This window comes from Streptomyces geranii, assembly GCF_002954775.1.
Taxonomy (GTDB): Bacteria; Actinomycetota; Actinomycetes; order Streptomycetales; family Streptomycetaceae; genus Streptomyces; species Streptomyces geranii.
In genome coordinates, this window is record NZ_PJME01000005.1 from 286,497 (window position 1) to 344,167 (window position 57,671).

Consider the following 57,671-nt stretch of genomic DNA (forward strand, 5'->3'; position numbering starts at 1 on the left):
AGGTGAGTTGCCCCGAGCGCCTCAGCGTGAGCGGGCCACCGGCCCTGAACGGCGAACGGCACGCCTACACCGACGTCGTCCCCTTCGCCCGCCGCGTCGTCGAGGAGTTCCCCGACCGGGTCCTGTGGGGCACCGACTGGCCCCACCCCAACCTGACCGCCCACATGCCGGACGACGGCCTCCTCGTCGATCACGTGGCGCACATCGCGGTCACCGACGAGCAGCGGCACAAGCTCCTGGTCGCCAATCCGATGGGCCTGTACTGGCCCGGCGAGGACTTCTGACATGACAACCTCCGACCCGACGACCTCCGGCACGGCTCACGCCAACGCGCTGAACCGGCTCGACCGGCTCCCGGTCTCCCGGTTCCACAAAGTCACCCTGCTCGCCGTCGCGTTCGCCTACTTCTTCGAGTTCGCGGACATCAACAGCTTCGCCACCACCGCCCCGAAACTGATCAAGCTGTGGGGCATCACGGTCGACCAGATCGCCTACGTCACCTCGCTCTCGTTCGTCGGCATGTTCATCGGGGCGATCGTCGCCGGGTCGATCTCCGACCGGTGGGGACGCAAGCGGGCCCTGCTCTGGACGACGATGTTCTTCGGCGTCTTCTCCTTCGCGGCGGCGTTCTCCTGGGACCTCGTGTCCCTCGGGGTGTTCCGCGTCCTGACCTCGGCGGGCCTCTCGGCGATGACCGTGGTGGGCGTCGTCTACATCAACGAGATGTACCCGTCGGCGATCCGCGGCAAGTTCCAGGCGTACGCCATCGTCATCGGCATCTGCGGCACGCCCGTCACCAACCTCATCGCCAGCGCGGTCGTCCCGCTCAACGACTGGTCGTGGCGGCTGGTCTACGTCTGGGGCTCACTCGGCATCCTGCTCGTCCTGTTCACCCGGCACCTCAAGGAGTCCCCGCGCTGGCTGGAGAGCAGGGGCGATCACGCCCAGGCGGACGCGGTGTTGCGGGAGATCGAGGCGAGCGTCGCCGCCGAGCACGGCGCCCTCCCCGAGCCCGCGCCCCCGGTCCCCGAGACCCCGTCGGCGAAGGCGCCGCTGCGCCTGCTCCTCCAGAAGAAGTACCTGTACCCGACCCTGCTCCTCACGGTGCTGTGGATGACGCAGACCATCGGCTTCTTCGGCTACTCCAGCTGGGCACCCACGCTGCTGGCCAAGGAGGGCTTCAGCGTCGAGAAGTCCGTCTTCTACGTCGCCCTGACCACGGTCGGCGCACCGCTCGGCTGCTATCTGGCGTCCCTGGTCACCGACCGGTTCGAACGCAAGTGGTGCCTGGTCGCGTTCGGCACGGTGATCGCGGGCTGCGGCCTGCTGTACGGGCTCACCTTCAACCCGGTCCTCATCATCGTGTTCGGCTTCCTGGTGAACCTCTTCGAGCGCGGCTACACGGCCCTCGCCTACGCCTACTCCCCCGAGCTGTTCGACACCCGCAGCCGCTCCCTGGGCACGAGCGTCTCCTACGGCCTGGGCCGCCTGTCGAACGCCGCCGGTCCGCTGATCGTCGCGGCGCTGTACAACGGCCACGGCTACCAGAGCGTCTTCTACTTCATCGCCGGCACCTGGCTGGTCGGCGCGATCGTCCTGGCCGTCTTCGGCACCCGGACCCGCTCGACCCGCCTCGCCGAGGCGGAACGCAAACGCGTGGGCGTCCCCGCCTGAGACGGGCCGCGAGGCTTCGGTCGCTGACCGGAGATCGTTGACCGAGAAGTGTCTCCCCGGCGTCCGAGCGGCGGGATACCGTCGACCACGCGCCGACGGGGAACCCTCGATCGGCGCTGGTCGGTGGCACTGGGCGGGCAGGTACGGGATGGCAGACGTTGGAGCGCACGCCTGAGGAGCTGGGGGCGTGGCTCCGCGGTCGGCGCAAGCGGCTGGGGCTGAGCCAGGCCGAGTTGGCGGAGCTGGCCGAGGTGAGCACGCGCAGTATCCGCGAGATCGAGCACGGCCGGGTGCGGTCGCCGCACAGCCGTCCGGTGCTCAGGCTCGTCGCCGCGCTGGGGGCGCAGCCGGAGCCCGAACCCGGGCCGCTCGCACTGGAGTTGCTGGGGCCGCTGGTGCTCCGGGTCGCCGGGCGGGCCGTGGAGTCCGGTCCCTCGAAGCAGAGCCGGCTGCTCGCGCTGCTCGGCCTGCACCCCGGCACGCCCGTGTCCCGGGACGAGATCGTGGACGTCCTGTGGGACGGCGCCCCACCCGCGAGCTGCCTCCAGCAGGTGCACACGTACGTGACCCGGCTGCGCTCCCTGCTCACCGCCTCGGCCGGTCCGCAGACTCCCCCGGCCGGGCCGCTGCGCCGGACCCGGGACGGCTATCTGCTGGCGCTTGCGGAGGAGCAGTCGGACGTGGCGAGGTTCGCCGCGCTGGCCGCCCGGGTCTCGCCCACGGGCTGTCTGCCGACGCCGTCCGGTGACCCCGGCGAGGCGTACGGCGTCGCCGGGGCGGCGCTGGGGCTGTGGCGCGGCCCCGTCCTCCACGGGTCGCCGTCCTCGGTGCGCGAGCACCCCTCGGCCACCGCCCTGAACCGGCTCCGGCTGTCGGTGCTCCAGGCCTACGCGGACGGCGCGCTCGCGCTGGGCCGGCCCCAGGACGCCGTACAGGAGCTGCAGAAAGTCGCCGACACCGAGCAACTGCACGAGGGTGTCCATGCCCGGCTCATGCTGGCCCTCGCCGCGTCGGGGCAGCAGGCGGCGGCCCTGCAGCTGTACGCCGGGCTCCGGGACCGGCTCGACGAGCAGCTCGGGGTGTTCCCCGGGCCGGAGCTGACAGACGCCCACCTGCGCGTCGTACGCGGGGAAACCGCCCGTCCGGCCCTCTCGCCGGCGCCTGTGGAGTCGTACCGGCCGCCCGCGCTGCTGCCGTACGACGCCCCTTTCTTCACCGGTCGTCCCGACGAACTGGCCCGTCTCGACGGCCTGTTCGCCGATACCGGGGCGGTGGGCGGCCGGGGCGGTGTGGTCTGTGCGCTGACCGGGCCGGCCGGGGCGGGCAAGACCGCGCTGGCGGTGCACTGGGCGCACCGGGTGCGGGACCGGTTCCCGGACGGGCAGCTCTTCGTGGACCTGCGCGGCCACTCGCCGCAGGTGCCGGTACGCCCCGAGGAGGCGCTGGTCAGGTTCCTGCTGGCGCTGGGCACCCCCGCCGAGCGGATACCCGGCACGCCCGAGGCCGCCGCCGACCGGTACCGCACCCTGACCGCAGGGCGGCGCATCCTGGTCGTCCTGGACAACGCCGCCGACGCCGAGCAGCTCCGCCCGCTGCTGCCCGGCGGGCCGGGCTGCGCGGTGCTGGTCACCAGCCGTGACCGACTCGCCGGGCTCGCCGCCCGCGACGGCGCCCACCGCATCGGCGTCGACACCCTCACCCCGGACGAGTCACGGCTCCTGCTGGTACGGACCCTCGGCGCGTCCCGCGTCGACGCGGACCCGGAGGCCGCCGCCGACCTCGCACGGGCCTGCGGCCATCTCCCGCTCGCCCTGCGGATCGCCGCCGCCAACCTCGGCCACGCGCCCCGGCACACCCTGCGCGAGCAGGCCGACGGACTGCGCGAGGGCGACCGGCTGACCGCCCTGTCCGTCACCGGCGACCCGAGCACCGCCGTCCGGTCCGCCTTCGGCCTGTCGTACCACGCCCTGGACACCGAGGCCCGCCGGATGTTCCGGCTGCTGGCGCTGATCCCGGGACCGGAGACCGGCCTGGACGCCGCCGCGGCCGTCGCGGGCCTCGGCCGCCAGGAGACCGCCCGGACCCTGGACCGGCTCACCGCCGCGCATCTGCTGCGCGAACACCGGCCAGGGCGCTACCGCTTCCACGACCTGCTCGCGCTCTACGCGGGAGAACGGCTGGCTCTGGAGGAGACCGACACCGGCCGCCGGGCCGCCGCCACCGCCCTGTACGCCTGGCTGCTGGCCACGGTGGACCGCTGCGCGCGGCTCCTCTACCCCGGCAACCAGCGCCTGCCCGGTGCCGGGGAGCGGGCCGGGGCCGGCACCCCGTCGGCGGAGATCACCGACGCGGCGTCGGCGATGCGCTGGCTGGACGGTGAACTGACCAACGTGGCCGCGGCCGTCCACCGGGCCGCCGCCGACGGCGACCCGGCCTGCTGGTGGCTGGCCGACGCCCTGCGCGGCTACGCGTGGACGCGCAAGCACGCCATCGACTGGACGGCCGCCTACGAGGCCGCGCTGGCCGCCGCCCGCGCGGCGGACGAGCCGCTCGCCCAGGCCGCCGCGCACAACATGATCGGCCAGGCCCACCTCCAGCAGGGGCGTACCGACTCCGCGACCGCCCACCTCGAACGGTTCCTCGCCCTCGCCGAGGTCGGCGGCTGGCACGAGGGCGCCGCCGCCGCGCACACCAACCTCAGCGCGGTCGCCCGGCTCAGCGGCCGGCTGCGGCGCAGCGCCGAGCACCTGGCGGCGGCCACGGAACTCGACCGGCGCAGCGGTCTTTCGGGGGAGCACCCGGTCGTCCTCGACAACCTCGGGCACGTCCTGCGCGACCTGGGCCGCCTCTCCGAGTCGCTGGAGTGCCTGCTGCGGGCGGAGCGGCTGCCCGCGGAGCTGGACTCCGAGCACAGCAGGATCCACCGCGAGGCCAACATCGGCTGCGTCCTGCACCTGCTCGGCGATCCGGCGCGGGCGGCCCGCCGCCTCGGGTCGGCCCTGAAGATGGCCCGCAGGAGCGCCGACCGGGGCGGCGAGGCCTACGTCCTGCGGCTCCAGGCGTCCGCCCGCCGCGACGCCGGGGACCTCGCCGGAGCCCTCGAACTGGCCCGCACCGCCGCCGAACTCAGCGACGAGGACGTCGACGAGTACTTCCGCGCCGCCGCCCGGATCACCCTCGGCGGCATCCTGCTGGCCCTCGGCAGCCAGGGCGCGGCGGCCGAGGCGTACCGGGAGGCGCTGAAGCTGGCCCGCGAGCGCGGCGCGCACGACCAGGAGGCGCGCGCTCTCCTGGGCCTCGCGTCCCTGGCCGTCCCGGCGGACCGCGACCGGGCCGCCTCGGCCCTGGCCATCGCCCGCGACTCGGAATACGTCCTGGTGGAGGGCGAGGCGCTGACCGTCCTGTCCCGCGCGGCCCTCGACCACGGCGAACCGGCCACCGCCGCCGCCCACGCCCACCAGGCCCTGGAACTCCACCGGGCCACCGGTCACCGCAGGGGCCGGGCAAGGGCCCTGGAACTGCTGGGCCGCGCCGCCGAGGCACAGGGCGACGGTGCGGACCCGGCGCCGTACTTCCGCGAGGCCCTGGAGATCTACGACGCCCTGGGCGCCGCCGAGGCCACCGCGCTACGGCAGCGGATGGACGCCCCGGAAGGCTGAGCCGGTCGCACAGGAGGAGCGTTCCCCGCTCACCCGCCAGGTCCGCCGGTGCCACCGGCTGCCGCCCAGTCCCCCAGCAGCTCGATGGTCCGCTCCACCCGCTCCTCGTGCACGTAATGCCCCGTGTCCGCCCAGTGGTCGACGCGCGAGCCGGGCACGTGCAGGGTGCCGCGTTCCCAGTGGGCCGCCTCCGCCGAGGTCCATACGGTGAGCGCGGGCTGGGTGCGCCGGCGCAGGTGGGTCTCGGTGTGCGGGCGTACGCCGATGGCGCCGGGGTCGGTGTACATGCCCGCGTACGACTGGGCGATGACGTGGCCGGGGGTGCCGAGCATCGTGCGGATGTGGGCGGTGCGCAGGCCGGGCGGGGCGTTCGGGGAGAAGGCGCCCGCGACGAAGTCGGCCGCCGCGCGGGCGCCGTGCCTGCGGTACTCGGCGAGCCGGGCCGGGATGCCGTCGACCTCGGCGCCGTACGCGCCGTGGGCCGGGTCGAGGGCGACGACGGACCGGACGGCCGCCGGGTGCCGTACGGCCAGCAGGTTGACGACCTGGGCGCCCATCGAGTGTCCGACGGCGACGACCGGGCCGACGCCGAGGGCCGTGACCAGGGCGGCGAGGTCGTCGGCCATCGCCACCGGGGTGTTGCCGGTGTCCGGTACCGGGGAGCGCCCGTGGCCCCGCAGGTCGGGGACGACCACCCGGAACCGGTCGGCGAGGGCCTCCGCGTGCGGGGACCATTCGCGGCCGTCGCCGCCCCAGCCGTGCACGAGGAGCAGCGCCGGGGAGCGGTCCGCGCCGAGGCTCGTGTGGAAGAGGCGTACGGGTGTCGTCGTCACAGCGGGCCCGTCCGGTAGGTGGCGTACGCGAAGTCGGCGTGCGCGCCGGCGCCGTCGAGGTCCTGCACCCACAGTCCGAACATGGCACCGGTGAAGCCGAGGACCCGCAGCTGCCCGTCGTGGAATTCGTCGGCGTGTTCGTCCGAGAGGATCGTGGCGTCGAGGTCCAGCGGCAGGACCTGCGGATTCCCGTCCCCGAGGGCGTAGGAGAACCGCAGGTCGGGGCCGTCGAGTTCGGCGCGGAGCACGACCGGGCGTCCTCCTTCGAGCGGTACGCGGACGGGGTGCGCGGTCAGGGCTCCGGCGTCGCAGCTGAGCGCGGTGAGCAGGAGGCCGCCGTCGTCCTCGGCCGTCAGACACAGGTAGTGCCAGTTGCGGGTGTTGTAGTACGCGGTCAGCCCCGCCAGGTGGTCGGGGCTGCGGGGCTCGAAGGCGACCATGGTCTCGAAGGAGCAGCGCCGTTCGGTGACCCGCCGGGCGACGAGGCTGGGCCTGCGCCGGCCGACGGGCGACTGGCCGCCATGGATCCGCAGCCGTCCGGGCGCGGGTTCCACCCAGTCGGGGGTGGGCGGGCGGCGCAGCGTCGACCACTGCGGGCCGAGCGTGTCGAAACGGTCGGTTGCGGGCTCCGGCGCCGCCGGGGCGCTCGGCAGACCGGGGGCGGGGACGGTCACCGCGGGGACCGCGCCCTCGATCCGCGGCCAGCCGTCCTCGGTCCAGGACACCGGCTGCAGAGCGGTCTCCCGGCCGAGCACGCACCGGCCGCGCTCGGTGTACGGGCGGGCGGTCAGGTGAGCGGCGTACCACTCCCCCGTCTGCGTCTCTACGAGCGAGCAGTGACCGGCTTTCTGGAGTTCCAGCGCCGGGTCGTGCCGGGAGGTGAGCAGCGGGCCGCCCGGCGCGGGCTCGTACGGTCCGTGCAGTTCGCGCGAGCGGGCGACGGCGGCGCCGTGTTCGTAGCCGGTGCCGCCCTCGGCGTGCAGGAGGTAGTACCAGCCGTCCCTCTTGTACAGGTGCGGGCCCTCGGCGACCCCGGCGGCGGTACCGACAGTGATGGTGCGCGGACTGCCCAGCAGGGTCCGGGACTCCCGGTCGTACTCCTGGATCTCGATCCCGGCGAAGCTCTCGCGGTCGGGGCGCCAGTCGTACCGCATGTTCAGCAGCCAGCTGCGGCCGTCGTCGTGGAAGAGCGACACGTCGAAGCCGCGGCCGTGCAGGAAGACCGGGTCGGTCCACGGGCCGTCGATCGAGGGCGCGGTGGTCACGTAGTTGGGGAGGTCCTTCCAGCCCTCCGCGTAGGTGTCGACGACGGTGAAGACCACGTGGAACAGCCCGTCGGCGTACGACAGTCCCGGCGCCCAGATGCCTCCGGAGTCGGGGACGCCGGTCAGGTCCAGGAGGCGGCGGGAGTCGAGGATCCCGCCCAGCGGGCGCCAGTCGACCAGGTCACGGGAGTGGTGGACACGTACGCCCGGACACCACTCGAAGGTCGAGGTCGCCAGGTAGAAGTCGTCGCCGACGCGGAGGATCGCCGGGTCGGGCTCGAAGCCGCGCAGGACGGGGTTGCTGATCACCGGTGTCGTCGTCTCTCACTTGAGGCTGCCCATGAGGATTCCACTGCGCCAGTACCGCTGCAGCGCGAACATGAACACCGCGAGCGGGACGATCGACAGCAGCGACCCGGTCAGGACCAGCGTGTTCATGTCGCGGGACTGCTGTGCCTGCTGCACCCAGGAGAACAGACCCAGGGTGACGGGGAAGGTGCGTTCGCCGTTCAGCATGAACAGGGGCAGGAAGAAGTTGTTCCAGATGTTGATGAAGTCGAGCATGAAGATGGTGATACCGCCGGTGCGCATCAGCCGCAGCGAGACCGCGAAGAAGATGCGCACCTCGCCCGCGCCGTCCAGCCGGGCCGCCTCCATCAGTTCGGTCGGTACCGAGCTGTCCGCGTAGACCTTGCCGAGGTACACGCCGAACGGGTTGATGAAGTAGGGGATCAGTACGGACCAGATGGTGTTGGTGAGGCCGGCCTCGGCGAAGACGAGGTAGAGCGGGAAGGCGAGCAGGGTGCTCGGCAGGAGGGAGGCCCCGACCACGGTCGCGAACATCGCGCCCCGGCCCCGGAACTCGAACTTCGAGAGCCCGTACCCGGCGGCGAGCGAGATCAGTGTGGCACCGGCCGCGCCGACCGTGGAGTAGAGGACGGAGTTCCAGATCCAGCGCAGGAAGACACCGTCGTGGTAGTCCCAGATGCCCTGGATGTTGTCGGCCAGGTGGTTGGAGGAGAACCACAGGCCGAAGGTGGAGTACAGGTCGGTCTGGTTCTTGGTGGACGCCACCAGCAGGAACCAGGTGGGGGCGAGAGAGTAGAGGAGGAAGACGACCAGCAGGCCGGTGGTGAGGACCATGGCCCGGCGGGTGGGCCGCACTCCCCCGCCGGAGGCGCCGGAGCCCTCGGTGGCACGGGCTCCCCGGGCGGCCCGGGAAGGGGCAGCCGCCTTGGTGATGGCGCTCATGACATCTTCCTGTTCGTGACGCGGTAGAAGACGAAGGCGAGGATGCCGGTGACGACGGCCAGCACCAGCGACTCGGCGGCGGCGTACTGGTAGTCACCGGTCTTGAAGGCCCGGTCGAAGATCTCCATCATCGGCGTGAAGTCACTGCTGATGGACTCCGGCGCGATGTTGCGCAGCAGCAGCGGCTCGGAGAACAGCTGGAGCCGGCCGATCAGCGAGAACATGCCGGTCAGGATGAGGATGCCGGTGATGTTGGGCACCTTGACGGACCAGGCGATCCGCCACTCCTTCGCGCCGTCCAGCCGGGCCGCCTCGTACAGTTCGCGCGGGAGTGCCTGCAGCGAGGCGGAGATCAGGATCATGTTGAAGCCGATGCCCTGCCAGGTGAGCAGATTGCCCAGCGAGAGATAGGTGTTGAGCCCGCCGAAGAACTCGACGTGCCATCCCGCGCGGTCCGTCAGGTCGAGGATCGGGCTGCCGGTGGGGCTGTAGAGGAACAGCCACATCAGGGTCGAGACGACGCCCGGGACGACGTACGGGATGAGCAGTCCCGCCCGGAAGAAGCGGACCGCGCGGGCCGCGACGCCGTCCAGGAGCAGTGCGAGCAGCAGCGAGATGCCGAGCATGACCGCGATCTGCACGGTCCCGAACAGCAGGGTGCGCAGCATGCTCGACCAGAAGGCGCCGTCCGACATGATCGACGCGAAGTTGGAGAAGCCCGTGTACACCACCTTCGTCGGGCCGAAGCCGATGCCGCTGCTCTTCTTCTCCCTCAGGCTCTGGCCGAAGGCGTACGCGATGGGCAGGACGTAGGTGACGAGGAAGCCGAGCAGGAAGGGGAGCGTGAACAGCACACCCTTGTAGGCCCCTCGCCTCCCCGTCCGGCGGGGGGAGGTCCGCCGGCCGGGGGAGTCGGTGGCGACCTGCGGCGGTCGCGTGAGGGTGGACACGGGGGTCTCCAGGTTCTGGTGGTCGGGCCGTTGCGGGCGGCGGGCGGGGCGGGTCAGCTCCCGGCGACCGCCTTGACGCCCTTGTTCTCCAGGTCCTTGAGGGTCCAGTCCTGGAGGTGGGTGAGCATCGCCTTGACGCTCGTCTCGCCCTTCATGACCTTGCCCCACTGCTTCTGCATCTCGGAGTACATCGCCGCGTAGTCCGGCCCGTACTGCCACTGGTCGCCGACCCGGGAGGCGGCCGTCGTGATCACCTCGGCGCTGTCGGACTTCCCGTTGAACATGTCCTTCGGGATGATCTTGTCGACGTAGGGCGAGACGTCCTTGACCGCCGGGAAGAGGCCCGACTTGGACGCGGGGTCGGTGAGCGTGGTCAGCGATCCCTTGTCGCTGGACAGCCAGGCGGCGAACTCGGCGGCGCGGTCGGGGTACTTGCAGCCCTTGAGGACGGCCGTGGTGTCGAAGTTGCTGGAGGTCCGCGGGTTCGCCGTGTCGAAGACGGGCGCGTCGGCCAGCTGCCACTCGCCCTTGGACTTGGGGAAGTTGGTGTCGTAGATCGGCAGCTGCCAGGTGGACGTGGTCATCGCGATGGTCGTGCCGAGGTCCCAGGTCTTGAAGACGCCCGGGTCGGCGTAGGAGGCGCCGGACGCGAGACCGTCGTCCACCAGCTGCTGGACGACGTCACCGGCTTGCAGCGCCTCGGGCGAGGTGAAGCCGATCTTCCAGTGGTCGCCGTCGAGCTTGTACCAGCTCGCGCCGCCCTGCCACGACAGGTCGACCAGGGTGCTCGGGTCCTCACCGGCCATGTTGAAGATCTTGACCTTCTTGTTCTCCGACTGGGCCTTCTTGCCCGCCGCGATCAGGTCGTCCCAGGTCTTCGGAGCCTCGATGCCGTACTTCGCGAACAGGTCCGCGCGATAGGCCATGAAGAGCGGCGAGGAGCCGGTGGGGATGCCGTACGTGCTGCCGCCCGGGCTCACCGCGTTCCACGCGGGCGTGGTGTAGCGGGACTTGTACGGGGCGGCGATCTTGGTGATGTCGGTGAGCAGACCGTCGGCGGCGAAGTTCGCCAGGTTCATGCCGTCCATCTTGGACAGACACGGGGCGGTGCCCGCGTTCACCGCGGCCCGCAGCTTCTGGTAGACGGTGTCGCCCGCCGCGTTGACGAACGTCACCTGGGTCTCGGGGTGCGCCTTGTTCCAGGTCGCGACCTGGGCCTCGATGCCCTCCGTCCAGCTCCAGAACTCCAGCTTCACATCACCCTTGCTCGCCTTGGCGGCCGACTCGGAGTCGTCACCGCCGCCGCAGGCGGACAGGAGCAGGGAGAGCGACAGGGCGGCTGCCGCGGCGGCGGCCGTTCTCGCACGGGGGGTCGTCATGGGTCCTCCACGAAGGACAGGAGCGCGCCTACGACGTGGGGGACGGGCGCGGTCGAGTAGTAACCGTTTGCTGTGGACCGTAGAACCAAAACAGGCCAAGCCACAAGACTTCCGAAGCGCCATATTTCGGCGAGCTTACTCGGAGATCACCGAATTGTTGCCTTGACCTGGCCATTCAACCAACTGCGACCCGGCCGTTCGATCTCTACAGGTCCGACATCTCGACCGTTGGGGAGATTTCAGGCCGCACACGGTCATTGACCGGCCGCAGCTCGCATGCCTAGCGTGGAATACGTTTACTGCACTCCATCCCCAGTGCACTCGCTCAGCGCCCTTCGCCAGTGCCCTTCCCCAGCGTCCGCCCGCAGGAGACCCATGCCCATCCAGCAACCGCCCCTGGCCGTGTTCGCCATGAACCCGGTGCATCTCGCCGAGCTGTTCCCGCCCCGGCAGCTGCGCCGACTCGGGGAACTCGTCCGGATCGACCCCGAGGTCGTCGTGCGGGACTTCGCCGATCCGGCGCTCGCACCCGTCCTGGCCGAGGCCGAGATCCTGATCACGGGCTGGGGCGCACCGCACATCGGGGCCGGAGTGCTCGCCGCCGCGCCCCGACTGCGGGCCGTCCTGCACGCGGGCGGCAGCGTACGCAGCATGATCGGCGAGGCCTGCTGGGAGCGCGGCCTGGCCGTCTCCAGCGCGGTGGCGGCGAACGCGCTCCCGGTGGCCGAGTACAGCCTCGCCATGATCCTGCTGGCCGGGAAGGACGCCTTCGGCCAGCGGGAACGCTTCCGTCGCGACCATGTGTACCCGGCGCCCCAGGACACCGCGTCGATCGGCAACCTGGGCCGCCGGGTCGGGATCATCGGCGCCTCCCGGGTCGGCCGCCGGCTCCTGGAACTGCTCCGGCCCTTCGACCTCTCGGTCGCCCTCCATGATCCGTACGTCGACGAGGCGGCGGCACGTGCGCTCGGGGCCGTGCCGCTGCCGCTGGAGGAGCTGCTGCGGACCAGCGACATCGTGAGCCTGCACGCCCCCGAGACCCCGGAGACGTACCGCATGCTCGACCGCGCGCGCCTCGCCCTGCTGCCGGACGGGAGCACGCTCGTCAACACCTCGCGCGGTGCCCTGATCGACCCCGACGCCCTCACCGCCGAACTGGTCGCCGGCCGGATCAACGCGATCCTCGACGTCACCGAGCCCGAGCCGCTGCCCGCCGACTCGCCCCTGTACCGCCTGCCCAACGTCCTGCTGACCCCGCACATCGCCGGTTCGCTCGGCAACGAGCTGGAACGGCTGGGGCGGACCGTCGTCGACGAGCTGAGGTTGTTGAACTCCGGTTCGCCTTTTGCGCATCCGGTGCGTCGGGCTGATTTGGTCAACTCGGCTTGAGCGGGGGCGGACGGTTGTTTCCGGGGTGACTTGTCGTCCGGGGGTGTGCGGGTCGTCCGTGGGTGTGGGGGACGTCCGTGGGTGTGGGGGACGTCCGTGGGTGTGGGGGACGTCCGTGGATGTCGGGGCCGTACGTGGATGTGGGGGCCGTACGTGGATGTGGGGGCCGTACGTGGATGTGGGGGCCGTACGTGGCGCACGCGCCGTCCGTGGGTGCGGGTGTCTTGGAGGGGTCGGGTTCCGTCCCGCGGTCTCTTGCCGGGGGCGGTTCGGGCGCTTTCCCTCTGTCTCCTTCTGGGGAGGGGTCGGGCTCTCTTCGCCGGTCTGCTGGTGGGGAGGGATTGGGCTCTCTCGCCGGTCTGCTGGTGGGGAGGGGTCGGGCACTCTCGCCGGTCTGCTGCTGCGGAGGGGGCGGGCTATCTCCCCAGGCTGCTGCTGCGGCGGCGGCGGGTTCAGGCACTCTCCCCGGGCTGCTCGTGGTCGTTCGGGCTCCCTCCACCTCTACCGGATTTCTCCCGGGCGGTTCGGGCTCCGTACCCCGGTCTCCTCCTGGGCAGTTCGGGTTCTTCCTCCTCCGGTCTCCTCCCAGACGTTCAGGCTCCCTCCCCCGATCCCCCGATCTCCTCCCGGACAGGTCGGGTCCTTTCTCCTCCGGTCCCCTCCCTGACGTTCAGGCTCCCTCCCCCGATCCCCGGATCTCCTCCTGGAGGTTCGGGTGCCCTCCCCTCCGGTCCCCTCCCAGTAGTCACGGCGGCTTCGCTCCCCCAGCCCGGCGCCGCCCATCACGCTCACCCCTCCCCGGGTGCAGACGCCGTTCACCGCCACGGGCCGTGCCCGGGGCACCCCGCAGAGCCGAAAGGAAGTACCACCATGTCCGAACCCGTCCAGCGGAGAACCCTGCTCAAACTGGCCGCCGGCACCGCCGCCACAGGCTGGCTGTGGCAGGCCGGGTCGCCCGCGTATGCCGCCGGGAGCACGGGAGCCGGGGCCGCGTGTGCCCTCGACACCCTGGTCCTCGGGAACACCTCCTCCGAGACCGCCCACGGGCTCGCCGCGACGCTCTCGGACGTCGTGACCGGCGGCCTCGGTCAGGCGGCCCGTGTGCTCAACCCGCCGCAGACGGCGGGCTTCTGGGGCGGCACGCTGAAGGCTGACCTGGTCTGCCGGCCCTCGGGGCCGACGTACGTGACGATCAAGCTGTGGGGTTCGGAGCACGGTGAGGAGCTGGGCCGGCTGCAGCTCTTCGCGGAGGGCAAGCAGGTGGGCCACTACCACCTGGGCGCGGTGGACCCGCTCGACATCCCCGCCGAGGACGCGCGCACGCCCGAGCGCTTCTACTTCCACACGCTCGCCCTGCCCGCCGAACTCACCGCGGGCAAGCGGAAGGTGAGCCTGGAGATCCGTTCCATGGGCCGGATCGCGGGCTACGCGCAGTCGGCCGCCGACTACTACAAGGACATGACCGGCCCGAGCCGCACGGTCTACCGCCTCTACACCCACGACGAGCCGTACTTCGAGCCCACCGCCGTCGACATCACCGGCGCACTCCCGGCACCCGTCTACCGCACCTCCCCCGGCAGCGAGATCGTCGGCACGATCAACACGCGGGTCGTCGCCCAGGCCGCCGCCGAGGCGTCCCGCACCTCCCCTCAACTCGACCTGTGGTACCTGGAGTTCCTGGCCCGCGCCTACGCGATGCCCAGCACCGCCGCGTACGGCAACAGCGCGGTGCCGGGGCAGATCACCAGCAGCCTTGACGCCATCTACTGGAAGTACCTGTCCGACGTCACCGTGATGACCAACTCCAGTCAGCAGTGGATGGGGCTCGGCCGGGCGGGGCTCGTACTGCTGGCGCTCGCCGACGAGTTGGCGCCCCTGCTCGACGAGCCGGTCATCGGCTCACCCGGCGCGATCTCCAACCCCGGCTTCGAGTACGGCACTTCGGGCTGGCGTTCCGCGAACTGGGCGGGCTCCGGCACCACATCCCGGGACACCGGCGTCCACCGCACCGGCACCGCCTCCGCGAAGGTGACCATCCCGACCTCCGGCACGGTCGGCTGGGTGACCTCGGCCAAGATCCCCGTGGACCAGGGCACTTACACCTACGGCGCCTGGATCAGGACCGACGGCGTCGGCACGAACAAGGCCTATCTGGACGTCCTGTTCTTCAACGCGAGCGGCGGACTCGTCGGCGGGGACAACAAGTTCTACGCCTCCGCCGGCACCCATGACTGGGAGCAGGTGACCGCCCGGCTCACCACACCCGCGACGGCCACGCAGATCGAGATCCATCTGCGGCTGGAGGGCGCGGGCACCGCCTGGTTCGACGACCTGACCCTCACTCCGCCCGCTGGTTCCTCCTACGTGCCGGTCATCCGCCGGGCCGCCTGGACGAAACTGCTCCTCGACAGCCGCGAGTACTGGCGGCAGCACTTCCCGCAGTACACCAACCAGGCCATCATCTGCGCCCTCGGCCTCTATCTCGCCGACCGTGGCCTGACCTGGCTCGGCTCCGACCGGGCCTGGGGCGAGACCAAGGCCCGCGGCTACCTCTACCAGTCCCTCGGCCTGACCCCCTGGCTCGGCCCGGAGAACGCGGACGGCACCCCGACCGAGCCCCTGGGCGGCTCCTACTACCAGGTCACCAGGAAGGGCATCTCCAAGGAGCTGGGCTACGCCGGCAACTACGGCGAACTCCAGGACTGGCTCTCCCTCGTCCACGACGCGGTGACCGGCATCGGCGGCGTCCAGGACGACGAACTCCACGCCCATCTGGTGAAGATGACCAAGGTCCGCGGCATCTTCCACCATCCCGCGCTGGACGCCGACGGCTTCCGCACCATGCGCATCGAGGCCGTGACCGGCTGGCGGGACGCGGAATACCCCGGCAAGGTCTCCTACGACGAGGGCGACAAGTGGGACGGCCACCCCATGCGCCTCGCCGCCCTGCTCAAGGACCCCGACCTCACCGCCTACGCCCGCCAGTCCCTCGACGAGGGCCAGGTCTTCGAGGTCCTCAAGGAGACGTACGACCTCGGCGCCTCCGCCCGCACCAACCTCAACCTCCTGTCCACCGCCGACGACTACGCGTACGTCAGTCAGGCCCCGGCGAGTGCCACACGGCTCCCCATGACGCCGGGGGCGCCCGACTTCGTCTTCTCCGACGAGGAGAACGGCCTGGTCGCCGTCAAGCACGGCGACGAGATCCTCTACGCCTCCCTGTACTGGCGGGCCCGCTGGGGGATCAACCGGCTCGCGCGCGTCCACCACCTCACGGCCGAGGGCGTCGAGCGGTCCGCGACGGTCTGGCAGGACGTGGACTACGTCCCCGACGGGCGGTCCTTCGCCGAACCCGACTGGGTCAACTTCGAGTTCGGCGTCGGCGACCTCGTCATCCCCGACGGCGGGTTCGCACCGCCCGGCGACACCCTGCACCAGGCCTTCGCCGGCCAGGTGCTGCCGCTGGCCAAGGCTCCGGACGACGTGCCGCAGATCCCGGCGGGCACGGAGAGCCCGTTCGCCGGGCGGGCCTCCTTCTACCGGTGTCAGTACGGCCCGTACCTGATCGGCATGAACACCACCACCGACCGCACCTACACGCTCGCCACCAAGGACTTCGGCCCCTCCGACGACCTCGTCACCGGCGCCCGGGTGGGCACCGGCAAGCGGGTACGGGTCGAGCCCGGGCACACCGTGGTACTGCGCCGCCGCCGCTGAGCCGAGATGGAGGGCGGGTGCCTCCCGCCCTCCACCCGGTGCGCGCGCCTCGGCCACCGTTCCGACCAGGACCAGGACCAGGACCAGGACCAGCATCGGGACCAGGGCCAGGATCGGGGTCGGGATCAGGATCAGGAGCAAGACCGGGGCCAGGATCATGACGCGGACCGTCCCCTCGGCTCCCCCGGGCTCACCCGGTCAGCCGCCCGACCGGCTCGCTCAGTCCGCGCCGACCGGGTGCCCACGCTCCGGCTTGCCCGCCGGACCGGCGAACTCGGCCTGGACCGGGGCATCTTCCTGGGCCGCCGCCGTGTCGTCCGGGTCCGGTACGAAGACGACCTCGCCGTTCAGCACCTGCTTCGCGCGCGTGGTGTCCAGCGCGCCCTCCCAGCGGGAGACCGCGAAGGCGGCGACGCAGTTGCCGAGGAGGTTGGTGGCCACCCGCATCGAGTCCATGATGCGGTCCACGCCCAGCAGCAGGGCGACGGCACCGGCGGGTATGACCCCGAGCGCGGAGGCGGTCGCGGACAGGGCGAGGAAGGCCGAGCCCGGTACGCCCGCCATGCCCTTGCTGGTGAGCATGAGCATCAGTACGACGGTCACCTGCTGGCCGAGGGTGAGGTCGACGCCCACGGCCTGGGCTATGAACAGGGTCGCGATGGAGAGGTAGATGGAGGCGCCGTCGAGGTTGAAGGAGTAGCCGGTGGGCACGACGAGGCCCACGGCGTCGTCACGGCAGCCCGCGTGCCGCAGCTTCTGCATCATCCGCGGCATCACGGTCTCGCTGGAGGCGGTGCCGAGCGCGAGCAGCATCTCCTCTCGGGTGTAGCGGACGAACTTCCACAGGCTGAGCCCGGTGAACGCCTTGAGCGCCACCGCGAGCAGCAGCAGGAACAGCAGCGCGACGGCATAGCAGACACCGATGAGCTTGCCGTAGGTCGACATCACGCCCAGTCCGTACTCACCGACCAGGTGGGCGGTCGCGCCGAAGACGGCGAGGGGCGCGAGCCGCATGACGAAGCCGACGATCGCGAAGACGATCTCCTGGACCTGGTTGATGGCCGGCAGGATCGCGGGCACCTTGGTGAGGCCCAGGTGGAGCAGGGCCGCGCCGACCAGGCAGGCCAGCACCAGGACTTGGAGCAGGGAGTTCTCGGCGAAGGCGCCCACCGCGCTCTCCGGGAGGGCGTGCAGGATGAACTCGCTGGTCGACGGCAGGGTTCCGCCGCCCGTCCTCGCGTCGACGGAGGAGGTGTCCAGCTTCGACGGATCCACGTTCATCCCCGCGCCGGGCTGGACGAGGTTGGCCGCGAGCAGCCCGAGGACGAGGGCGAAGGTGGTGGCCACCTCGAACCAGATCAGGGCCTTGAGGCCGATGCGGCCGAAGGCGCGCAGATTTCCGGCGTGGGCGATGCCGGTGACCACCACACAGAACACCAGCGGTGCGATGACCGCCTTGATCAGCCTCACGAAGCCGTCGCCGAGCGGCTGGACGGCGGTGCCCAGGTCGGGCCACAGCCGTCCGACGACGACTCCGAGGACCAGGGCGCAGGCGACCTGGGTGAACAGCGAGGTACGCAGGTGACGTGCGGCGCGTCGCGACAGGGACGGTACGGACAGCGGCACAGGCATTCTCCGATCCGAACTTCCATTCAGCGGAAGTTCATTTCCGCTTTGCGCCCGCCACTATGGCCCACGCCGCGACATCACAGAACCCCGGTAACACTTCCAGATGGAAATATTGGACGTTCATCCAATGTGGCCGGGGCGTCCGCCTGCCGAGGTCAGCAGACCGGTACCCCGGGCACCTGGTTCTCCGGGACGCTGAGGTAGATGTTGGTCATGTAGCCGCCGTACTGCGGCAGTTGGGCCCACCAGTCGTTGACGTAGGGCGGTTCGCTGACCTGCTGGCCGCGCTTCTGGCAGCCGACCAGGACCTCGACACCGGCGGGCAGTGTCGTCATCGCGCCGGAGGCGGTCGTCGCCTGGGTGCGGACGCGGACCCCGCTGCCCCAGGTGCCGACCCATGTGCCGGACGGGCGGGAGGCACCGGGCACGTTCAGCGAACGGGTCAGCCGGCCGATGTCCGTGTAGGCCTTGCCGTACGTCGTACCGCTCGGGTGCAGGGTGAAGACCGCCACGATGGAACGGTCGCCCTGGCCCACCACACCTGTCGAGTGCAGTGCCGGACGGGAGAGGTCCACGGCGTCGGCGCCCGCCGCCGCCCGCGCGGCCGTCCCTGCGGGCTCCTGCTCGGCCTTCGCGGCCTTCCCGGCCTGTGCGGCCGTCGCCGCCGATGCCGTGCAGCCGCCCGAACTGAAGCCCGACCAGCCCTGCTTGACGGCCCAGGGGCGGTTGAAGGAGCCGGCGATACCGAAGTGCTGGTCGTAGCCGTCGGTGGCGCAGCGGGTGGACTGCCGCAGGTCGCCCATGACGTAGTCGCGGGTCGCCGCCGGCGCGGAGTCCAGCAGGTGGCGGTAGATCTTCACGGTGTCCCGGGCCGACAGCGCCGTGTAGCCCCAGAAGCCGGGGTGGGTGGACGGCGGCCGGGCGGTGTCCGTCAGGCCGAGCCGGGTGACCATGCGGTCGACGATCGCCCCCGAGCCGTTGTTCGCCCAGAAGGTGCTCGCCGCCGTGTCGTCGCTGCCGCGCAGCATGGTGTCGATCCGGGCCCGGTCGGCGGCCGACAGGGCGTCCGGGCTGCGGTTCCAGAGCACGTCCAGGGCGATCAGCAGCTTCACCACGGACGCGGACCGGAACTGCCCGGCGCTGTTCACCTGCTCGGTGAACGTGCCGGTCTGGCGGTCGAAGACGGCGACACCCGCCGTCACCCCGGCGGGCACCTCGGCCTGGACCACCGCCGGGCTCGGCGAGGGGGACTCGGTGGAGGCGACGGATACGGCGGAAGCGGTGGTGCACACGAGCGCGGTGAGGGCGGCGGCCAGCACGCCCGCTCGCACCGCGCCACGACGGGCGGACCGGACGACGGCCCCGCCCCCTGCGCTGCTCAAGGTCATCATGGTCATCCTCGGGATCGGTAGGGGTGGTGGAGGTGGAGGTGGAAGTGCGTCGCTCGCACTACAGGTAGGACGGGGTGACGTCCCTCGCCGTATGAGGCCCCGGACGCCGGATGCCCCCGGAACCTGTTGTCGAGGTCCCGGGGGCATCCGGTCGGTGCGAGCCGTCGTTCAGCAGGTCGGCAGACCCGTGTCCGGCTCGTCGTCGCCGCCTCCGACGAGGAAGATCTCGCTCATGTACGCGGACGGGGCCATGCCCACCGCCGGGGTCTTGACCCACCAGGTGTGCCAGTAGCCGCCGTACGTCGCCCGGCCGCCCTGTGTCTGGCACAGCACTCTGAGGAAGCCGCCGTCGGGTGACGTCGCGACGACCTGGGCCTGCGAGTTGGGGGCGGCGCGCAGATTGACGTTCGACCCCCAGATCTGGCACAGGTAGGTGCCCGGGTAGTCCCGGTCGGGGACGCAGGGCGCCGAGTCGGCGGCCTGCGCGGACGAGGTGAGGCCGGGGGTGAGGAGCAGTCCGGTGGCCAGGGCGACCGCCGCGACCCCTCTCGTGCCGGTGCGGAACCGGCTCAGGGCGTCGGTCAGCATTCGCGGACCCCCGGCAGCCAGGCGGCGGGGTGGTCGATGTAGATGTTGGTGATGTAGCCGCCGAGCGCCGGGATGTAGGACCAGGCGTCGTTGGTGTACCCCTCGGCGGTGACCGAGTCGCCGCGCTTCTGGCATTCCACGTAGACCGGCGTCGGCCCGGTCAGGGTGCGCACGACCGCGGCGTTCAGCCGGGCGTCCTGACGCACGCGGACCGAGGTGCCCCAGGTGCTGAAGTTGGTGCCCGGCGTCTCGCCACCGCCGCCCGGGGTGCACGGCAGGCCCACTCCGCGCGCCGACAGGTAGTCGACGGGGTTCATGCCCCGGCTGGCGGACGCCGATGCGTACGTCCTGAGGTGCAGGTGGTTGCCGCTGGAGTCGCCCTCGGAGCCCATGCGGGCGATGTGCTGACCGGCGGTCACCCGCTGGTTCACGGAGACGAGACGCTCGTACATGTGGCCGTACTCGGTGATGGTGCCGTCGTCGTGCCTGATACGGATCCACTGGCCGTAGCCGCTGGCGGGGCCGGAGGCGATGACGGTGCCCGCCCCGGTGGCGTAGATCGCCGTACCGCGGCTGTTGGCGATGTCGACGCCGTCGTGACCCGAGTGCCACCACTGGGTCACCGTGCCGGCGGCCGGGCAGGAACCGGTGGCCGCGGCGGCGGCGACCGGGGCGGCGTCGGCCGTGCCGGCCGCGAGCGGGACCAGCCCGGCCGCGGCGACCGTGGCGACGAACAGGCCGATGAACTTGGAGCGCTTGAGTGCGCGCATGGCGGAGTCTCCTCTGTGAGGGGTGTGAGTGATGCGATGGAGCTGAGGGAAGCGGTGGATCGGGTGGATCAGCAGGTGGGGACCCCGGGCAGCCAGGCCGCCGGGTCGTTGATGTAGATGTTCGAGATCCAGGCCTTGTACTTCGGCAGGTAGGACCAGGCGTCGTTGCTGTAGCCCTCGGCGTTGACCAGCTCGCCGTGCACCTGGCAGAGCACGTCCACCGCCGTGGGGCCGGGCAGCCGGGTCACCGGGGGCTTCTGGGTGCCGGACTCCGGACGGAGGCTCACATTGGTGCCCCAGGTCATGAACCGCTTCGTGCCCGCGGGCGGCTGTTCCGTACCGGCGATGCGCAGGGCGCCCGCGTACTGCGAGTTCAGGCGCACGTCACTGACCATCACGAGCGTCCCGGACTCCCGGGCCTCGACCATCTTGCCGTTGCCGAGATAGATGGCGATGTGGTGCACGCTGCCGAGGTTGGCCGGGTCCGACCCCCACAGCAGCAGATCGCCCGGCTGCAGCGGAGCGATCCCCTGGGCGCGGCTGAACCGGGCGGTGGCGCCGCTCCACTGGGCCTGGTTCCACGAACCCTCGGGCAGGGCGATGCCCGCGCCCTGCCAGGCCGCGTACTGCACGAGGTGCGAGCAGTCGAAGCCCCGCACCTGGCTGTCGTGGGCGCCGGGGCCGCCGCCGGGGTAGTCCTGCCCGTACGTCGGCCCGTGGATGGAGCCGCCGCCCCACGAGTAGGGCACGCCGATCTGTGTGCACGCGGCGTTGACGATGGCCTGTGCCTGGGCGGAGGCGCTCGCCAGGGGACGGCAGTCGGCGGCGGCCACCGCCTCCGAGGCGAGTGGCGATGCGGCGGCCATCGCCGTGCCCGTACAGGTCAGTGTGGTGGCGAGCAGCAGTCCTCCCGCCATCGCGAGAGTGCGGTCGGTACGGCGCATGGGGTTCCCCCTTGTGTGGTCGGCGCGAAGTGCGCGGGTGCTGTACGGGTGGGCGGCATCCGGCAGTTGGTCGGGCTGCCTCGTGTCGTCGTACGTGTCGTCGGTGTGAGTGTGGTCGGCGGGTGTCATGGAGCAGGAGATCGGCACGCGGCGGGCGGTTCCTACAGGTCGAGTGCGGCGCGGATCTTGGCGAGGCCGCGCATCCGGTTGCGCTGCACCGTGCCGCGGTGCGCGCCGAGCCGCTCCCCCGCCATGTCGTGGGTCAGCCCCTCGATGTCGATCAGGATCACGGCCGCCGCCTCCTTGGGGGACAGTCCGCGCAGCAGCGCGGTCGTCACCGCCTCGGCCTCCCGGCCGGCGAAGCCGCCGTCCCAGCCGCGCTCGGGCAGCCGGTCGGTGCAGCGCTCCTGACGCGAGGGGTGCCGCCACAGGTCGCGCAGCAGGTTCAGCGCCGCCGCGCAGGTGTAGGCGTACGGCTGCTGCTGACGCGTCAGGGTCTTGGCACGCGCCCGGCGGGAGAGCCGCAGGTACGTCTCCTGGAGCACGTCGTCGGCGTCGTGCGGATTGCCGGTCAGGGCCAGCAGCCGGCGTCGCAGCCTCGGCATCACGGCGGTGAACGCCTCGTCGAACTCGGCCGCGGTCATGTGGTCGGTGAAGACGGTCGTGGTCGAAGTCGTCGTTGTCGTGGTCGTCGCGCTCGTCGTGATGATGGTGGTCTTGGACGGCGTGGTCATCGTCGTCGTGATGCAGGTGTTCTCCACGGTGTTCCCCCCGGGTCCGGCTGTCTCAGACTGTGTTCGGGCTCAGTGCGGCCGGGCCGTACTCGGCCGCCGGCGCCTCGGTCAGGAGCGCCCAGTAGCGGTCGCCGTACGACCAGTGCCACCACTCGGTCGGGTAGTTGACGAACCCCGCGGCGGTCAGGGCCCGGCCCAGCACCGCCCGGTTCGCCCGGGCGTCGGCGTCGATGTTGGCCGCGGCGGTGCGGCAGCCGCCCTCGCTCTCCTCGGGGGTGGCGTTGACCTCCGTACCGAGGAAGAGTTCGGCGCCGTCCTCCGTGCACAGCGTCAGGTCCACCGCGCCGCCGCTGACGTGCGGGGCGACCTCCGGGGGCGAGATGTACGCGCTGGCCAGCTCGCGTATCCGCTCCGGTCCGGCTTCCGGGTGTGCCGTGCGCAGCGTCGCCGCGTACTCGTCGAAGTAGCGGCGCTGCAGCGCGGGCGGCCGGAAGCCCTCCACCAGCAGCAGGCGGATGCCCGCGGGCAGCGCGTCCTGGGCCAGCAGGAGCCGGCGCAGGACGTCGGCCCTGAGGTGGGCGTACGAGCCGTCGTCGTCGGCCTTTCGCGTGTCGACCCGGAGGGCGGCGACCTCCCGGGCGTCGACCAGGGGTTCGCCGTTCTCCGTGACACGCGTGGCGGCGACCCGGGGGTCCGAAAGCAGGATGATGTCCGTCACGTTCACAGCGTGCGGGCGGGCCCTGCAGGATCGATGTAGATCCTCTGCATGACGCCTGCAGCGCCCGGAACGGGCCACCCGCGCCGGAGACCCGACGGGTTCCGGCCACCTCGCGCCCCACACCGGTCTGTCGTGAAAAACGCGAGGTCGGAGTCGGGTATGACTGTCGGCGGGTGCCGGTAGGTTGTCCCCGACTGCGGGGACGTGAAAAACGGGGGACACGGTGGACGTTCGCCTTCTGGGTCCGGTCGAGGTGTCGAGCGGAGGCCACCGGATCGCGCTGAACGGCGCCAAACCGACGGCCATACTCGCGGCGCTCGTCGTCCACCTCGGTGAGGTGCTGTCGGCCGAGCGGCTGGTGGATCTGACCTGGGAGGAGGAGCCGCCCGCCACGGCGCGGGCGCTCGTCGCCTCGCACGTCTCCGGACTGCGCCGGGCGCTGGCCGGTACGGAGGGCGGCGACGCCATCCGCACCCGCTCCCCCGGTTACGTCGCCGAGTTCCCGCCCTCCGCAGTGGACGCCCGGTGCTTCGAGGAGGCGTTCGCAGCCGGTCGCAAGGCGGCCGTGGAGGGGAGAGCCGAGGAGGCCGTCGACATCCTCCAGGCGGCGTCACGGCTGTGGCGCGGCCGGGACGCCCTGGAGGGGCTCGGGCAGTCCTTCGCCCGTGTCGAGGCCATGCGCCTGGCGGAACTCCGGCTGGAGGCGCAGGAGTTCCGTTTCTCCGCCGAGCTGGACCTGGACCGCCGTACGGACCTCGTCTCCGAACTCGTCGCGCACGTCGCCGCACACCCTCTGAGGGAGCGCCCGCGCGGTCAGCTGATGACCGCCCTGTTCCGCACCGGCCGGATGCCCGACGCGCTGCGCTGCTACGACGAGGGCCGCCGGCAGCTCCGTACGGAACTGGGTGTGGACCCCGGCCCCGAACTGCGCGCGCTGCACCAGGCGCTGCTCCGGGCGGACACGACGGTGCTGGGAGCGCCTGCTCCTCGGAGGGCCAAGCCCGCCGGGGAGGGGCCCGCCCCCGCGCAGGTGGTGGCTCCCGCGCGCGCGGACGAGGACGTACCGTCGCAGCGCCGTGCCGAGAGGTCCCGCGACGGCGGCCGTCCGTCGCCGACCCAGCTGCCGCCCGACGTGGCCGACTTCATGGGCCGCGCCGCGCAGACGGCCTGGGCGACCGCCCTTCTGGAGGAGGTGCGCAATCCGCTGCGCACCGCGCCGCCCATCGGGGTGATCTCCGGCCGTTCGGGCACCGGGAAGACCGCCCTGGCCGTGCACGTGGGCCACCGCACCGCCGCGCTCTTCCCCGACGGGCAGCTCTTCGTGGACCTGCGGGCCTCGGACTCCGAGCCGGTACGGACCGCGGACGCCCTGGCCCGGCTGCTGCGCGCCCTCGGGGTGGACCCGGAGACCCCGACGGGCGACGAGGAGGACCTCCTCGGCCTGTACCGCACGCACATCGCGCGCCGCCGGGTCCTGCTCATCCTCGACAACGCCGTCAACGAGGCCCTGTTGCGCCCGCTGCTCCCACCGGGCGGCGGCTCGGCCGTGCTGATCACCAGTCGCCGTCGGCTCGTCGCGCTGGAGGGCGCCGCCCATCTCGATCTGGGGGTGCCGTCCGAAGCGGAGGCACTGGAACTGCTGGCCCGCGTGGCAGGCCCGACCCGGCCCGCACTGGAGCCCGAGCGGGCCGCCGAGATCGTCGCGCTGTGCGGCCGGCTCCCGCTGGCCGTCCGTATCGCCGGTGCCCGGCTCGCCGCCCGCCCGCACTGGACACCGGCGCGGCTCGCCTCCCGCCTCCGGGACGAGCGCCGCCGCCTGGACGAACTGCAGGCGGGCGACCTGGAGGTGCGCGCGAGTCTCGGACTCGGTTACGCGGACCTGGACCCGCACGAGCAGCGCGCCCTGCGCCGACTTGCCCTGATGGATCTGCCCGACTTCGCCGCCTGGATCGCCGGACCGCTCCTCGACGTGAGCGAGGACGACGCCGAGGACGCGGTCGAACAGCTCGTGGACTGCCACTTCGTGGAGGTGGTGGGCACCGACGAGACGGGCAGTACGCGCTATCGCATCCACGACCTGGCGCGGGAGTACGCGCGCGAGCGCTGTCTGGCCGACGAGACCCGGGAGGAACAGGAGACGGCGGTCCGCAGGCTGGTCGACCGCTGGCTGGGCATGGCACGCAGCGCGGCGGCCTACGGGCCGGGCGGCGCGTCGAGATTCCTCCCGGTCACCACGACGGACCGGCCGGCCCAGGCCGCGGACGGGCCGGCACCGCGGACAGAGCCGCTGACCTATCTGACGGGCGAGCCCGCCGCGTGGTTCGCGGCCGAGCAGCGATGTCTGCTGGTCGCGGTCACCCACTGCGCGGAGTACCGCATGTTCGACGCCGCCCGCGAACTCGCCGCCACCCTCATGGCCGCCTCCGTGGCGCTCTACAACCAGTTCGACGCCTGGTCCCGCTCCCACGACGTGGCCCTGGAGGCGGTGCGCAGGGGCGGGGACGTCGAGGGCGAGGCCCGGCTGCTGAACGGCCTCGGCCAGCTCCGCCTGGAACAGGACCGCTTCGACGAGGCGTACGCCTTCTTCGCGGCGGCGCTGCGCCTGTTCGAGGAGCGGTCCGTACGGACCGGCTGCGCGGACGCGCTGGCCGGGATGGGCGCGGCCCGCCGCGAACAGGCCCGCTTCGACGAGGCGCTGACCCTGCTGACCTCGGCGCTCGACCGGTACGAGGAGCCCGCGGACATCGCGTCCATGGCCCATGTGCTGTACGGCCTGGGTTCGGTCTACCGGGAGCAGGGCCGCGACGACGACGCGTGGGAGGCACTCTCCCGCGCACACCGGCTGTACGTCACCGCCTGGGACCGGCACGGCGAGGCGCTCGCGCTGCGCTCACTGGGCCTGTGCCGCCGGGCGCAGGGCGACCTGCCGCGCGCGGAGAGCCTGCTGCGGCAGTCCCTCGTCATCTTCGAGGAGACGGACGACATCTACGGCGTGATGTACGCGAGCCAGTCCCTGGCCAAGGTCGAGCTGCGGCAGGGCCGGCTGCCCGAGGCCCGGCAGCGTCTCGACCGGTGTCTGGAGATCACGCGCGAGCGCCAGGACATGTTCGGCGAGGCCCTCGTCCTGCGCACCCTCGGCGAGTGGTACCTCGCCGGGTCCGACTGGGAGCCGGCGACCGAGACCCTGCGCGAGGCGCTCGGTCTGTGGGACAAGCTGCAACTGCCGTTGTGGCGGGCCCGCACCCTGCGGGACCTGTCCCGCGCCGCCCTGGCCAGTGGCGCGGCCGCGCAGGCGCGGGAGCTGGAGGAGGAGGCGTACGGGGTCTTCAGCCGGCTCGGCAGCCGCGAGGCGCTGGAAGTCCCGTGCCCGGAGCCGCAGGAGGCCCCGGGGCGTTGAACCGGACCCGAACGAAGATTTTCTCGGCCCGGTAGTCATACGAGGGGCGACCCTCTCCCGTCGCAAGGGTGGAAGGCGCGGCATCCGCCGCCCGCGACCACCGCCGGGAGAGGACCCCCACCATGAAGTACCTGTCACCACGCACGGGCCGACGCGGACAGCTGGCCGAACCCGGGCGCCGCTTCACCCACCGGGCGCTGCGCACCCTCGCCGGACTCCTCGCGATCGTCGCCACGATCCTGCTCTCCGGCGCCCAGCCCGCCGCCGCGCACCCGCCGAGCGGTTCCGTGCACGTGTGGGCGAGCGACGTTCGGGTGCGCACGTGCCAGAGCACGACGTGCGACCTCGCCACGACCGAGCGGCTGACCCGGGTCACGGTCCAGGCGTACTGCCAGGTGAACGCGGGCGAGCGCGGGCGCGTGACCGACGGCCCCTACACCAACACCTACTGGGTCCAGGTCATCACGCCCGGTCGGACCCTGGGCTGGATCTCGGCGGTGTTCGTCAGCGGTGGCTCCAACAACTCCCCGGTGCCCGGTGCCCCGATCGACACCCCCGGAGTTCCCGGGAGCCCCGTCGAATGCGAGTACATCTGACGGTGAGTCACGGCAGGCCCGGAGGACGCCCGGCCGCGCGCCGCGTCCTCCGGTCGCCCCGGGCTGCCGCCCCACCGGCCCGCCGCACCTCCATAGGTCCGGCGGAAAGTGTCAGGAGGACACAGTGAAAGCAAGCACCACGGTCAGGGCGCTGTCCACGGCTCTTCTCGTCGCGGCCGGGACGCTGGCCGGTCCCGCCGCCACGGCGGCGACCGCGCAGTCGGCGGCTGCCGAGGCGCGGGCGATGGACTTCACCCAGGTCCATGTGTGGGCGACCGGCGTCAACGTCCGCAACGCCGCCTCGGGGCCCGCCTTCGAGCAGTGCAAAACCTTCCCCTCCCGCCAGAACTGCCAGCAGGTGAAGGCAACGGTGTCGCAGACCACCGTGACCGCCTACTGCCAGAAGCAGGGAGAGCGGATCACCGACTCGGGCTACAGCAGCGGGTGGTGGACGTACCTCAAGGCCCCGAACGGGGAGTGGGGCTGGGTGAACAACGTGTACATCACGGGGGACGAGCACCTGGCCCACGTCAGTGACTGCGATTTCTGACCCGCGATGACGCGGCCCATGACGATGACAACGGCGAAGAAGGGCACACCGATGGCCATGCGGTCCACCAGGACGGCGATCACGGGGTTCGCGCTCGGCGCGGCTCTCTCCCTCCTCGGCACAGTCGGCAGCGCGCACGCCGCCGTGCAGGGCGCGACCACCACCGTGCAGGCCAACAGCAACCTGCGGGGAGGTGCCAGTAGCAACAGCGAGTACTTCGGCACCACCAGAGTCGAGGCCGAAGCGGCCATCAGCTGCTTCACCTACGGCCAGTACGTGAAGGTCGGCAACTACGGCACCGACGTCTGGTACCAGGGCAACGTCTTCGAGCCGACGCACGCCTACCTCCACGTGTGGATATGGGGCGGCAATGTCAACGTCGGCGCCGACCCCGCCCCCGGCATCGACCACTGCTGACCCTGGAATCGAAGCGAGGAGGACATCCATGAGCAAGCGAAGTGTGTCGACCACGGCAGCCGGGCTCGTGCTCGGCGCGACCCTCTCCCTGCTGGGCACCGCCGGGACCGCCGAGGCCGCGCCCAGCGCCACCGACGGTTACCCGACGACCGTGCAGGCGCACAGCAATCTGCGCGACGCCCCCAACACCAGCAGCCGGATCTGGGGCACCACGACCCAGGTGCTCGAGGCGGGTATCGAGTGCTACACCCTCGGCCAGCGGGTCACGGCGGGCGGATACACGACCAACGTCTGGTACTACGGCACCGCCATCGACTACGACATCGGCCACATCTACAGCAACGTGTGGATGTGGGGCGGCAATGTCAACGTCGGCGCCGACCCGGCCCCCGGCATCGACCGCTGCTGACCGGCCCACCCCACCGCCCAGCTCGCCCTGATCCCAGCCAGGGACCCGGCGGTGGCGCCGGGGAGGTGCGCGGCGGCGAAAAGCACCCGGTCAACCCGCCGCGACCAGCGCCCCTCCTCCCCCACACCCAGCTCTAGCCGAGCCGGAACAGCACCGCCGTGTTCGGCCGGGGCAGCGAGACGGTGAGCCGGCCTTCGGCGGCGTCCCAGGTCGCCGTGGCGTCGGCGGTGGTGGGGTACAGGACCGCAGGACGCAGTTGGGCTCCGCGCAGGTGCGGGATGACGATCGTACGAATGCTTTCGTCTACCCCGTGGCGGCCGTCGGCGCCTGGACGGGCCGCGTCACCCGGCGACTCCCGTCGCCACACGGTGAGCTGGCTCGCGTCCCGGCCGCGCAGTCCGGCGGCGATCCAGTCGTCCTCCCACGACGGGAGCCCAAGTGGCCAGAACGGCAGGCTGTCGGGGAGTTCCGAGCGGGTCTGCTTGTAGACGGAGATGCCCGCGCGGACCAGTTCGAACTGCTCCGGGTTCATTCGGTCTAGAAAGCCGGAGAGGTGGATGCGGCTCTGCAGTGCGCCGGTGAGGGTGAAGGCGATCGCGTCGGGGGTGAAGTCCGGCTGGGGGTAGGCCCATACGGCGGCCTGTTCGGGGGTCGCCGCCGTGGCCGACGCGGCGGCGATCGGCGGGTAGCGGAGGGGGTCCTGCTGGTCGCTGGTGGACTGGAGCTGGGTGACCGCGAGTTGGGCGTAGTCCATGCGCAGGCCGCCCGAGGCGCAGTTCTCCAGGATCAGGCCGGGGTGCCGGTCGAGCAGGGCGCCGAGCCAGTCGAGGTGGGCTCGGTGGTGGCCGAGGAGGCCGGCGCCGGCGCTCTCGTCGCCGTTCTCGGTGCCGGGACCGATGTTGACGTTGTAGTCGAACTTGATGTAGCCGACGCCCCAGTCGCCGACGATCCGGTCGAGGACCCGGTCGAGGTGGGCGCGGGCGGCGGGGTGGCGCAGGTCCAGGTGGTGGCGACCGTGCTCGGTGACCCGGACTCCGCCCCGGCGGAAGAAGGCCTCGGGGGGCAACGTAGCGGCCAAGGGGCTGCGTACGCCGACCACTTCGGGTTCCACCCACAGTCCGGGAGTCATGCCGTGTTCCCTGATCGCGTCCAGCACCCGCTGGATGCCGCCCGGGAAGCGCCTGTCGGAGGCTTCCCAGGCGCCGACGGCGTCCCACCAGCCCTGGGCGTCGTCGTCGTACCAGCCCGCGTCGATGACGAACACCTCGGCGCCCGCCGCGCCCGCCGCCGCGACGAGCGGCAGGAGTCTGTCGGTGGTGGGGTCGCCCATGAGGGTGTTCATGTAGTCGTTGTAGATCACCGGGAGGGCCGTCCGGTCCGGGTGGGGGCGGCGGATCCGGCGGCGGTAGGCGGTGAGTTCGCCGAACGCGGCGTCCAGGCCACCGGTCTCCACGCCCACCAGGACAGCCGGGACGGTGGTGAACTCCTCGCCGGGCGCCAGGGTTTCGCGCCACTGGTGATGGGCGTCGTCGGGGCCGAACAGGGCTACGTAGGCGCGGCCTTCGCGTTCGCCGGTCTCGTAGCGCCAGCCGCCGCTCGACTCGATCTGCCAGAGCCAGGCACGACCTGCCCGGTCGGTGAGCGCGGCGACCGGCAGATGGCGGCCCGTGGACCAACTGCCCTGGGAGTAGCGCTCGAAGCAGCCGCGTCCCGCGTGGCCGTGGGCGAACCGGTTCAGGTCGACGACGTGGTCACGGTAGGGCGCGTGCTGCCAACGGCACTCCGCGAGCCAGTCGTTGTCGGCCCAGTGGAGGGTCAGGCCGTCCAACTCGCCGTCGGCGTCCGCGATCCCGCCGAGGGTCAGGCTCGACACGCTCTCCAGTCGGATCGGGGCGACGCCCTCGTTGACCAGGCGCACCTGCGAGCGGAGGAAGCCCGCGCCGGGACGGGTCCGGAGCGTGACCTCGGCGACGAGGCCGGTCACCGGATCCGCCAGCCTGATGGTGGTGCGCTCACCACCTCCACCCGCGCCTCCGCCCCCGCCCCCGCTCCCGTCCCCGTTTCCGTCCTCGTCCGGACCCGTCTCATGGCCCCGGTACACGAGACGGTCGCCGATCGCGGTCTCGACGAAGCGCTCCCCCGACCAGTCGCGGCCATGACCGGTGGCGGTGACCTCGACCAGCGGAAGCAGACAGCCCCATTCCGGGCCCACCGCTTCCGGTCCTGGGCCCACCGCTCCCGGTGCCCCGCCTAGCGCCCCCAGCCTCACCGACCCCGCCGGATCCACGACGGCCCTCAGTCCGAGAACCTCATGGGACCAGAGAACGGACCCCTCGACCGCCTCGCCGGCTGTAGTCAACGCGCTTCCCCTTCCACGGTTTCCACGGTTTCCATCTCTTGACCAGGATTGTGACCGGTCACACAAGCTCCGCCAATCATCCAGTAGCGGGCGGCGGCACCGCGAGTACCTCGGTCCGATGCCGGGGCGGGGGACCCGCCCCGGCATCGCCGGGTGTCACTCCTCGTCGCGCAGCCGGGCCGCCAGGGCGACCAGTGCCTCGGTCTCCTCGGTGTGGCCGAGGGCGGTCAGGCGGGAGATCGCCGCGTCGAGGCGGGTGAGTGCGGGGGCGGGGCGTTCCAGGTAGAGGCCCTCCACCGCGCCCGCGAGCCGGACGCACTCGGCCCATTCCCCGGCGCGGTCGTCGTCCTTCTTCTCCGGCTCGCCGAGCAGGCCGAGCGCCTTCTCCAGGGCGACCAGGGAGTCGTCGTACGCGCCCGCGTAGGCGTGGACCCGCCCGTGTTCGTAGGCCAGGGCGGTGTCCAGGGAGCGGCCGTGTGTCCGGTGTCCGGCGGCGCGTGCCTCGTCGGCGACCCGGCCCGCGTCCGTGAGGTAGACGAGCGCGTCGGGCAGGCCCTCGGGGCCCTGCTTCTGGGTCTGGAGCCGGGCGAGTTCACGCAGGCAGTTGCTGAGCTGCTCGTGGCGCGGGGCCTTGGCGTGGGCGGCGAGTGCCTGGTCGGCGGCCTCGCGGGCGCGGGCGAACTCGCCGGACTCACCGAGGAGTACGGCGGTCTCCGAGGCGATCATCGCGTGGCTGCCGGGGTCGTCGTCCCAGCCCGCCGACTCGGCCGCGAGGGTGACGAACTCCGCCGTGGCGGCCTTGAGATCCTCGCCCGTGTGCAGCGCGCGGGCCCGGATCAGGCGCAGCTGGGCGACGACCCGGTCGTCCATCTCCCCGGCGGTGACGTCCGGTTCGGCCAGCAGGGAGTCGAGCAGGGCGATGCAGTCCTCGACCCGGTCCAGGTCGAGGCTGAGCTGCGCGACATTGCTGTACGTGCAGAACGCGTCCAGCCTGCTGCCCTGGCGGAGGTCCGCCTCCGCGGAGCGCGTCAGGTGCCGCAGCGCCTCGTCGGGGCGGCCCAGGTGCATGGACGCCTCGGCGAGATCACCGTGCAGGCGGGTGATGTCGACGGTGTCCGCCGGCCATTCGGCGGCCAGGCGCAGGGCCTCGGTGAGATCCGTGTACGCGGTCTGCGGGTCCCTCAGGCCCAGTTGGAGCCGCCCGCGCAGGCCGAGCGTGCGGGGCAGGTGCCAGGCGGGGCCCTGCGTCCGCAGCCGGTCGAGGACGCCGTCGAGTGCGGTGACCGCGGTGGGCAGGTCGCCGGAGATGGCGTAGGTGCTGGCCCGCAGGAGCAGGGCGCCCGCGATCTGCCCGGTGATGTCGTGCCGGGTGGCGAAGGCGTGCAGCAGGTCCACCTCGGCGAGGACCGGCGCGATGTGCTCCTCGCTGCGCAGGGTCTGCATGAGCAGGCCGAGCGTGGTGGCCCGCAGCCGCAGCAGCCGGGCCTCCTGGTACGGGGCGAGGCCGGACGTCTCCTCGTGCAGCCGGACCATGGCGGTGTGGGCGGCGGTCAGCGCGGCGGCCTTCGCCTCGGCGGCCTCGGTGTCCGCGAGGTTCTCGTCGGGGATCTCGGCGCCGGCGAGCAGGGCGCAGGCGCGGGCGAGCGTCGCGTGACCCGGTTCACCGGCGTCGTCGTAGAGGGCCGCGGCCTCCTCGTGCAGGGCGGCGGAGTCGGCGTACTCGTCCTTGTTCCCCAGCCTGCCCGCCTCCTCGGCCAGCAGGTCGGCGCGCAGCCGGACGAGCGGGCCGACGGCCGGGTCGTCGGGGTGGGTGTAGTCGCGGGCCGCGACGAGGGTGCGCAGCCGCGCCCAGCAGGCGTGCGCGTCCGGGTGCCCCTTCTCCTCCAACGCCCTTGCGCGCAGGATGAGTTCGGGCAGCGACTCGGGGACCTCGGCGGCCGGGCGCGCGGCGGGTGCGGGGACCGGGGCCGCCGTCCGGCCCGCCGCCGGGGCCACGTCGTCGAGGCTGCGGGGGCGCAGGGTCAGTTCCAGGGAGTCCAGGAGCGGGGTCCGCTCCAGGCGGGCGGTGCGGCGGTCGGTGTGGGCGGTGGTGCCGTTGCGGGTGTCGAAGCGGGCGGCGAGGTCGTCGGCGCGGCCCCGCACCTCGGCGCGCAGACCGGCCACCGTCCAGGTGCGGCCCGCGTAGCCGGCGGCGGGCAGCTCGCCGTGGCCGAGACCTTCGACGCGCCCCAGGAGGACCTCGACGCCGGTGAGGAAGCCGAGCTGGTCCAGCGGGGAGTCGACCTCGTCGAACAGGGAGCGGTTCTCGGCGAGGAGTTCCAGGCCGCGTGCCTCGTTGCCGGTCAGCGCGCAGAACTCCAGGTGTCTGCCGACCTCCTGGGCCATCGAGGGGTTGCGGCGGCAGGCCCGGTAACCGGCGAGGTGCAGTTCGCGGGCCCGGTCGGTGCGGCCGGTGCGCAGCAGGGGCAGCAGCGCGTACGAGACGGAGCGGGCGGGTTCCTCCTGGCAGGACTCCTTCCCGGCCAGGACGGGCTCCCAGGCGCGCAGCGCCCGCTCGTCGTCGCCCGCCGTGAGGGCGTACAGCGCGCGCTCGCAGGTCTCGCAGGCCTCGCAGTCGCTGAGCCGGGTACGGGTGCGGCCCGCCCACAGTTCGTAGGCGCCGGTGGTGTCCTCGCCTGTGTGGAAGGCGAGTTGGTAGGCCTGGCCGTAGTACGGCTGGAGGCCGAGGCCGGCCTTCTCGTACCGGTCGCGCATCTCGGTCTGCCACTGGCGCAGGCTCGTCAGCGGTATCTCGGGCAGGGCGCGCAGGGCGTTGGCAACCCACTTGAACCGCCAGAACAGCAGATGGCGCAGGCGTTCGTCGAAGACGTCGGGCTGCTCGTCGAAGAGGGTGAGCAGCCGGGCGAAGACGACGGGCGACTTCCGGGGTTCGGAGCCGTAGGTGTACGCCTCCTGCAGTTCGAGGAGTGCCCGGACGAGCGGGACGGGCTCCGCGAACTGCTCGGCTGCGTCGACGAGTTCCTCGGCGGTGACGGTGCGCGGGCGGCCGTACGGGCGCTGGTGGTTCTCCTGGAGCGCCTGGAGCAGTTCGTCGGTGTTCCGGGGGTGGGGTGCGGTCGGCATCGTCAGCTGTCCTTGCGGAGGGCGTGGGCGAGGAGGTTGAGGAAGGAGCGGTTGATGAGGCTCGACTCGGAGGGCCGCAGCGGGCGCCGGGAGAGCATCGCGGCCTGGCCGTAGAGGGCTTCGGCGCTGGTGCGGGCCAGTTCGGGCTCGTCGATGGTGACGGCGGTGCGGACCAGCGGGTTGAGCTGGTTGAGGATCAGCTGGGCGCGCGGTGCCTCCTGGCGCAGGGCGCCGAGGATGTCGCCCCACAGGCCGCCCTCCTGCTCGCGGGCGAGCTGGGAGCGGGTGCGTTCGTGGCGGGCCTCGCGGCTGTCCATCAGGAGGGCGGGGGCGGAGGCGGGCTGGAAGGTGCGCAGGGCGACGTCGCAGTCGAAGACGGCGAGGGCGTCGCGGGCCAGGGCGAGATAGGCCGCGGCGGCCAGTTCCGTCTCCCGGTCGACGGGGTCGAGGTGGGCGGTGAGGGTCGCCGGGTCGAGGTCGGCGACGGCGGTCCCGGGCCTGACCTCGGGGAGCCGGTGGACGAGTTCGCGGTCGTAGGTGTAGCCGCCGTTGACGACGCCGAGTCCGGCGGCGGAGGCGATCGCGGCGATCTGCCGGAACTCCTCCACGCTGGACGTGACGAGCACGGTGCGGTGGGTGCGGGCGAACTCGTCGAGGGTGGTGTGCCCGTCGGTGGTCTCGAACGGCAGCCAGGGCAGCAGCATCCGCAGGATCTCGTCGTCGTGCACGGCGAGGGACTTCACGGCGAGGTGGTGGGCCTGGAGGAAGCGGCCGAGCAGGTCGGGGTCGCTGGCGGCGGCGCGGGCGATCCAGTCGCGCAGCCGTTCGGCGAGCGCGTCGCGTACGGCGGCGAGGGTGTCGTCCTCGTACAGGGACTCGCGGGACGCCGTGGGGCGCAGGCTCTCGGCGTCGACGACGCAGCGCACGAAGAAGGCCCACTCAGGGAGGATCTCCTCGGCCTGCTCGGACAGCAGCATGCCCTTCACATGGACCCGGTGACCGTGTCGGCGCCCGGCGGGCACGGTCTCGGGCAGCACGCACGCGATGCCCTTCAGCCCGACGGCGGGCAGGTCCAGCTCGATGGTGTCCAGCGGCGCGAACCCGAACACGTCCTCGCCGTACGCGGCCAGCGCCCGGGACCGGGCACCGGGCGTGGGGTACGTGCGCGCCCAGGGCGCGGGCTCGGGGTTGACGGACGCGCCTGGCCCGCCGGTGCCGTCGTCGAAGCCGACCGGGTGCCGCAGCAGCGAGCCGAAGTGCCGTGCCAGCGCGTGCACCTGCGTCGGCCTGGTCCACTCGGCGGCGTCGGCGCGGGGGGTCAGGGTGACGGTGGTGCCGGGCGCGGGACGGGCGGAGGCGGGCAGGGTCCGGACGCTGTAGCTCCCGTCGCCACGCCCCCGCCACTCCACGGCGGGCGCGTCAGGGGTACGGGCGGAACGGCTCAGGACGTGGATCTCGTCGGCGACCAGAAAGCAGGAGAGCAGACCGATGCCGAACTGCCCGATGAAATCGGCGCGTTGCTCGGCGATGCGGTCGGCGCGCTTGCTGCTGCGGCCGATCGTGGCGAGGAAGGTGTGCACATCGTCCTCGGTGAGCCCGACACCGTCGTCCTCGACCCGCACCACCGCCCCGTCGGCGTACAGCCGAATGCCGAACGCGTCGGCGGACGCGCCCGGTTCGAGCCCACGCCGGGCGGTGAGCGCGTCCACCGCGTTCTGCAGCAGTTCGCGGAGGTAGACGCGGGGGCTGGAGTAGAGGTGATGGGAGAGGAGGTCGACGAGGCCACGCAGATCGACCTGAAAGGTCCGGTCGGCGGCGGGACTCGGGCTCAAGGGGGCGTCGGGCAGTGTCATCGGGCAGTCCGGGGTGGGAGGGGCGACGGGTGGCGGGCGGCACCCGCGCCGGTGGGTACTCGGGCACAGCGGCGGCGGTGTCCGGGCGGGACAGGGACCGGCGGGCGATCAGGCGCGGCGGTGACGGCGGGCGAACTGCTGCTCGGGCTCCGCGAAGTAGGTCCACGGCCACTTGGTGTAGGCGCCGTCCAGCGTTCGGAAGACACGCTTGACGGTGTGGCGCTCGTCGGCCAGCGACAGGGCCATGGCGAACAGGCTGAAGTCCTGCTGCCAGCCCGGGCGCCACTCGTAGGCGGGGTGCAGAATGCTGAACTCCGCCGCTTCCCGCAACTGCGCCTGGATCTCGGGGGTTTCAAGGTAGTCCCCGCGGTCCGACTCGACCCACTCCTCGATGTACGCCATGGCGATCACACAGCCGAGGCGGTGCCCGTGCGGGGCACGGCCGGCCGCCTCCTGCGCGAACGCGAGGGCCTGGCCCGGCTCGCCGCTCCAGCGGGGCTGCAGTTGGGACACCCACTCGATGTGGGTCTCCAGGTCCAGGGGGTCGCGGCGCAGGGCCGCGTCCCGCCGGGTCTCGTTGACGGCGGGGCCCAGTGACATGCCCCGGCCGGAGGTCAGGAGGCGGCGCCAGGGGGTCACCCACTCGGGACGCAACTCGGCGGCCTCCAGGAGCTGTTCCTCGGCGATCTCCAGGCGTTCGTGGAAGACGCGCCACTGGTCCCGCGTGACGTTCGCGGCGCGGGCGGAGGTGCGGGCCTCCCAGCCCCAGCTGATGTGGCGGGTCCCGGATATGAGCAGGGCGGTCGCCCGGTGCTCCGCGTCCTCCTCGACGGCCCGGCCGATCCAGTCCTGCACGCCGTCCAGCTCGGCGAGTTCGGCCAGGACCCGGTGGTCGCGGCCGAGATCGAAGGGGGCCAGCGCCTCCTTCACCGCCGCCCAGTCCCCGGCGTCGGCCGCCTCCACCAGCGCGAGCACCCGCGTGTCGCCGAGCGCCCGCAGCGTGTACACGCCGCTCTTCTGACCGCGCGGTACGGGAAGGGCGTACGGATCCGCCGTCGGTCTCTCCGTGCCCCTGCCGAACAGCTTGCCCAACATCCCGTGTCCTCCCGTGGTCCCGCGTGATCGTGAAGGGCAGCTTAAACGGCACCACTGACACCGGTTCCACAGGGTTTTCACCGAAAAAGCGTCCGACCCGGGACAACTCCCGGGTCGGACGCCCTGCTTCGCGGCACTACCTGGTCGGACTCAGCTGCACTTGCGTCCGGTGTTGATGCACTGGACGAGCTTGTTCATCAGCTTCGCGTCGAAGACGTTGATGAAGTCACCGTGGTCGGTGACCGGCTTGTGCTGCTGCTCGGGGAAACCGTCCAGCGCGTAGAACGGCGTGGTCTTGCCGTTGTCCTTCACGCTGGGCGCCTTCACGGCGTACACCAGCCGCTGCACCAGCTGCGGGATGGCCTTGAAGCCGGTCGGGCAGTTGCCGTTGGCGTCGGCGAACGCCACGTGGGTGCGGTGGTTGGCGCTGTCGATGTTCGTGCCGTCCCAGCAGCTCTGGAACTTGAAGGTGCGCACCACGTTGCTGCCGCGCGGGCAGAGCGGGTACTTGTCCTTCAGCTGCACCTTGTTCTCGAAGCCGGTGCAGCTCCAGGAGGCGTTGGCGTTGGCCGTGCCGTTGACGAACGCCTTGGCGTCGCCGGTGATGATGCGCAGGAACTTGGGCATCGCGACGACCTTGCCGCGAGGGCTGCCGACGAAGTCCAGCGTGGCCTGCTTCGCCGTCAGGATGCGGCCCGTGTTGCCCTCGGCGCCGCCGCCCAGCTTGTCGTTGTCGAACTCCTTGGTGCCGTCCTGGACGCGCAGCACCGGCCAGTAGTACGTCGACTTGTCGCCCTGGTTCTGGCAACTGGTCGCGGCCTTGGCGAAGTCCTGGTCGCTGGAGAAGGCGTCGTTGTCCTGGTTGCCCACGTAGTCGTGCACGTGGTGCGCGCCGTTGGTGACACCGGGGGCGACGATGACGTTGTCGCTGTTGTACAGCTTGTTGGCGTTCACCCCGCACTTGGTGACGAAGGAGCCCTTCGAGGCCTTCGACGACCTGGCCGGCGTACGGACGTTGGCCTTCACCTTGGTGATGTCGACGAAGTCGGCGGCGACCGGGCCGTTGCCGACGACGCCGGCGTTGGTGTTGTTGGTCGGGCTGGCGGAGGGCTGGCCGGCGGTGGGCTGGTTGCCGGTGGCCTTCAGCGTGCAGGCCGCCAGGGCGTCGAGGCCCTGCGGCTTGGTTCCGACCCGGCCGATGGCGATGACGATGCGGTCGATCGTCGCCTTCCGCTTGTCCTTCAGCGGGTTCACGATCGCGTTCTGCGCGAAGTTGGCGTCCTGCGCGATCGCCCGCTGGGAGGTGGACAGGCGCTGGTACGCCTCGGAGATCTGCTTGTCGAGGAGCGCCAACTCCCGGTCGACCTGGGCCTTCGCCTGGGCGGGCACCGACGTCAACTGCTGGCCCACGTCGGGACAGACGATGGTGGAAGTGGTGCCGGCCGACAGCACCTCGTTCTGGCCGGAACCCTTCGCCGCGCCGGTCTCGTCGGCCGAGGCGTACATGTTGACCGCCACGAGCCCACCGGCTCCGATGGCCAGTGCAGCCGCCGCACCTACCGCCCGGCGGGCAGTCTTCGATCTTTTTCGCGTATTGCGTCTCATGCAGGCCTCTCAAGGACATCTCCGGAGCCGGTAGGGCTTCCGGCTATGGGGCAAGCGCGTCCTCAGCTTCGGACTTCTCATAGATACGGATGTGCGGGCGGAATGCTCAGCGGATTCTCAGGTTCGTAGGTTTCTCCAGATGCAAATCGGGGCAGCGGGCCCCATTTCGGCGAGCGACCACCCCGGATGAACCTCGAATGGGCACCGGATAGACCTATCCACTTCCGTGCTACGGTGACACCAGGAACCGGATAGCTCTATCCGAATCCGCGAAACGGATAGAGCTAACCACATACCGCGGCCACCGCCGCACCACCCCTTGAAAGGACCCGCCACCATGCCCACTCTCGCCATCGTCGGAGCCGGCCCCCAGCTGGGCCTGGCCATCGCCCGCACCTTCGGCACCCAGGGCTTCGACGTCGCCCTGATCTCCCGCGACCGCGACAAGCTGGACGCGATCGTCGGCAAGCTCGCCGCCGAGGGCGTCACCGCCGCCGCGTTCCCGGCGAACATCCTCGACCGCGCCGGCCTCACCCGGGCACTCAAGGACGCGTCCGCCGAGTTCGGCGGTATCGATGTCCTGGAGTACTCCCCGGTGGGGACGTTCGGCATCACGACGCTGACCTCACCGGCGGAGACGGAGCCGTCCCAGGTGGAGTTCGAGATGAACTTCCAGTTGTACGGCGCCATCGCCGCCACGAAGGCGGTCCTGCCCGCGATGCGCGAGGCAGGCGCGGGCACGCTCCTCTACACCACCGGGGCGGGCTCGATCTGGCCCGACCCGAGGGTCGCCAACGTGAACGCCGCAGCGGCGGCGCTACGGAACTGGGTCCTGAACCTGCACAAGGAACTGTCCGACGCGAACACCGGCGTCCAGGCCGCGCACATCGGCATCGACTCGTCGATCGGCGTCTCCGTCATCCCGGGCGTGGAGGCGGCCCGGCCCGAGGAAATAGCTCCGCTCTACTGGGACTTGCACAGCGCGCGGCGCGGGGACGCGGAACTGGTGTTCAAGCTGGGGGCGGAGGGGTCCGTGACTGCCCAGGGGGCCGATGGAAGCTGAGGTATCCCGGCGGGCCTCGGGGCCAGTGGGGGTCGCGGTAGCGGCGGACGGGCGAGGACCGAAAGTGCCGCGAGCCCCCAGATGGACAGTGAGCGTCCTGAGGCCCTGGCCGGAGTCACGACGTGCGACGCCCCTGCCGCCACCGCGCGTTCGGCATCGGCCAGGTTCATGGGTGCGGGCTCTCCTTGTGCGCGGGGTGCCGTATGCCCGCCGGCGGTCGTCGCCCCCTCCACTCAGCGGCGGCATGCCGGCCCGGTCGCCGCGATGTCGGAAGTTCTCCGGACAGCCAGCCCCTGTGTCGGTTTTCCGGGGTTTCCGTGGGCGTGGCTGGGATCGGGCGCCCGGCGGGGCCGAAGGTTGCGGCGAAGTCAGCCGAGGCCGGTGCCCGAGGGTGCCGCAAAGGGAGAGTTTCCGTGAATCCCACGACCACGGCGAACGCGCCGCAGGAACGGCGGGCGGCCACGCTCGTCATGGCCTGCCTGGGTGTGTTCGTCGCCTATCTGCCGGTGACCACCGTCTCGGTGAGCCTGCCCGCCATCCAGCGGGCCCTGGACGCCTCGACGTCCCAGCTGTCCTGGGTGTCCGACGCGTTCGTGCTGCCGATGGCCGCCCTGATCCTGACCGCGGGCGTCTTCGGCGACGTCCACGGCCGCAAGAAGGTCTATCTCGCCGGACTCGCCCTCAGCGGGCTCGGCTCCCTCGTCGCCCTGTGCGCGCAGAACGTCCAGACGGTGTGGGCGGGCCAGGCCCTGGCCGGTCTCGGCTCGGCCGCGCTGCTGCCCACCACGCTCGCCCTGATCAGCCACGCCGTGCCCGACCATCGCGAACGCGGCAAGTTCATCGGCCTGTGGGCCACCGCCCTGAGCGCCGCCCTGGCGGTCGGTCCCGTCATCGCCGGCACGATCCTGGACCACTACTCGTGGCGCTGGATCTATCTGCTGTCCGTCCCGGTCTCCCTCGTCGCCGTCGTCGTCGGCGCGAAGGTACTGACCGACTCCCGGGCGCCGGGCTCGCGCCGACTGGACTGGCCCGGCCAGCTCACCGCCGCGCTCGCGATCACCGCTCTCGTGTACGGGATCATCGAGGGCGGCGCCACCTCCTTCACCGACGTCAAGGTGATGGTCGCCCTGTCCACCGCGGCGGTCGCCGCCGTCGGGTTCGTCATCGTGGAGCGCCGCAGCTCCAGCCCCATGCTGGACCTGACCCTGTTCCGCAGCCCGGCCTTCACCGCCACCACCCTGATCGCGATGATCAGCTTCCTGGGTCTGATCGGGTTCTTCTTCGCCCTCAGCCTCTACTTCGGCATGGTCCAGCGGCTGTCGACGCTAGACGCGGCCTGGCGGCTGCTGATGGTGACCCTCGTGACCCTGGTGCTGGGCGCCCCCGTGGGCCGGCTCATCCAGCGTGTGTCGCCCCGGGTGCTCATCCCCGGCGGGCTGCTGGTCAGCTCGGCCGCCCTGCTGTCGCTGACGGACATCGGCGTGCACACGTCGTTCGGGTCGCTGGCGTGGCGGCTGGCGCTGCTCGGCCTCGGGATGGCCTTCGTCATCACGCCGATGACCGCGACCGCCGTCAGTTCGGTCCCCTTCCACCAGGCCGGTATGGCCGCGGCGGGCAACAACGCCTTCCGGCAGGTCGGCGCCGCGCTCGGCCCCGCGATCCTCGGCACCCTGCTGTCCACCAAGGCGGTCGACGCCCTGTCCGGCCACCTCACGGACGCCGGGGTGACCGGGCAGACCGTCCGCCAGGTGACGGCGGTCGCCGACCACGACGGCATCGGCGCCGTCGCCGGACTCGACCTGGGCGCGGAGACACCGCGCGTGCTGGGCGCCCTGTCCGAGGCGTTCCTGGACGGCCTGCACCTCTGCCTGATCGTGTCCGCCGTGCTGACCCTGCTCGCCGCGCTCGTCGGAGCGCTCCTGCTGCGCCGCCCGCAGCCCGCCCCGCCGGTGACCGGCCCCCGCGAACCGTCCGCCGCCGCGAGCCCCGGACGCCGACCGGAGACCGCAGCCCTGGCAGCCAACGGCACCCCTGAGTGACCCCAGCCGTACCGGTCATCACGGGCGCACCGAGCGGACCGCCCGACCGGTACCGGCGCCACCCGTGGGGACGGGGACCGGCGCCACCACGGGCCCGGGACCGGACACATCGGTCCCGGGCCCCGCCATGCACTCCACCCCCGCCCCCACCCCCACCCTCATCGCCACCCCCTCTCCATCACCACCCCCGCCGAGCAGGACCACCCCGTCCCGGATACCGTCCAAGCACCTCCGGCCAGCCCACTCCCCGTCCCGCCCAAGGAGCGTCGCCGTGGACCCCCGCCCCCTCGACCCCCTCGACCTGAACCTGCTGCAGGCCCTGCAACTGGACGGGCGCGCACCCTTCAGCCGTATCGGCGAGGTTCTCGGCGTGTCCGACCAGACCGTCGCCCGGCGCTTCCGGCGGCTGCACGGCTCCGCCGGGCTGCGGGTGCTCGGCATGGTCGACGAGGGGCGGCTCGGGCGGGCCGGCTGGATCGTGCGGCTGCGCTGCACGCCCGACGTGGCGGAGCAGCTGGCCACCGCGCTCGCACGCCGGTCCGACACCTCGTACATCGATCTCATCTCCGGCGGCACCGAGGTCCAGTGCGCGATGAAGCCCCGCAGCCGCCGGGACCGCGACGAGCTGCTCTTCGACCGGCTGCAGCGCACCCCCCGGGTCACCTCGGTGAGCGCCCACTGCCTCCTGCACACCTTCTACGGCGGCCCGCTCGGCTGGCTCAACAAGATCCTGGCGCTCGACCCCGAGCAGGTGGACGCCCTGCGCCCGCCCCGGACCGAACCGGCCACCGGCGTCGTCGTGCTCGACGCGCACGACGAGGCGCTGCTGGCCGTGCTCCGCCGGGACGGCCGGGCCACGTTCGGCGAACTCCAGTCCGCCACCGGCCAGTCGGAGGCCGTCGTCAGGAGGCGTATGGAGCAGCTGCGCTCCTCGGGCGTCCTCTATTTCGACGTGCAGCACACCGGTGAGGCCGTCGGCCAGGGGGTCGGCGCGATGCTCTGGCTCACCGTCGCGCCCTCCGCCCTGAGCGCCGTGGGGCGCGCGCTCGCCGAGCATCCGGAGGTCCGGTTCGCCGCCGCCACCACCGGCCAGGCCAACCTGGTCGCCTCGGTGGGCTGCCCCAGCACGGCCGCCCTCTACACGTATCTGAGCGAGAGGATCGGCGCCCTCGAAGGCGTCCAGACCGTCGAGACGGCCCTCACCCTGCGCCAGATCAAGCAGCTCACCTTCGAGCCGACCCGCTGACCTGCGCCGTCGGCGCACCTCGGCGACGCGTCAAGTATTGGCAATGGTTTCCATATCGATCGGAATCGGCCATGTTTCTGACATTCATTTCCATCTAGTGTGGCGGACGCACCCTGCTCACCACCTGTCGTGGAGGATCCATGTCCCCGTCCCCGTCCCGGCGTCTCGCCCTGATCACCGGCGCCTCGCTGGCCCTTCTCGCGGGGTGCGGCAGTTCGTCGGACTCCGGCGGTGACGGGAGCGGCGCGCAGGAACCGGTCGCCTCCTCGAAGATCGCCGTGGTCGCCTCCACCAACGTCTACGGCGACATCGTCGGGCAGATAGGCGGCTCGAAGGTCGACGTCACGTCGATCATCAGCGACCCCGACCAGGACCCGCACTCCTACGAGGCCAACACCCAGAACCAGCTGGCGCTCTCCAAGGCCAAGCTCGTCGTCGAGAACGGCGGCGGCTACGACGACTTCGTGGACCGCATGCTCAAGAGCAGCGACGCCTCCGCCGAGGTCGTCAACGCCGTCGAGGTGTCCGGCAAGACCGCCCCGAAGGGCGGCGAGCTGAACGAGCACGTCTGGTACGACTTCCCGACCGTCGCGAAGATCGCCGACCGAATAGCCGCCGCCCTCGGCAAGGCCGACTCCGCCGACGCCGCCCTCTTCACCAAGAACGCCGAGGCCTTCAAGACGAAGCTCACGGCGCTGGAGGCGAAGGAGGCGCAGATCAAGAAGGAACACGCGGGCGAGGGCATCGCCATCACCGAGCCCGTGCCGCTGTACCTCACCACCGCGAGCGGTCTGGTGAACAAGACGCCCGCCGAGTTCAGCGAGGCCATCGAGGAGGGGTCCGACGTCTCCCCCAGGGTCCTCCAGGCCACGCTGGCGGTGTTCAGCGACAAGCAGGTCGCGGCGCTCGTCTACAACGAGCAGACCTCCGGCCCGCAGACCGAGAAGTCCAAGGCCGCGGCCAAGGCGGCCGGTATCCCCGTGGTGCCCGTGACCGAGACCCTGCCCTCCGGCAAGGACTACCTCGGCTGGATGACCGCCAACGTCGACGCGCTCGCGAGCGCGCTCGCCAAGTGAGCCGGTCCGGCCCGGACGCTGTGATCAGCCTGCGCGGCGCCCAGCTGTCGTACGGCAGCCGTGTGGTGTGGCGGGGCCTCGACCTCGAAGTACGGCCGGGCGAGTTCCTGGCCGTGCTCGGGCCGAACGGCTCCGGCAAGACCAGTTTCGTACGGGCCCTGCTGGGCCGGCAGCCGCTGTCAGCGGGGACGCTGACCGTCCTGGGCGGCCCCGCGCGCGAGGCGGGACGCCATCTCGGGTACGTCCCCCAGCAGGCGGAACTCTCCGCGCAGGCCATGCTGCGCGCCCGCGACCTGGTGCGCTTCGGCATCGACGGGCACCGTTTCGGACCCCGGCTGCGTACGGGTGCCGTCCGCCGCCGCGTCGACGAGATCCTCGCCTCGGTCGGCGCGTCCGCCTACGCCGATGTCCCGCTCGGGATGCTGTCCGGCGGTGAGCGGCAGCGCGTGCGGATCGGGCAGGCCCTGGCGACCGACCCGCGCGTCCTGCTCTGCGACGAGCCGCTGCTCTCGCTCGACCTGAACCACCAGCGGGCCGTCACCGAGCTGGTGGACGCCCGCCGCCGCTCCCACGGCACCTCGGTGGTGTTCGTGACGCACGAGATCAATCCGGTGCTCGGTCTGGTCGACCGTGTGCTGTATCTCGCGCCGGGCGGTCACCGGGTCGGCACCCCGGACGAGGTGCTGACCTCGGAGTCGCTGTCGGAGCTGTACGGCACCCGGGTCGACGTCCTGCGTGTCCAGGGCCGAGTGGTGGTCGTCGGCGCCCCCGACGGTCCTGCCGCGCCCCCGCATCACACCCACCAGCTAGTTCTTGAACCCGAGGAAGTACGCCGATGACGCTCGCCGAGGGGGTCTGGCACCAGATCTTCAGCTTCGAGAACTACGGCGAGCTGCTCGCGCTGGTCCGCAACTCCCTCGTCGCGGGCGCCGCGCTGGGTCTCGTCGGCGGTCTCGCCGGGGTGTTCGTCATCATGCGGGACCTGCCCTTCGCGGTGCACGGGATCAGCGAGCTGTCCTTCGCGGGCGCCTCGGCGGCGCTGCTGCTGGGGGTGAACATCGTCGGCGGCTCGATCGTCGGGTCGCTGCTCGCGGCCGGTGCGATCGGGGTCATGGGCGCGCGGGCCCGGGACCGCAACTCGGCGATCGGCATCCTCATGCCGTTCGGACTCGGGCTCGGGGTGCTCTTCCTCGCGCTCTACAAGGGGCGGGCGGCCAACAAGTTCGGGCTGCTCACCGGGCAGATCGTCGCCGTCGACACCCCGCAGATGGCCTGGCTGCTGAGCACCTCCGCCGTGGTGCTGGTCGCCCTGGCCGTCATCTGGCGGCCGTTGACCTTCGCCAGCGCCGACCCGGACGTCGCGGCGGCCCGTGGGGTGCCGGTGCGCGGGCTGTCCTTCGTCTTCATGATCGTGCTCGGGCTGGCCGTCGCCCTGTCGGTCCAGGTCGTCGGCGCCCTGCTGGTCCTGACCCTCGTCGTCACACCGGCCGCCGCCGCCGCCCGGATCACGGCGTCCCCGGTGCTGCTGCCGCTGCTCAGCGTGGTCTTCGCCGTGGTGTCGATCGAGGGCGGCATCCTGCTGGCCCTGGGCAGTTCCATCCCGATCAGCCCGTACGTCACCACGGTCTCGTTCACGATCTACGTCCTGTGCCGCGTCGCGGGCGCCTACCGCACCCGGCGCTGGGGAGACCGCAGGACCGTCCCGCAGCCCGCCTGACCCACAGCCGCCGCACAGCACCGCCTCTTGTCACCCACGCACGAACCCCGGCCCCTCGGGACTCATCTCCCGCACACAGAAAGGTGATTGACCCGGTCTCCTCCTCCGTCGCTGCCATATTCGAGAACCCACTTCGGAGGTGGCCGTGACGCTAGAGGCGACAACATCCTGGGCGACCCCCCTGTCCGACCGCACCGTCGACCGCATCACCGTGCTGGAGAGCCGTCGGACCCGGGCGCTGACGGAGGGCGGGCCCAGAAGACGCGGGGAGTACGGCGCCCGGGAGCGCATCGAACTGCTGCTGGACGAGGGCTCGTTCACCGAGACCGGGCTCTTCGTCCGGGCCAGGCCCGGCGGCGACGACGCCCGGCGCCCGTACGGGGACGGGGTGGTCACCGGATACGGCCTGGTCGACGGCCGTCCCGTCTGTGTGTTCGCGCAGGACTCGACGGTCTTCGGCGGCAGCATGGGCGAGGCCTTCGGGGAGAAGACGATCGCCCTGATGGACCTGGCCATGAAGACCGGCTGCCCGGTGATCGGCCTCAACGACGGCGGCGGCGCCCGTATCCAGGAGGGCGTCGCCTCGCTCGCCCTCTACGCCGAGCTGGTCCGCCGCAACGTCCAGGCGTCCGGGGTGATTCCGCAGCTCTCGGTGATCCTCGGCCCGTGTGCGGGCGGGGCCGCCTACTCGCCCGCCATCACCGACTTCACCGTGATGGTGGACGGCGCCTCGCACATGTTCGTCACCGGTCCCGACGTCATCGAGGCGGTCACCGGGGAACGCACCAGCGCCGAGGAGCTGGGCGGCGCCCGCACCAGCAACTCCCTCAACGGCAACGCCCACTTCCTCGCCGCCGACGAGGTGGAGGCCCTCGACACCGTACGCGACCTGCTCTCCTACCTCCCCGCCAACAACCTCGAACGGCCCCCGCAGTACGCGCCCGTGGCGCCGCCCGCCGACGTGTGTCTCGACGAGGTCGTGCCGGACCGGCTCGGGCAGGCCTACGACATGCGGGACATCCTGCGCGGGGTCGTCGACGGCGGTGAACTCCTGGAGATCCAGGAGCTGTTCGCGCCGAACATCATCTGCGCGCTGGCCCTCGTCGAGGGCGCCTCGGTCGGGATCGTCGCCAACCAGCCGCTCCACGCGGCCGGTGTGCTGGACATCGACGCCTCCGAGAAGGCCGCGCGTTTCGTCCGCTTCTGCGACGCCTTCGGCATCCCGCTGCTGACCTTCGCCGACGTCCCCGGCTATCTGTCCGGCGTCCGCCAGGAGCAGGCCGGGATCATCCGGCGCGGCGCCAAACTCCTGTACGCGTACGCCGAGGCGACCGTCCCCAAGGTCACCGTGGTCGTCCGCAAGGCGTACGGCGGCGGCTACGCGGTCATGGGCTCCAAGCACCTCGGCGCCGACATCAACCTCGCCTGGCCCACCGCCCGGATCGCCGTGATGGGCGCCGAGGGCGCGGTGGGCATCCTGCACCGTCGCGAACTGGCCGCCGCCGACGACCCGGAGGCGCTGCGGGCCGGCCTCGTCGCCGCGTACGAGAGCACGTACGGCACGCCCTATCTGGCCGCCGAACGCGGCTACGTCGACGCCGTGATCGCCCCGCGCGACACCCGCACGCACCTCGTCCGCGCCCTGCGCGCCCTGCGCGGGAAGCGCGCCCCGATGCCGACCCGCAGACACGGCAACATCCCCCTCTGACCGGCCCCGCAGGTCCCCGCCGGCCGATCCGCGCTGTGAGGAGCCATGCCCGATGGACAGCCGCCGCCCCCCGCTCGCCCCCGCCCACCGGAGTCTCCCGGAGTACGTACGGCACTGGGCCGAAACCACCCCCGACAGACGGGCGTTCACCTTCGTCGACCATCCCGCCCCGCATTCGCGGGGCGTCCACCGCACCCTGACCTGGCGCCAACTGGATCTACGGGTAAGGCGGTTGGCCGCCCGGCTCGCCGAGGAGGCCGAGCCCGGATCCCGGGTCGCGCTGCTGTGCCCGCAGGGAACCGACTACGTCACCGCGTTCCTGGCGACACTCACCGCCGGACTGGTCGCCGTACCGCTGTATCCGCCCGGACTGCCCGGACACGGCGACCGACTCGCGACCGTACTGGGAGACGCGAGTCCCACGATCGCACTGACGACCGGTCACCTCCTCGACGACGTACGGGACTTCTGCGCGCGCGTCCTGCCGGTACGGATCATCGCGGTCGACCAAGTACCCGACACCGCCGGGGACTTGCTGTCGGTCACCCCGCACGAGGACGCGATCGCCTACCTCCAGTACACGTCCGGTTCGACCCGCTCCCCGGCGGGCGTGGAGATCAGTCACGGCAACGTCGTCGCCAACGCCCGCCAGGCACTGGCCGCTTACGGCGTCGACGGTTCGATGACCTGTGTGGGCTGGCTGCCGCTGTACCACGACATGGGGCTCGTCCTGAGTGTGGCCGCCCCGGTCGTGCAGGGAGTGCTGTCGGTGCTGATGGATCCGGCCGCGTTCCTGCACGAGCCGGTGCGCTGGCTGCGGCTGCTCGCCGCGCATCCGCGTGCGCTGAGCGCGGCGCCCAACTTCGCCTACGACTACTGCGCTTCGGCCGTCACCGACGCCCAGAAGGCGGAGCTGCGGCTGGACGGCGTCGCCGCGCTGATCAACGGCAGCGAGCCGGTCCGCCCCGGCACCGCCGACCGCTTCCACGCCGCCTTCGCCGCCCAGGGGCTGGCGCCGGACGTCCACTGTCCGTCGTACGGGCTCGCCGAGGCGACCGTCTTCGTGAGTGCCGCCCGCCCCGGGGAGCCCCTGCGCCGGTTCGCGCTCGACCGGGACGCCCTCGCCGCCGGGAAGGCGCTGCCCGCGCGGGCCGACGATCCCGGGGCGGTGCTGCTGGCCGGCTGCGGTACTCCGGCGGGCCAGCGGGTGCGGATCGCGGAGCCCGTGTCCCGCGCCGTGCTGTCCCAGGGGGAGGTCGGTGAGATCTGGGTGCGAGGGCCCAACGTGGGGCGCGGTTACCGGAATCAGGACCGGCTGACCCGGCTGGTCTTCGGCGCCGAGTTCGCCGACGGCACGGACGGCGCGAACAGCTGGCTGCGCACCGGGGACCTGGGGATGGTCCTGGACGGGCAGTTGGTCGTCACGGGGCGGCTGCGGGACCTCATCGTCGTCGACGGCCGCAACCACTACCCGCAGGACCTGGAGGTGACGGTCCAGGACACCGACCCTGTCGTACGGCGTGATCGGCTCGCCGCGTTCGGGGTGCCCGGGGGCGCGGGCGAGCTGGTGGTCGTCGTGGCCGAGCATGTACGCGGCACCCGCCTCGCGGCGATCGACGTACCGCACCTGATGCGTGCCGTGCGCTCGGCCGTCTCCGCGCGGCACGGTCTGCGGCTCGCCCACTTCGTCCTCGTACCGCCGGGCACCGTGCCCCGCACGTCCAGCGGCAAGGTGTCGCGGGCGCTGACCCGGCAGCGCTATCTGGAGGGTGCCTACACCCCGGAGGCGACGGGATGAGGGGCGCCGACGAGGCCTCGCTGCGCCGTCTGGTTGTCGAGCGGGTCGCCGCCTGGAACGGCACGGCCGCCGAGGACGTACCGATGGACCGCCCGCTGGCTGACCTCGGCATGGCGTCGCGGGACGCGGTCGTGCTGGCCGGGGAGTTGTCGCGGGCGACGGGTCGTGAGCTGGCGGCGACGCTGCTGTGGGAGACGCCCACCGTCCAGGCCCTGGTGGCACGGCTGTGCGAGCCGGAGGCAGAAGTCGCTCCCGCGCACAGACCGACCGCCCCTCCCCCGGCGGCGCCCCACGAGCCCGTCGCGGTCATCGGGATCGGCTGCCGGCTGCCCGGGGGTGTGCACGGGCCGGACGACTACTGGCGGTTGCTGACCGACGGCGTCGACGCCGTCCGCCGGGTCCCGGAGGACCGGTGGCGTGACTTCGGCGCCTATCCGCCCAACGACGCTCCCTTGTACGGCGGTTACCTCGACGACATCGCCGGGTTCGACGCGGACTTCTTCCGGATCACGCCGCGCGAGGCCGCGGTGATGGACCCGCAGCAGCGCATGCTCTTGGAGGTCGTCCACGAGGCCCTCGACCATGCCGCCGTCCCGGCCGCGTCCCTCGCCGGTACCGCAACCGGGGTGTTCGTGGGTGTCTCCGCCGCCGAGTACGGCTCGCTCACCGGCGCCGACCCGGCGGCCGTCGATCCCTGGGCCCCGGCGGGCGGGGCGCTGAGCGTGACGGCCGGGCGGCTGTCGTACGTCCTCGACACCCGGGGGCCGAGCATGGCCGTCGACACCGCCTGTTCGTCGTCGCTGGTCGCCGTGCACCACGCCTGTGTCAGCCTGCGCACCGGCGAGAGCGACACGGCGATCGCCGCCGGGGTCAACCTGCTGCTCTCCCCCACCGTCGGTGTGGCGTTCGGGCGGGCGGGGGCCCTCGCGCCGGACGGGCGGTGCAAGCCGTTCTCGGCGGCGGCCGACGGCATCGGACGCGGCGAGGGATGCGCGGCCGTGCTGCTGAAGCGGCTGTCCGACGCCGAGCGGGACGGCGACCGGGTCCTCGCCGTCATCCGCGCCACCGCCGTCAACTCCGACGGCCGCTCCAACGGCCTCCTGGCCCCCAACCCGGCAGCGCAGAAAGCCCTGTTGGCCACGGTGTACGCCCGGTCCGGGCTCTCCCCGGCCCACATCGACCAGGTCGAGGCGCACGGCACCGGCACCCCGCTCGGCGACCCGATCGAGGCGGGCGCGCTGGCGGCGGTGCTCGGCGCGGGCCGCGACGCCGAACAGCCGCTGCTGCTCGGCTCGGTGAAGGGCAACCTCGCCCATCTGGAGGCCGCGGCGGGCATCGCCGGGCTGGTGAAGACGGTCCTCGGACTGCACCACGACGTGATTCCGCCGTCCCTGCACTGCGCGGACGGGAGCGCCCTGGACGACGTACGGCTGCGGGTCGTCACCGAGTGCGAGCCGTGGCCGCGTTACAGCGGTACGGCCACCGCCGGGGTGTCCGGCTTCGGGTTCGGCGGCACCAACGCCCATGCGGTACTGGAGGAATGGCGCCCCGGTGTCCTTCCTCCGCCCAGGGAAGGCGAACCCGTCAGCCGCCTCCACCTCCTCTCCGACGTCGGCACCGTCCGTCTCCGGGACACCGCATCCCGGGTCGCCGACTGGCTCCGGACGCCCGAGGGCGCCGCCGCACACCCCGCAGACGTGGCCCGCACCCTCGCCGGGCGGGGAGGACGAGGGCCGGTACGCGCGGCGGTCGTCGCCCGCGACCGCATCGAACTCGCCGACGGGCTCGGCGCGTTGACACAGGGACATCCGCACACGCGGGTCGTGACGGGCGAGGGGGATCGGATCGGGCGCGGTCCGGTGTGGGTGTTCTCCGGGTACGGCAGCCAGTGGACCGGCATGGGGCGGCGACTGCTGGCCGAGGAACCGGCCTTCACCGCCGCCGTGGAGAAGCTCGACGCGCAGATCGCCCCGGAGTGCGGGCTCTCCCTCTACGACCACCTCGCCTCCGGCGGCGACCTCGACCGGCTCGAAGTCGCCCAACCCGTGCTGTTCGGGGTCCAGTTGGCGCTGGCCGAGCTGTGGCGTTCGTACGGTGTCGAGCCCGTCGCCGTCATCGGCCACTCCGTGGGCGAGGTGGCCGCCGCGGTGTGCGCGGGCGCGCTGGACGTGCCGGAGGCCGCCCGGGTGGTGGCCGTACGGGCCCGGCTACTCAGCGGGCTGCGCGGTGGCGCCATGGCGGTCGTCGACCTCGACGACGGTGAACTCGACGCCCTGGAAGGGGACTTCCCCGGTGTCTGGGTCGCCGTGCACTCCTCGCCCGGGCAGAAGGTCGTCACCGGGGAGGAGGACGCGGTGGCCCGGCTCGTGCGGTGGCTGGAGGGGCGGGGTCGGACCGCTCGCGCCCTGCGGGTGGTCGGTGCGGGACACTCGCCACAAGTCGATCCGCTGTTGCCCGAGTTGACGGGCTCCTTGGTCGACATCAGGGTCAACAGCCCCCTTCTGCCCGTGTACTCCACCGTCCTGGACGACCCGCGCGGCGACTCCCTCTTCGACGCCGCCCACTGGGCCGCGAACCTCCGGCGCCCCGTACGCCTGGACCGGGCGGTCGCGGCGGCGCACGCCGACGGTCACACCGCCTTCGTCGAGATCTCGCCGCACCCGGTCCTCACCCGGGCGGTCACCGACACCGCGCCCGGTGCCCTCGCCCTCGGTACCCTGCGCCGCGACGCCGACACCTCCGCCGAGTTCCTGGCCCAGGTGGGCGCCCTGTACTGCGCGGGCGGCCGGCTGCCGTCGCCGCCGGGCCGGGTCATCGACCTGCCCGCACCGCGCTGGCGGCACGTCCGGCACTGGTGGACGGACGGGCGTACGTCGGCCTCCCCGGAGCCGGTCACCGAACGCGCGCAGGACACCTCCGTCGCCGGGCGGCTGCGGCACCACATCGCCGCCGTCACCGGGCACCCGGCGTCCCGCATCACGCCCGCCACCGCGCTGGCCGACCTCGGCCTGGACTCCGTGATGGCCGTCCGTATCCGCACCGCGCTGGAGGGCGAGTTCGGCGTCGAGCTGCCGTTGCGCGAGCTGCTCGGGGCCACGAGCGTCCGGTCGGTGGCCGAGCAGCTCCAACAGGCAGTCAGTACGGGCGAGTTGGTGTCTCCCTTACGCACCCTGAGCGCCACCGGCTCCGGCGCCCCGCTCTTCCTCCTCCACGCCGCCGGCGGCACGACCGACGTCTACCGGACCCTCGTCGGGCGGCTGGGCGACGAACGTCCCGTGTACGGACTGGAACGGCTCCCGGACGCCCGTACGGTGACCGAGAAGGCCCGTCGCTACGCCGAGGCCGTCAGCGCCGTCCATCCCAACGGGCCGTATCTGCTGGCCGGTTGGTCCTTCGGGGGCTTCGTCGCGCAGGAGACCGCGCGGCAGCTCACCGCCGCCGGTCGGGACGTCGGGCTCGTCGCGCTGCTCGACTCCGTACGGCCGCTCCCCCGGCCCGGTGACACCCCGGCCGACCGGATCCACGCCCACTTCACGGGCTTCGCCCGCCATGTCGCCGACGCGTACGGGGTCGAACTGCGGCTGCCGTACGACGAGTTGACGGCCATGGAGGACGACGGCGAGCGCATCGACACCGTACTGCGGGCCCTGCGCGAGGTGGCCGACGTACCGCCCGCCGCTCTGGAGCATCAGCGCTCCTCCTATCTGGACCTGCGGATCGGCGAGGCGCACCGGCCCGGGCCCTACGACGGACCGGTGGTCCTGTACCGGGCCACGGAGCCCGCTCCGCACACCGTGCGCGACCCGGCGTACGAGCGCGAGGACGAGGCGCTCGGGTGGGACGAGGTGTGTGCGCGGCTGACGGTCGTCCGGGTCGCGGGACACCATCTGTCGCTGCTCGACCCGCCGTACGTCGACGAGGTCGCCGCCCATCTGCGTCGCGCACTCGACGAGCACAGCCGCTGATCCGGACCACGAGGAGCCGCCATGTCCCACCACCACGCCGCAGGGGTGTCCCGACGCACCGTCGCCAAGGCGGCCGTCGCCGCCGGGGTCACCGGGCTGCTCGGCGCCAGAACCGCCACCGCGCGCGCCGCGACCCGGATCGGTCCGCGCACCCTGGACGTCTCCGTGGCGTCGCCCGCGCTGGGCCGCAGCGCGCCGGTGCGGCTGATCCTGCCGTCGGGGTTCGACAGCCAGACCGGGCGCACCTATCCCGTGCTGTATCTGCTGCACGGCGCCCACGACGACTACACGTCCTGGACCCGGGAGACGGACATCGAGGCCTTCACCGAGGGCCGGAACCTGATCGTGGCGATGCCGGACGCCGGGCCCACCGGCATTCCCAGCGCCTGGCGCAGCGGCCCCGACTACGAGACCTTCCAGCTCACGGAGGTCCCCGCGCTGCTCGCCCGCGAGTACCGGGCGTCCGGTGTCCGGGCCGTCGCCGGGGTCTCCACCGGCGGCTACGGCGCGATGGCGCACGCGGCCCGCCATCCGGGCGTGTTCGCGGCGGCGGCCTCGTACAGCGGCATCCTCGACACCACCGCGCCCGGGGTGCCGCCGCTGGTGGACGCCATCGTGGCCCGCGAGAACCTGGCCCCGCGCTCCCTCTGGGGCAGTCCGCTGCTGAACCTCCTGACCTGGCGGGACTTCAACCCGCGTGCCCGCGCCGAAGGACTGCGCGGCACTCCTCTCTACGTCTCCAGCGGGAGCGGGGTCTTCGGCGGCACCGGGGACTGGCTGCCCGAGGCGCTGGAGAGCGCGCTGTGGCTGTCCGCGCACGCCTTCACCGACACGCTCGCCCTGCTGCGCGTCCCCGTGACCACCCACTACTACTCGGGAGGAGGACACAGCTGGGCCTACTGGAAGGGGGAGTTCAGCGCGTCGTGGCCGATGCTCGCCGGTGCGCTGGGGGTGCCGGAGTGAGGCCCGTGCCGTCGGGGCACGGAACGGAGCGCAGGGGACGTCCGTCCAATCCCGGACTTGTCCCCCGCCCCGCGGGCAACAGCCCTAGGGTGAGCCGTCTCCGGGTGAAAGGAGGGCCCGCCGTGGCCACCCCCGCCCCGCACGGCGCCCCGCACGGCCCTGAGTCGACCGCTGTACCGCCCGAACTGGCCAGACTCCTGCGCGACCAACTGGAGGCCGTCGCCGACGAGGTGGAGGCGGAGGTACTCACCGAGGTCCCGGAGTACGCCGCACGGTCGGCCGACGCGACGAGCCGCGCCCTGCTCAGATCAGGCGTCGTGCAGGCGCTCACCCTGTTCGTCGACCACATCGCCGACCCGCGCGCCCGGGGCGACTCGATCACCGCGATCTACCACGAACTGGGGCGCGGCGAGGCGCTGGAGGGCCACAGCCTCGAAACGCTGCAGTCCGCGCTGCGGGTCGGCGGGCTGCACGCCTGGCGGCTGCTGGGCCGCACGACGGACGAACTCGGCCTGGACTCCTCGGTCATGGCCGGGCTGGGCGAACTGGCGTTTCGGACCGTGCACGAGGTCGCCGAGGCCGCGGCGGCCGGGTACGCGGAGGGTCAACTGCGCTCCACGGACGAGCTGGAGCGGCGCCGGGGCCGGCTGCTCGCCCTGCTGCTCGGCGAGGGTCCGGTCTCCCCGGAGGCGGTACGGGACCTGGCGCACGGCGCCCGCTGGACCGTACCGCCGTACGTCGCTGTCGTCGTTCTCGCGGCGACGCCCGAACAGCGGGACGAGGAGCGGCCGTTGGCGGCTGCGGGGGCGCTGGTGGACATGGAGTCGAGGCCGCCGCGAATGCTGGTGCCCGACCCGGACGGCTCGGGCGGTTTCGGCGGCCGGGCGTTCGCGCTCGCGCTGCGCGGGCGGCCGGCGGCGATCGGGCCGACGGTGCCGCTCACCGAGGCCGCGCGGTCGCTGCGCTGGGCGACCCGGGCCCTCGGGCTGATGGGGCGCGGGATTCTGCCCCGGCAGGGGGCGGTGCGCTGCGCCGACCATCTGTCGACGCTGCTGCTGCACGGCGACGAGCCGCTGCTCGAACAGCTGAGGGCGCGTGCCCTCGCGCCGCTGGACGCGGTCTCGGAGCAGCAGCGCGGCCGGCTGGCGGAGACGCTGCTGGCGTGGCTGCTCGGCGGCGGCAATGTGCCGGACGCCGCCGCCCGGCTGCACATCCATCCGCAGACGGTCCGCTATCGCCTGCGTCAGCTGGAGAAACTCTTCGGCGAGAGCGCGCTGCACGATCCGGGAAACCGCCTCGATCTGATCCTGGCACTCACCTCGGCACAAAAAGGCGAGGAATTCCTGAATTCCCGTCCATAACCCTCAGTGCGGCAACACGAATACGTTCGGGACGTCCTTTTCCATAGGCGCGTGAAGCGTCTCACCCGCAAAGGATCCCCCATGCGTATCCGCTACTGTCTCGCCGCGCTCTCGCTGGTCGGCGGGACGGCACTGACCACCCTCTCGGCACCCGCCGCCATGGCCGCCGCCTGCACGGACATCGACGTCGTCGCCGCTCGCGGCACCTTCGAGCCGGGCACGCTCGGCGCGATCGTCGGCGACCCGGTGTATTCCGCGCTCCAGCGGAAACTGACCGGCAAAAGCCTGTCCAGCTACAAGGTGAACTATCCGGCGGACCTTTCCCTCACCTCCGCCGCACAGGGCAACTCGGATCTGGTGAACCATGTCAGGAGCCAGGCGGCCTCCTGCCCGAACCAGCGTTTCATTCTGGTCGGCTATTCGCAGGGCGCGAACGTCGTCGACAACTCCATCGGAATCAGCAGCGCCGGCGCGGTGGTCGGCAGCCCCATCGTGGCGACCATTCCCGCCGCGCTGGAGCCGAGGGTCGCCGCGGTGCTCCTGTTCGGCAACCCGATCCGGGCCATCGGCAAGAGCGTCACCGGCACCTACCAGAGCCGCACGATCGACTTCTGCGCCGACGGCGACCCCATCTGCGAGAACGGCGGCGACGACGTCCTGGCCCACCTCGGCTACACCGCGAACGCGGGGACGGCGGCCGACTTCGCCGCGACCAGGGTCTGAGCCCCGGCGCAGCTGATCGTACGGAAACGGGCCCGGGAGGAATCTCCTCCCGGGCCCTTCTTCCATGGGACGGAAGCTACTGGGGATCCCGCGCGAACTCGGCGAGGCTTGTGGACACCGGCTCTGGGCGGCCGTTGTTCTGCGTGGGCGCCGCCGTCAGCACATCCAGGTGCTGATAGCCGTCCGCGACCACGGGATCGAGGTCGGCGGGGACCCGCCCCGCGAGGAGCCCGTCGCCCGCCAGCACGGTGAGCGTCGGGTTGGCGGTGAGCCCATCCGGGTGCACGACGAGCCGCTTCACCTGTGGAGAGGTGGCGAGTTGGAGGTCGGTGACCAGCTTGGTCGGGAAGTACTGCTCGGTGAAGTCGAGCGGCTGCTCGGCGAGACTGCGGGCCAGCTCCTGGATGTCCGTGACCTCCTTGCCCGCCCCGGTGAACGGCGTGCCGTCCGCCGACTTGTACCCGGGGTCGTCCGGATCGCCGACCCGGTCGTAGTTCCGCCAGGTGTACAGCGGCCCGTGCGGCCGGTCGGGGATGGCCTTGTACGCCGTGCCGAACAGCCCCGGCTGCTGGTCGCCGCCGTTGGCGACGGGGAAGGTCTTGTCGACGATCGGCCCGCCGTCGAAGAACCCCACACTGCTCTGCAGGAACGCCAGCGGTACGGAGTTGTCGTCGAGGAGCGCGCCCAGCACCGCCTCGTTGGTGAGCCGGAAGTCCTTCACCGCCGGTGAGCCGGTGAGGAAGGCGGCGGCGTCCTTGGAGAACAGGAAGCGGTTCGTGGCCTCGATGTTGACGTTGGCGGGCAGATAGGACGGCAGGTCGGCCTCTCCGCCCCCGTCCCGTACGGCACCGACGCCCGCGATGGCCAGCAGGGTCATCGTCTCCGCGTTGAGCAGGACCGGCGCGGACAGTGAGCGCGGCAGCAGTCCGCTGTCGAGCCCGGCCTGCACGACGCCGTAACCGAGGCCGATGTCGGGCAGGTTGGTGTCGTCCGGGATGGAGCCGCTCAGGTCGGCGAGCGAGGTGGAGACGGTGGTGTCGAGGGCAAAGTAGCCCGCGCACTGCCGGTGTCCGGCGTCGGCGGTGGTGGCCGGGTTGCCGTCGAAGTCGGCGACCGCGAAGTACCCGGTGATCACCCCGCCCAGCGAGTGCCCGCCGCACAACACCTTCTCCTCGCGCACCGCCTGGTCGGGCAACTCGGCGGTGAGCAGGGCGTATTGATCGCGGACGGTCTGCTCGATGCCGAGCTTCGCCATCCAGCCGAGCCTGTCGTTGCCGAGGAACCCGGCGAAGGTCCGGCCCGCGACCTGCTTGCCCCGGTAGTAGTAGTCGACGGCCGTGTGCTGGTCGCCGGAGTCGATGCCGGTGTGGTCCTCCAGGCAGTTGGAGCGCCGGTCCAGGGCCCAGAACTCGATGTGCAGACCGCGTTCGGCGGCCCGGGCCACGGTGTTGCGGGCGACGCTGTCGAAGGCCCCGGCGCCCTCCAGGATGCCGGGCTGGGCGACGAGGATCCGGTCGGCGTCGGCCGACGCGGCGGGTCCGTCGGCGGAGCGGTAGCGCAGGTACGACAGCCAGTCGCACGCCGCCGGCCGGGCCCCGAAGGACGCGGGCAGTGGTGCCTTGACCCGGACGACGGTCTCGGTGACCCCGGCGGCGACCTGGCCCGACGACGCGACGGCGGCCTCGGTGCGCAGGCTCTCGCCGTGCGCCTCCGGGGC

The 57,671-nt window shown here is 72.1% G+C and carries 40 protein-coding genes (2 of these 40 cut by a window edge); 22 read left to right on the forward strand and 18 right to left on the reverse strand.

Annotated elements, in window-relative coordinates:
- The 3 genes from CW359_RS10220 to CW359_RS10230 form a co-directional block, all read left to right on the forward strand.
- Positions 1–284, forward strand: the 3' portion of a protein-coding gene (locus tag CW359_RS10220) for an amidohydrolase family protein (RefSeq protein WP_105969608.1). Its footprint begins 637 nt before the window's first position; only the last 284 of its 921 coding nucleotides appear in the window; its start codon lies off the left edge, out of view; it ends in the stop codon at positions 282–284.
- A gap of 1 nt (position 285) precedes the next feature.
- Entirely contained in the window at positions 286–1,674 is a 1,389-nt protein-coding gene (locus CW359_RS10225) for an MFS transporter (RefSeq protein WP_105969496.1), read from the forward strand.
- Positions 1,675–1,832: 158 nt separating this feature from the next.
- Positions 1,833–5,333 (forward strand): BTAD domain-containing putative transcriptional regulator, encoded by a 3,501-nt coding sequence (locus CW359_RS10230; protein WP_232838338.1) that lies wholly within the window; start codon positions 1,833–1,835, stop codon positions 5,331–5,333.
- 29 nt (positions 5,334–5,362) lie between these two features.
- Here the strand turns inward: CW359_RS10230 and CW359_RS10235 are convergent, their stop codons facing one another.
- Genes CW359_RS10235 through CW359_RS10255 form a run of 5 tightly spaced genes read right to left on the reverse strand, consistent with a single transcriptional unit; the run spans position 5,363 to position 11,011 of the window.
- A complete protein-coding gene (locus CW359_RS10235; protein WP_105969497.1) occupies positions 5,363–6,166 on the reverse strand; it encodes an alpha/beta fold hydrolase in 804 nt (267 codons plus the stop codon).
- Positions 6,163–7,740 carry a glycoside hydrolase family 43 protein gene (locus CW359_RS10240; RefSeq protein ID WP_105969498.1) on the reverse strand — a complete coding sequence of 526 codons (1,578 nt, stop codon included), beginning with the start codon at positions 7,738–7,740 and terminating at the stop codon, positions 6,163–6,165. Before CW359_RS10240 ends, CW359_RS10235 begins: the two co-directional genes overlap by 4 nt.
- Before the next feature lie 15 nt (positions 7,741–7,755).
- A complete protein-coding gene (locus CW359_RS10245) occupies positions 7,756–8,682 on the reverse strand; it encodes a carbohydrate ABC transporter permease (protein ID WP_198655163.1) in 927 nt (308 codons plus the stop codon).
- Positions 8,679–9,632 carry a carbohydrate ABC transporter permease gene (locus CW359_RS10250; protein ID WP_105969499.1) on the reverse strand — a complete coding sequence of 318 codons (954 nt, stop codon included), beginning with the start codon at positions 9,630–9,632 and terminating at the stop codon, positions 8,679–8,681. Before CW359_RS10250 ends, CW359_RS10245 begins: the two co-directional genes overlap by 4 nt.
- A gap of 53 nt (positions 9,633–9,685) precedes the next feature.
- Positions 9,686–11,011 carry an ABC transporter substrate-binding protein gene (locus CW359_RS10255; protein WP_105969500.1) on the reverse strand — a complete coding sequence of 442 codons (1,326 nt, stop codon included), beginning with the start codon at positions 11,009–11,011 and terminating at the stop codon, positions 9,686–9,688.
- A 375-nt stretch (positions 11,012–11,386) separates the two neighbouring features.
- On the opposite strand from CW359_RS10255, the gene CW359_RS10260 reads away from it, so the two are divergent.
- On the forward strand, positions 11,387–12,400 hold the full coding sequence (locus CW359_RS10260) for a hydroxyacid dehydrogenase (RefSeq protein ID WP_105969501.1): 1,014 nt from the start codon (positions 11,387–11,389) through the stop codon (positions 12,398–12,400).
- An 870-nt stretch (positions 12,401–13,270) separates the two neighbouring features.
- Entirely contained in the window at positions 13,271–16,117 is a 2,847-nt protein-coding gene (locus tag CW359_RS10265; RefSeq protein WP_105969502.1) for a carbohydrate binding domain-containing protein, read from the forward strand.
- A gap of 219 nt (positions 16,118–16,336) precedes the next feature.
- Here CW359_RS10265 and CW359_RS10270 read toward each other — a convergent pair whose 3' ends face one another.
- The 7 genes from CW359_RS10270 to CW359_RS10300 form a co-directional block, all read right to left on the reverse strand.
- Positions 16,337–17,743 (reverse strand): cation:dicarboxylate symporter family transporter, encoded by a 1,407-nt coding sequence (locus CW359_RS10270; RefSeq protein WP_198655171.1) that lies wholly within the window; start codon positions 17,741–17,743, stop codon positions 16,337–16,339.
- 158 nt (positions 17,744–17,901) lie between these two features.
- Positions 17,902–19,077 carry a hypothetical protein gene (locus CW359_RS10275; protein WP_408647471.1) on the reverse strand — a complete coding sequence of 392 codons (1,176 nt, stop codon included), beginning with the start codon at positions 19,075–19,077 and terminating at the stop codon, positions 17,902–17,904.
- A 228-nt stretch (positions 19,078–19,305) separates the two neighbouring features.
- On the reverse strand, positions 19,306–19,725 hold the full coding sequence (locus CW359_RS10280) for an SH3 domain-containing protein (RefSeq protein ID WP_105969505.1): 420 nt from the start codon (positions 19,723–19,725) through the stop codon (positions 19,306–19,308).
- Positions 19,719–20,495, reverse strand: a complete 777-nt coding sequence (locus CW359_RS10285; RefSeq protein WP_105969506.1) for a M23 family metallopeptidase — start codon at positions 20,493–20,495, stop codon at positions 19,719–19,721. The genes CW359_RS10280 and CW359_RS10285 overlap by 7 nt, the downstream gene beginning before the upstream one ends.
- 68 nt (positions 20,496–20,563) lie before the next feature.
- Complete coding sequence (locus tag CW359_RS10290) at positions 20,564–21,586, reverse strand: C40 family peptidase (RefSeq protein WP_232838340.1); 1,023 nt, start codon at positions 21,584–21,586, stop codon at positions 20,564–20,566.
- Positions 21,587–21,600: 14 nt separating this feature from the next.
- Positions 21,601–22,083 (reverse strand): RNA polymerase sigma factor, encoded by a 483-nt coding sequence (locus CW359_RS10295; protein ID WP_105969612.1) that lies wholly within the window; start codon positions 22,081–22,083, stop codon positions 21,601–21,603.
- Positions 22,084–22,225: 142 nt separating this feature from the next.
- Positions 22,226–22,891, reverse strand: coding sequence for a M15 family metallopeptidase (locus tag CW359_RS10300; RefSeq protein WP_105969613.1), 666 nt, complete (start codon positions 22,889–22,891; stop codon positions 22,226–22,228).
- 223 nt (positions 22,892–23,114) lie between these two features.
- Here CW359_RS10300 and CW359_RS10305 point away from each other — a divergent pair, with 223 nt between their 5' ends.
- From CW359_RS10305 to CW359_RS10325, 5 genes are all read left to right on the forward strand, one after another.
- A complete protein-coding gene (locus CW359_RS10305) occupies positions 23,115–26,288 on the forward strand; it encodes an AfsR/SARP family transcriptional regulator (RefSeq protein ID WP_105969507.1) in 3,174 nt (1,057 codons plus the stop codon).
- 122 nt (positions 26,289–26,410) lie between these two features.
- Positions 26,411–26,884, forward strand: a complete 474-nt coding sequence (locus CW359_RS10310; protein WP_105969508.1) for a hypothetical protein — start codon at positions 26,411–26,413, stop codon at positions 26,882–26,884.
- A gap of 124 nt (positions 26,885–27,008) precedes the next feature.
- On the forward strand, positions 27,009–27,434 hold the full coding sequence (locus CW359_RS10315; RefSeq protein WP_105969509.1) for an SH3 domain-containing protein: 426 nt from the start codon (positions 27,009–27,011) through the stop codon (positions 27,432–27,434).
- Positions 27,435–27,452: 18 nt separating this feature from the next.
- Complete coding sequence (locus CW359_RS10320) at positions 27,453–27,851, forward strand: hypothetical protein (RefSeq protein WP_105969510.1); 399 nt, start codon at positions 27,453–27,455, stop codon at positions 27,849–27,851.
- Positions 27,852–27,879: 28 nt separating this feature from the next.
- Entirely contained in the window at positions 27,880–28,260 is a 381-nt protein-coding gene (locus CW359_RS10325) for a hypothetical protein (protein ID WP_105969511.1), read from the forward strand.
- Between the two features lie 133 nt (positions 28,261–28,393).
- Here CW359_RS10325 and CW359_RS10330 read toward each other — a convergent pair whose 3' ends face one another.
- The 5 genes from CW359_RS10330 to CW359_RS10350 form a co-directional block, all read right to left on the reverse strand.
- Complete coding sequence (locus tag CW359_RS10330; RefSeq protein WP_105969512.1) at positions 28,394–30,619, reverse strand: alpha-galactosidase; 2,226 nt, start codon at positions 30,617–30,619, stop codon at positions 28,394–28,396.
- Between the two features lie 156 nt (positions 30,620–30,775).
- A complete protein-coding gene (locus CW359_RS10335) occupies positions 30,776–33,742 on the reverse strand; it encodes a hypothetical protein (RefSeq protein ID WP_105969513.1) in 2,967 nt (988 codons plus the stop codon).
- A gap of 2 nt (positions 33,743–33,744) precedes the next feature.
- Positions 33,745–35,595 (reverse strand): HSP90 family protein, encoded by a 1,851-nt coding sequence (locus CW359_RS10340; RefSeq protein ID WP_105969514.1) that lies wholly within the window; start codon positions 35,593–35,595, stop codon positions 33,745–33,747.
- A gap of 108 nt (positions 35,596–35,703) precedes the next feature.
- Positions 35,704–36,690, reverse strand: a complete 987-nt coding sequence (locus CW359_RS10345) for a hypothetical protein (RefSeq protein ID WP_105969515.1) — start codon at positions 36,688–36,690, stop codon at positions 35,704–35,706.
- Positions 36,691–36,840: 150 nt separating this feature from the next.
- Entirely contained in the window at positions 36,841–38,295 is a 1,455-nt protein-coding gene (locus tag CW359_RS10350) for a DUF1996 domain-containing protein (RefSeq protein WP_105969516.1), read from the reverse strand.
- 337 nt (positions 38,296–38,632) lie between these two features.
- Here CW359_RS10350 and CW359_RS10355 point away from each other — a divergent pair, with 337 nt between their 5' ends.
- The 12 genes from CW359_RS10355 (at position 38,633) to CW359_RS10410 (ending at position 55,954) form a co-directional block, all read left to right on the forward strand.
- Positions 38,633–39,358, forward strand: coding sequence for an SDR family NAD(P)-dependent oxidoreductase (locus CW359_RS10355; RefSeq protein WP_105969517.1), 726 nt, complete (start codon positions 38,633–38,635; stop codon positions 39,356–39,358).
- Positions 39,359–39,771: 413 nt separating this feature from the next.
- Positions 39,772–41,397, forward strand: a complete 1,626-nt coding sequence (locus CW359_RS10360) for an MFS transporter (protein ID WP_408647469.1) — start codon at positions 39,772–39,774, stop codon at positions 41,395–41,397.
- A 271-nt stretch (positions 41,398–41,668) separates the two neighbouring features.
- Positions 41,669–42,643: an Lrp/AsnC family transcriptional regulator gene (locus CW359_RS10365; protein WP_232838346.1), complete on the forward strand. Its 975-nt coding sequence runs from the start codon at positions 41,669–41,671 to the stop codon at positions 42,641–42,643.
- A 140-nt stretch (positions 42,644–42,783) separates the two neighbouring features.
- Positions 42,784–43,719, forward strand: coding sequence for a metal ABC transporter solute-binding protein, Zn/Mn family (locus CW359_RS10370; protein WP_105969519.1), 936 nt, complete (start codon positions 42,784–42,786; stop codon positions 43,717–43,719).
- 20 nt (positions 43,720–43,739) lie between these two features.
- Positions 43,740–44,558 carry a metal ABC transporter ATP-binding protein gene (locus CW359_RS10375; RefSeq protein WP_105969520.1) on the forward strand — a complete coding sequence of 273 codons (819 nt, stop codon included), beginning with the start codon at positions 43,740–43,742 and terminating at the stop codon, positions 44,556–44,558.
- On the forward strand, positions 44,555–45,436 hold the full coding sequence (locus CW359_RS10380) for a metal ABC transporter permease (protein WP_105969521.1): 882 nt from the start codon (positions 44,555–44,557) through the stop codon (positions 45,434–45,436). Before CW359_RS10375 ends, CW359_RS10380 begins: the two co-directional genes overlap by 4 nt.
- Before the next feature lie 145 nt (positions 45,437–45,581).
- A complete protein-coding gene (locus CW359_RS10385) occupies positions 45,582–47,144 on the forward strand; it encodes an acyl-CoA carboxylase subunit beta (protein WP_105969522.1) in 1,563 nt (520 codons plus the stop codon).
- A 52-nt stretch (positions 47,145–47,196) separates the two neighbouring features.
- Positions 47,197–48,942, forward strand: coding sequence for a fatty acyl-AMP ligase (locus CW359_RS10390; RefSeq protein ID WP_105969523.1), 1,746 nt, complete (start codon positions 47,197–47,199; stop codon positions 48,940–48,942).
- Complete coding sequence (locus tag CW359_RS10395) at positions 48,939–52,907, forward strand: type I polyketide synthase (protein WP_105969524.1); 3,969 nt, start codon at positions 48,939–48,941, stop codon at positions 52,905–52,907. Before CW359_RS10390 ends, CW359_RS10395 begins: the two co-directional genes overlap by 4 nt.
- A 21-nt stretch (positions 52,908–52,928) precedes the next feature.
- Positions 52,929–53,870: an alpha/beta hydrolase gene (locus CW359_RS10400; RefSeq protein ID WP_105969525.1), complete on the forward strand. Its 942-nt coding sequence runs from the start codon at positions 52,929–52,931 to the stop codon at positions 53,868–53,870.
- Positions 53,871–53,992: 122 nt separating this feature from the next.
- Positions 53,993–55,231, forward strand: a complete 1,239-nt coding sequence (locus CW359_RS10405; protein WP_105969526.1) for a PucR family transcriptional regulator — start codon at positions 53,993–53,995, stop codon at positions 55,229–55,231.
- Positions 55,232–55,312: 81 nt separating this feature from the next.
- Positions 55,313–55,954 carry a cutinase family protein gene (locus CW359_RS10410; protein ID WP_105969527.1) on the forward strand — a complete coding sequence of 214 codons (642 nt, stop codon included), beginning with the start codon at positions 55,313–55,315 and terminating at the stop codon, positions 55,952–55,954.
- A gap of 76 nt (positions 55,955–56,030) precedes the next feature.
- Here the strand turns inward: CW359_RS10410 and CW359_RS10415 are convergent, their stop codons facing one another.
- Positions 56,031–57,671, reverse strand: partial view of a hypothetical protein gene (locus CW359_RS10415; RefSeq protein WP_105969528.1) — the 3' portion only. Its footprint extends 84 nt past the window's final position; only the last 1,641 of its 1,725 coding nucleotides appear in the window; its start codon lies beyond the right edge, outside the window — the gene reads right to left on this strand; the stop codon is at positions 56,031–56,033.

Bases quoted from the DNA above. Each gene is read 5' to 3' on its own strand.
- CW359_RS10380 (WP_105969521.1), top strand. From the start codon at position 44,555: ATGACGCTCGCCGAGGGGGTCTGGCACCAGATCTTCAGCTTCGAGAAC.
- CW359_RS10285 (WP_105969506.1), bottom strand. From the start codon at position 20,495: ATGCGCGCACTCAAGCGCTCCAAGTTCATCGGCCTGTTCGTCGCCACG.
- CW359_RS10325 (WP_105969511.1), top strand. From the start codon at position 27,880: ATGAGCAAGCGAAGTGTGTCGACCACGGCAGCCGGGCTCGTGCTCGGC.
- CW359_RS10345 (WP_105969515.1), bottom strand. From the start codon at position 36,690: ATGTTGGGCAAGCTGTTCGGCAGGGGCACGGAGAGACCGACGGCGGAT.
- CW359_RS10245 (WP_198655163.1), bottom strand. From the start codon at position 8,682: ATGAGCGCCATCACCAAGGCGGCTGCCCCTTCCCGGGCCGCCCGGGGA.
- CW359_RS10400 (WP_105969525.1), top strand. From the start codon at position 52,929: ATGTCCCACCACCACGCCGCAGGGGTGTCCCGACGCACCGTCGCCAAG.
- CW359_RS10355 (WP_105969517.1), top strand. From the start codon at position 38,633: ATGCCCACTCTCGCCATCGTCGGAGCCGGCCCCCAGCTGGGCCTGGCC.
- CW359_RS10340 (WP_105969514.1), bottom strand. From the start codon at position 35,595: ATGACACTGCCCGACGCCCCCTTGAGCCCGAGTCCCGCCGCCGACCGG.
- CW359_RS10225 (WP_105969496.1), top strand. From the start codon at position 286: ATGACAACCTCCGACCCGACGACCTCCGGCACGGCTCACGCCAACGCG.
- CW359_RS10320 (WP_105969510.1), top strand. From the start codon at position 27,453: ATGACGATGACAACGGCGAAGAAGGGCACACCGATGGCCATGCGGTCC.
- CW359_RS10370 (WP_105969519.1), top strand. From the start codon at position 42,784: ATGTCCCCGTCCCCGTCCCGGCGTCTCGCCCTGATCACCGGCGCCTCG.
- CW359_RS10260 (WP_105969501.1), top strand. From the start codon at position 11,387: ATGCCCATCCAGCAACCGCCCCTGGCCGTGTTCGCCATGAACCCGGTG.
- CW359_RS10280 (WP_105969505.1), bottom strand. From the start codon at position 19,725: ATGCTGACCGACGCCCTGAGCCGGTTCCGCACCGGCACGAGAGGGGTC.
- CW359_RS10410 (WP_105969527.1), top strand. From the start codon at position 55,313: ATGCGTATCCGCTACTGTCTCGCCGCGCTCTCGCTGGTCGGCGGGACG.
- CW359_RS10295 (WP_105969612.1), bottom strand. From the start codon at position 22,083: ATGACCGCGGCCGAGTTCGACGAGGCGTTCACCGCCGTGATGCCGAGG.
- CW359_RS10390 (WP_105969523.1), top strand. From the start codon at position 47,197: ATGGACAGCCGCCGCCCCCCGCTCGCCCCCGCCCACCGGAGTCTCCCG.
- CW359_RS10265 (WP_105969502.1), top strand. From the start codon at position 13,271: ATGTCCGAACCCGTCCAGCGGAGAACCCTGCTCAAACTGGCCGCCGGC.
- CW359_RS10350 (WP_105969516.1), bottom strand. From the start codon at position 38,295: ATGAGACGCAATACGCGAAAAAGATCGAAGACTGCCCGCCGGGCGGTA.
- CW359_RS10310 (WP_105969508.1), top strand. From the start codon at position 26,411: ATGAAGTACCTGTCACCACGCACGGGCCGACGCGGACAGCTGGCCGAA.
- CW359_RS10335 (WP_105969513.1), bottom strand. From the start codon at position 33,742: ATGCCGACCGCACCCCACCCCCGGAACACCGACGAACTGCTCCAGGCG.
- CW359_RS10255 (WP_105969500.1), bottom strand. From the start codon at position 11,011: ATGACGACCCCCCGTGCGAGAACGGCCGCCGCCGCGGCAGCCGCCCTG.
- CW359_RS10395 (WP_105969524.1), top strand. From the start codon at position 48,939: ATGAGGGGCGCCGACGAGGCCTCGCTGCGCCGTCTGGTTGTCGAGCGG.